This is a genomic window from Algoriphagus sp. CAU 1675, assembly GCF_029222925.1.
Lineage (GTDB): Bacteria > Bacteroidota > Bacteroidia > Cytophagales > Cyclobacteriaceae > Algoriphagus.
This window is the reverse complement of record NZ_JARHUI010000004.1, coordinates 461,374-519,044: the sequence shown is the minus strand read 5'-3', so window position 1 is coordinate 519,044 and position 57,671 is coordinate 461,374. Positions and strand designations below refer to the sequence as shown.

Genomic DNA, 57,671 nt, shown 5'->3' with positions numbered 1-57,671 from the left:
CAGGTTTTAATTTTTCTTCATAGTTTCTCTTTGCAATTTCCAGAAGGTAATTGCATGCTTCTCCTATCTCCTCTTTTTTGTTGGCATAGATGATCAATTCAACGGCTCGAAGGGAGCTGAATACCCTCATGTCTTCCAAATTGTCTCCAATTTCACTGGAAGTCCACTCTTTAAAAGGCTTTTCGGTGATACTTTCCATATATCCTTTCCAAAGTCCAAGAAGCTCATCGGCGGCTTCAATGGAATTTTCAGTTTGAAGAGTATGGCTGTTTTTGGCCCATGCTTTTTCAAATCTAGACCAACGACGTTTTTCTTGCATATGCTTCCAGAGTTCCCTGATTCGGTTGGCAAAAAGGAAGTATAACAAGCTTGATGTCAGTATTAAAACTCCTGCCATGAAACCAAATAAGGCCCAGTTCCACTTTTTCTCCAGAACTTGGTATTCGTTGTTTTCAAGAAAGGCAGGTTCCTCCGGAATACTGTCTAGTGCTAGCTTAAGTTTCAATTCAGCCTCTAAAGGGAAATAGGTGATGGAGTCGTATCGACTCAGTTCATAAACGGGAAGACTCAGGTGGGCTGAAGGCTCGAGTTCGAAGTTGGACAGATAATAAACCACACTGTCCTTGGTAACCCCTTCGGTAGTAGAGGATATAAAGGTTTTTTTCTCCAAAAGTACAAATGGGGAAAAATCATAAGTAGAATCCACGAAGATCAATTGCCTGGATTCAGGATAGGTGGCTTTTAAGACATAGCCTACCCGCTCCCCAAGTTTTGCGGAGTCTTGCATGAAGTAAGCCTCTACTTCTACATCCTGCGAATATGCCAGCAATGGGCTGAGTAAGAGAAAAAGAATTAAACCGAATTTAGCCACGTTTCATTCTTTTATTTCGGTACTTAAACAATTCGATCAATGGAGCTACTATGTCCTGATTGGTGTCAATGGCCAAGTAGTTGATCTGGTTCTTCTTACAGATGTCTTTGAGTTTGTCCCGTTCGGTCGTGAAGGTTTCGGAAATTTTCTTGGAAAAGCCTCCAAAAGCCGTATTTACCCAAGTGGTTCTTCCTTTTTCCTTGTCATAAACTGGAATAATTCCCAATGCTGGAAGTGCAGACTCTCGTGGGTCGGTAAGTTGAATAGCTACCAAATCGTGTTTTTCTGCCAAAGCCCGGAATGAACGCTCATAGCCTTCATCAATGAAATCCGAAATCACCACTATAATACTTCTCTTTTTGATCAGGTTGAGGGAAAATGTGAACAAGGCATCCAAATCCGTCTTTTGTGAAATATTTTCATGTTCGAATATTCCCCGGATCATTTTTACTCCTTGTCTAGTTCCTTTTCCCGGCAATACCAGTTTTTCTTTTTGATCGGAAAAACTGATCAATCCTACCTGGCTTCCATCGAAGATGGCTGCCAAAGTCAGGACTCCTGCTATTAATTTTCCCTGATCAATCTTTTTGTGTCCAGCCTGTCCAATATCCTGACTTCCTGAGATATCCAGTAAAAAATATACACATTGGTCCTTGTCTTCCCGGAAGGTCTTTACAAAAGTACCATGCCCTTTGGCAGAGACTTTCCATTCAATTGTTCGCACATCGTCACCGTATTGATAGGGGCGGAGGTCATCAAATTCAAGGCCTGAACCTTTGAATAGGGACTGATATTCCCCTTGCAGGTGGTTGTTTGCCACCTTTCGGATCATGATTTCGTATTTTCTGAGCTTACTGAAGAGTTGATTCATGCAAGGGTAATTTCTGAGGTCTAAGTTATAGTACTGAGACCAATTATAAAATTTCACTTACAGGAAGGGCAAGAAGATTATCCGTTAAAAAAACCTAATTTTAGGACGTGAAAAGATTATTAGCCATATGCACCATTTTTTTGGTGCTGGTAGCCTGCGATCAGGAGAAAGAACCAGTCGGTTTGCTTTCAGAAGAGCAGATGGTAGCTGTATTGATTGACATTCATTTTACAGAAGGAGTGGCCAGTGCATTGCCCATATCCTATGATTCCTCCCAGGTACTTTATTCCCTGATGGAAAAGGACGTTTTTTTGAATCATGGAGTGGAGGATTCTGTTTTTACCGAAAGTATGCGCTATTACCTTCAGTTTCCTAAAACAATGGATCGAATTTATGCCCGGGTAATAGATTCTCTGGTGGTAAGAGAATCATCCGGAGATATCGAAGAAAAAATGTGATGCTTTATCCGTCTAATCTCGAACAAAAAATCAATTTCCTTAAAATTAAGGACCTTTTAAAAACTGAATGTTCGTCCCCCTTGGGAATGGGATACGTAGATCGTGTCGCTTTTTCCTCGGACCACAACATGATAGGAAAGCTTTTGGATCAGACTGAGGAATTTCGACAAATTCTGATCTCTGGAGAGAGTTTTCCAGCCTCCAATTTCACGGATTTGAACCCTTACCTAGAAAAAGCAAAGTTGGAAGGGGCTTTCTTGGACCAGGATGAGTTTCATGAGGTCAAGCTAGGCTTGCAGACGCTAAAGTCCTGCCTTACATTTTTTCAAAAATTCGGAGACCAATATCCCACTCTTAGCCAGTTGCTTGGATTGGTGATGGAATTGGATTTGGGCTTGCTCAAAGCCATTGAGTTGATCATTGATGAAAAAGGAAAAATCCGAAACAATGCAAGCAGGGACCTTCAACTGATCCGGAATCAGATCGTTTATGAGGAAGGTAGGCTGAGGAAGGTGATGGAAAGAGTCTTCAAAGAAGCCCGTGCCAAAGGACTGACACCGGAGGATTCTGCAATTACGATCCGTTCAGGAAGATTAGTGATCCCCGTAGCTGCGGAGAACAAGCGTAAACTGAGAGGCTTTATCCATGATGAATCTGCAACGGGTCAGACTGTTTTTATGGAGCCGGAAGAGGCTTTGGATATCAATAACGAGATCCGTGATCTGGAATACATGGAGAGAAGGGAGATCATCAAAATCCTGACCCAGCTCACAGATAGGCTAAGACCCTCCATACCTGCATTGCGAAAGGCCACCAACTTTCTTGGATTGATGGATTTTATCAGGGCAAAAGCCAAATTCGCCGTGAAAATCAATGCGGTTCGACCTGATTTAGTCAAAGAGCGTATGCTAAATTGGACTAAGGCAAGACACCCCATTTTGGAACTTGCCTTGAAGGCCCAAGGGAAATCTATTGTGCCTTTGGATATTCATTTGTCTGGGCATAATCGTTTGTTGGTTATTTCTGGGCCCAATGCTGGAGGAAAATCTGTTACCCTTAAAACCGTAGCCTTGCTTCAGTATATGCTTCAATGTGGCCTTCTGATTCCGGTTAGTCCTGATTCAAAAGGCTCACTATTTGATAATTTTTTCATTGACATAGGAGATGAGCAAAACCTGGAAAATGACCTGAGTACTTATAGCTCCCATTTGATGAGCATGAAGCACTTTACCCAGTTCGCCAATAAAAAGACCATTTTGTTTATCGATGAATTTGGAACAGGTACCGAACCTCAATTTGGAGGTGCTATTGCCGAATCCATTCTTTTAGCATTAAATAAGCAAGGTGCTTTTGGAGTGGTGACCACCCATTATGGGAATCTCAAGCAGTTAGCGAATAAGAATCAGGGGCTGGTCAATGGTGCCATGAGATATGATGTGGATAGGCTAGAGCCGATGTACCAGTTGGAAATAGGGAAACCGGGTTCTTCATTTGCTTTGGAGATTGCCTCCAAAATAGGGATTTCGAAGGATATTTTGGGGTACGCCAAAAACCAAATCGGAGAGGAGCGGGTTCGCTATGACCGGCTGTTGACTCAGTTGGAAAATGAGAAAAACAAGTACTCCAATTTATTGAAGGAAATCACCGCCAAGGAAAAATTACTTCAAACGCGTCTCAAAGAATACAATGAGCTGAAGGAAACTCTTGAGTTGACCAAAAAGCGCTATATCCAGGAGGCTAAGCAGGAAGCCAAAAGCCTATTGGACGAGACCAATAAAAAAATTGAGGCTACCATTCGGGAAATCCGGGAAGAGAAAGCGGAGAAGGAAGCCACTAAAAAATTGAGGAAGGAGCTAGAATCCTTTAAGGAAACTGTCAAGCCTGAAAAAATCAAAGTTCGTGATCCGGAAGTGGTCGTTTTGGGAGGGAAAATAGAGCATGGTGATTGGGTTCGTTTGAAAGACAACGGTGCAATCGCAGAGGTGCTTCAGGTGAGAAATAAGGAGGTGGAAATTTCAATTGGAGAACTTAAGTCCACCGTAAAATTGAACCGACTCGAGAAAATTTCCCAGACTCAGGTTAAGAAGGAAAAGAAGGCAATGGCATCCCGATCTGGGTACAACACCAATGCGAAAATGATGGATTTTTCTCCAAACCTGGATCTTAGAGGAAAAAGAGGTGAAGAGGTTTTACCCATTATCCAGACTTTTATCGATGAGGGTTACATGTTGGGCTTGAAGGATTTGCGGATTGTTCATGGAAAAGGAGATGGGATACTTCGGGAGGTGACAAGGAATTTACTAAGGACCATGCCTGCCGTAAAAAAAATGGAAGATGAGCATGCAGACCGAGGAGGGGCTGGAGTTACTTTAGTGACCTTGAAATAAAAAATGGGAGCTTTAACTCCCATTTTTTATTGGATCTTTTTCCTTTTATTTTTTGACCAAATTAAAAACATAGCTTCCAGCTACAGCAAAAACTCCGTTGATTCGTCCGCCTGGTGCAGGAATATTGAATTCCAGTCTGAGGTTGTCTCCAGTTCTTGTGAAGGAAATTTCCCTGCCGGCCGCTGGTTTGGATCCCGTAAGGATAAATTTATCAAAATTGGTTCCTGCAAAACTCCAGTTCCCGGATGCATCAAAAAGGTCATTATTATTGATACTAGTATAGGTTTTGGTAGTGCCGGAATTTATTTGAAGTTCAAATGTTTGGTATAGTTCAGTCACATTGGTTCCACTTCTAGTTACCGAACCACCTCCAGCGATCACCCAAGTCAACGACCCAGATCCTGTCAATGCCTCAACTGCGAGTTGTTCTGGAGTCTTTTGAGGTGGGGCTGGTTCTGGTCCATCACCGCCACAACCTTGAAAAAATACCATCAATATGGCAAAAACAGCTATTCTCAATTCTGATAATCTCATAGCATTTTATAATATTCCTTTCTAAAATTACTCATCTCTACCTAAGTTCAAAGCTCAGGATCACTTATAATCTTCGAGTTTTATTTTTTGCTTACAGAAATCGTATTCCCTTTGCTCATTGGAGCATATCACCAGTATTTGGTTTTGGATGTAGGTGGAGACCATTTCCCGATACCATGAGATGCCTTTTTTGTCCAAGTTAGAGGTGGGTTCGTCCAAAAAAACAAGGGATGATTCCGAAAATAAAGCCAAACCCAGCTTCAGTCTCTGCTTCATTCCCGAAGAGAACTGAGAGACAAATTTGTTTTTATGTGGCTCTAGGTAGAGGATTTCAACCAGTTGATCAAGGTCGAGTCCGGGCTTGATTTTTTTGAATTTGAAATGAAATTCCAGGAGTTCGGTTAGGGTGAATTCCTCTGGCAATTCCAGATAGGGAGTTGCGATACTTAATTTTCTGAACCAATCTGACTCTGGGATAGAATGCCCGTTTTCCTGGTAATGGATTTTTCCATCAGAAAGAGGGATTGCACCCGTCATACATTTTAGCAAGGTGGATTTTCCCGAACCATTACTACCAGTAATTGCCAAAGAGTCCCCCTCAGAAAGTTCTAGGGAAAGATTTTTAAAAATCCATTCGTACTGAAAGCGTTTTGAAGCCCCTGCAAGTTGGATTTTTAGCATAATTAATGAATGTAGCCTTTCATGACTCCACGCTCAGATGATCGAATGAAGTTCAAAATCTCATCTCTTTCTTTTGTAGCCGGCAAGTTGACCTCGATTTCTTCCAAAGCCCGACTGTTGTTTAAGCTATTAAGGAAAAGGTAACGGTAAACTTCTTGGATATGAGCGATGATTTCACTGCTGAATCCTCTTCTTCTCAAGCCTAGCGAGTTAACCCCCGCATAGGATAAAGGTTCTCTTGCAGCTTTGGTGAATGGAGGGACATCCTTTCGAACGAGTGAGCCACCGGAAATCATGGAATGCATTCCGATTTTTACAAATTGGTGGATAGCACTTGATCCACCAACAATTGCCCAGTCGTCAATTGATACGTGACCGGCAATCTGAACAGCGTTGGCGATAATTACATTACTTCCAATCACACAATCGTGAGCTACGTGCACATATGCCATCAGAAGGCAGTTGCTTCCAATTACAGTTGTTTGTTTATCTACTGTACCTCTACTGATGGTTACACATTCGCGGATGGTGGTATTATCCCCAATCACAACCGTAGATTCCTCTCCTTGAAATTTTAGGTCTTGAGGAATTCCTGCAATTACCGCCCCGGGGAAAATTTTACAGTTTTTTCCAATCCGAGCTCCAGGGAAAATAGTTACGTTGGGTCCAATCCATGTGTTTTCTCCAATGATCACATCTTCATGAATCATGGTAAAAGGACTGACTTCAACCGTTTTGTCCAGTTGAGCTTTTGGATCTACGTGAGCTAAAGGGCTTATCATGATTCTTTTCGGGTTATACTGGCAGTCATTACAGCCTCACAAACCAAGGTGTTGCCCACATAGGCTTCCCCTCTCATTTTTGCAATTCCTCTTCGGATAGGAGCCAATAATTCACATTTGAAAATCAATGTGTCTCCAGGAAGTACCATTTTTCTAAACTTGCAACTTTCGATCCCCAGGAAATAGGTCCAATAGTTTTCAGGATCTTCCACGGTACTCAATACCAAAATTCCTCCGGTTTGGGCCATGGCTTCCACTTGCAATACTCCAGGCATCACCGGGTTCCCAGGAAAGTGCCCCATGAAAAATGGCTCATTGATCGTGACGTTTTTAACTCCTGCTACCACAGTTTCATCCAAATAAATGATTTTATCAAGTAATTGGAAGGGGTATCTATGCGGCAGAATATTGCTGATCTGGTTGATGTCCATCACAGGAGGGAGCTTTGGGTCATAATGAGGGATATGAGTGGATCCCGATTTTTCCATTGCCCGCTTAAGTTTTTTTGCAAATGCCACATTGGCGGCATGTCCTGGTCTGGCCGCTAAAATCTGGGCCTTCAACGGTCTTCCTACCAATGCCAAATCACCCACTACATCCAGAAGTTTATGTCTTGCGGGTTCGTTTCTGTAGCGAAGATCCACATTGTTGAGGATTCCTTCTTTTTTGACTTCTACACTTGGCTTATTGAACATCTTGGCTAGATGAGCCAATTCTTTTTCCTCTACAACCCTGTCAACTACTACGATAGCGTTATTTAGATCTCCTCCTTTTATCAGATTGGAGTTGTAAAGCATCTCCAATTCATGAAGAAAACAGAATGTTCTACAAGAAGCGATCTCTGATTTAAATTGCCCAATGTCAGTAATGGATGCATGCTGACTTCCCAAAACAGGAGAATTGTAGTCAACCATTACGGTGACACGGTAATTGTCAGTAGGAAGGGCTACCATTTCTACTTCACGAGAGCTGTCCTTGTACTGGATGCTTTCCTGAACTTCAAAAAACCTTCTCAGTGCATTTTGCTCTTCCAATCCAGCATCTTCCAGTACTTCTATAAACTGGATTGAAGAACCATCCATAATCGGCGGCTCCGGTCCATCCAGTTGAATCAATACGTTATCAATCTCAAGTCCCACCAAAGCTGCCAAAACATGTTCCACTGTATATACGCGGGCTCCGTTTTGCTCAAGGGTAGTACCTCTGGAAACATCCACGACCAAATCACAATCTGCATCGACGGTGGGTCTTCCTTCCAAGTCAACTCTCTGGAATTTAATGCCGTGATTTGGAGGGGCGGGAACAAAGGTCATGTTTGAAATCACGCCAGTGTGTAATCCCACACCGGATAATTCTACCTGCCTTTTAATTGTATGCTGTTTTACTTTCATTTCTTTTTCAGCCTCTTGGGATACTTGGGGCGCAAAATTACGCCTTTTTTTCCAGTTCTTTAAGCCGTTTCTCCAGGTCTTCCAGATTTTTAAAAATCGAATAGGATTTCAGGAAGTTTTTGAGCTCCATACCCATGTACCCAAATAAGGTGGTTCCCGGTGTTTTGATGGACTTGCTTATTCCCGTGTTGGCACCTATGGTAGTGTTGTCGGCAATTTTAATATGACCGACCAAACCAGCTTTACCCGCAATGACACAGTTTTTTCCGATTTCGGTTGAGCCTGAAATTCCTGCTTGAGATGCGATTACAGTATTTTCTCCAACTGTTACATTATGGGCAATCTGAACCTGATTGTCAATTTTTGCACCCTTCTTGATCAAAGTGGATCCCATAGTGGCACAGTCTATAGTGGTATTAGCGCCTATACTTACGAAGTCTTCGATTACTACATTCCCGATTTGAGGAATAGCTTTATAACTTCCGTCAGGTTGTGGGGCAAATCCAAATCCATCCGAGCCAATTACTGCTCCTTCATGGATTTCACAGTTATTTCCGATTTTGGTATCTGAACAAATTTTTACTCCTGCATGGATAATGGTATGGTCGCCTACCGTGACATTGTCTCCTAGATAGGCTTGGGGGTGGATTTTGACTCCATTTCCAATTCTACAGTTTTTTCCAATGTAGGAAAAAGCCCCCCTGTATCCATTTTCACCCATTTTACTGCTTTCATGCATGAAGCTGGGTTCTTCTACTCCTACGTATGAAGCTTTTGCAAATTGGGAGTAAGCCTCCAATAATGCAGTAAACCCCAGATAGGCGTCCTTTACACGGATGAGATTTGTTTTTACAGGTTTTGAAGGCTTGAAGCCTTCTGAAACAATTACAGCCGTGGATTCTGTTTGGTAGATAAAGGGCTCGTATTTTTCGTTGGCCAAAAAACTGATTCCTCCGGCTTTCCCTTCCTGAATTTTGTCAAGTCTGGACACCTTTTGGGTTTCATCTCCCTCGACAGATCCTTGAAGAAGTGCTGCTAATTGTCCTAAAGTGAATTCCATAACTGCTTTTGACAGATTTAATTTTTTAAAATTAAGTTTTTGGCTCTACATACATAATGCTTCTCAACGATTTTACTCATGACTTTGATATTCGGTAAATCTGCCGCCTGAGCTACGTCGATTACTTCTCCTTTTTTGGTAAGGATATTGATCCTATCCTTGATCAGATAGCCATAATTGCTCACTCTTCCATGTGAAAAGAAATAATCCAGATCCTCTTCCGGAATCTGTAGTTTTTTGAGGGTTTTCTCCCGCATGTCCGCAATTTCCGAGTTGGAAAATGCTTCATTGCTCAAGTTTATTTTAAACAGGTTTCGGGATAAGAACATTTGAGAAATGTTTCTTAGAATATAATCGGGATGCTTTTTCCAGAGCTTTACTGCTCCCCAAATATCATAATCGTCAAGCTCAAGGAAAATTTTCAACAAGTCCGGTTTTTCAATAAAGTCCGTCTTGCTTACTTCATGTCCCAAAAGGAAATCAAACTCATCGGTAATCATGAAGCGTTCTCCTGATCTACGAAGAAATTTGGCGCGGTTGATCAGGTTGATGAGCATTTTTTCGGCACTGACAGTGGTTTTGTGCAGGTAAACCTGCCAATACATCAATCGCCTTGCACTCAAGAAGTTTTCGATGGAGTAAATTCCTTTTTCCTCAATGACAATGTTGTCATTTTTTACATCCATCATTTTAATGATACGATCAGCCCCAATTGTTCCTTCTGAAACTCCCGTAAAGAAGCAATCTCGCTGAAGATAATCCAGACGATCAATGTCCAATTGACTGGAAACAAGCTGATGGAAGAACTTTCGCTTATATTGATTCTTAAATATTCTTAAAGTTAGGTCAAGTTTGCCACCTAATTCTTTGTTCAGGAGTTCAATTATTTGAAGGGAAAGCACTTCATGAGGAACGGATTTAAGCAAGCTGAATTCAAGGGCATGGGAAAAAGGTCCATGTCCAATATCATGCAGAAGGATAGCGATCAATGCCGCCTCATATTCTTGGTCACTGATTTCTGTACCTTTGTTTCTGAGGTTGTCTAGGGTAATACTCATCAGATGCATGGCACCTAAGGCATGATGGAAGCGAGTATGAAGTGCCCCAGGATAGACAAAATCAGTAAGCCCCAGTTGTTTGATCCGGCGCAATCTCTGAAAGTAGGGGTGATCAATAATGGTAAAAATCAACTCGCTCGGAATGGAAATGAATCCATAGACGGGGTCGTTCAGTATTTTCTGGCTTTTCAAGGAGGCCTGTTTTGTTTACCCAAAAGTAGTTAATTTTAAAAGAAACCGAATTAGTAATGACCCAAAAATCCAGTATACTCTGGGCAGATGATGAAATAGACCTGCTCAAGCCCCATATTCTTTTTTTACAACAAAAAGGATATGATATAACCACGGTCAATTCGGGGATTGATGCTGTGGAGGAAGTCGAGAACCATAATTTCGATGTTATTTTTTTGGATGAAATGATGCCCGGAATGACCGGTTTGGAAACCCTGCAGCAAATCAAGCAGATCAAACCCCAGATCCCTGTGGTCATGATCACCAAAAGTGAGGAGGAGCATATCATGGATGATGCGATCGGAGGAAAAATCGCAGATTACCTGATTAAGCCACTCAACCCCAGCCAGATTTGGCTTTCAGTAAAGAAAATTCTTCAAAACCGGCAGTTGATTGAGGAAAGAACTACACATTCCTATCAGCAGGATTTTATGAATATCAGCATGGCAATTGGTGAAGCTGAGGATCATGAAGATTGGGCAAATATTTACCGGAAGTTGACCTATTGGGATATTCAGATTGATAGTACTGAGAACAAAAGCATGCATGAAGTGCTGGAGACTCAAAAAACGGAGGCTAATTCTTCTTTTGCCAGATTTGTCAAGGATCATTACTTGACTTGGTTGGAGGAGAAGAACCAACAGAAACCCATGCTTTCCAATCAGGTGATGAAGCGCAAGGTCTTCCCAAAAATAAAGGAAAAGAAACCTTTGTTTTTTATAGTAATAGATAATCTCCGATTGGATCAGTGGGAGGAAATTGAGCCTTTGCTGACCCCCTATTTCAATGTAAGGGAAAAGGATACCTACTACAGTATTTTACCTACTACCACTGCCTATGCAAGAAATGCCCTTTTTAGCGGGATGATGCCATTGGATATGGCTAGGTTTTACCCCAATCTTTGGGAGGATGAGGACTCTGATGACGGGAAAAATAATTTTGAAGAGGACTGGCTGAAAATCAACCTTGAAAAAAACAGGATTCAATGTAAGACTTCTTATTCCAAAGTGATTCAGACTAATCAGGGAAAAGCAGTTCTTGACCAGTTTCATTCCATGCTTCAAAATGAGTTGAATGTACTTGTTTATAATTTTGTGGACATGGTCTCCCATGCCCGAACCGATATGAAGATGATTCGGGAATTGGCTCCGGATGAATCAGCTTATCGCTCTTTAACCAAAAGCTGGTTTGAACATTCAAGCCTTTTTGAGTTGCTGAAAAAAATCCAGGCAGCGGGAGCAGAGGTTGTAGTAACCACAGACCATGGAACAAAAAAAGTCAACCGTCCCTATCGTATCATAGGTGATAAAAATGTAACTACGAATCTTCGCTACAAGCAGGGTAAAAATCTGAATTTTGAAGGAGGAAAGGTATTTGAAGTGCGAAAACCGGAAGAAGCAAAGCTTCCTAAATTAAATGTATCCTCTACCTATGTGTTTGCTGTTGAGGATTATTTCTTCGCTTATCCCAACAATTACAACTATTATGTGAATTATTATAAGGATACTTTCCAGCACGGAGGCGTATCTTTGGAAGAAATGATCGTACCGATCGTACATCTTTCACCTAAATAGTTTGATGAATTGAAGTCTTTTACCTATCGATTAGATGAACTTCCTCGACTTGCCGCTCAGGTTATAGAAGAAGGCGGAAGCGAAAAAATATGGGTTTTTCAAGGACAAATGGGTGCGGGAAAAACTACTTTGATAAAAGCCTTAGCTGATCATTTTCAGGTAGTGGATCAAGTAAGTAGCCCTACTTTTGGGATTGTAAATCATTATGAGACCCAAAAGGGGGAAACGATTTATCATTTTGACTTTTATAGGCTTGAAGATCCTTCAGAGGCATTGGATATCGGAATTGAAGAGTATTTTTATAGTGGGAATTATTGCTGGATGGAGTGGGCTGAAAACATAGGTACACTTCTTCCGGATCAATTTTTTCTGATTAAAATTGAGGTAATTGCCGATCAGGAACGAAAAGTTACACTTCAACATATCCAAAATGCCCACTGACCTGAAAGAACTCACTGCTGTTGGAATGATTCCAAAAGAGTCGCCAGCCTTGGTGAAAAGAGGAGGAGAGTCCATTACCGTTGGCCTTCCAAAGGAAAAATCCAATGAAGAAAAACGAGTAGTGATTACGCCGGAGTCAGTTGGATTACTGACTAATAACGGCATCCAAGTGATTGTGGAAACCGGAGCAGGGCTTCATGCGAAATTTTCTGACCAGGATTATTCCGATGCAGGTGCCAAAATAGCCTATTCAAGTAAAGAGGCTTTGGAAGCCCAGATTGTATTAAAGGTAGATCCTCCGACTTTGGAGGAAATAGGGATGATGTCCCCTGGAAGTTGTCTGATTTCAGCGCTTCAGTTGGGAAGGCAAAGCCGTGAGTTTATTCAGACTTTAAATGCAAAAAAAATCATCTCGGTTGCTTTTGAATATTTAGAGGATAAAGTAGGTGGGATGCCTGTAGTGAGAGCTATGTCCGAAATAGCGGGAAGTACTGTAATGCTGATTGCTTCCGAATATCTTTCCAGTGTGAATGATGGAAAAGGACTGATGATGGGGGGAGTAACTGGTGTGCCTCCTACTCAGGTAGTGATTATTGGGGCGGGAACAGTTGCAGAGTACGCAGCAAGAACTGCCTTGGGTTTGGGCGCAAATATTAAAGTTTTTGATAATCATATTTACAAACTCCGAAGACTCAAACAATTGTTGGGTCAGCAAGTCTATACTTCTACTATTGATAACTTTACGCTCAATCAAGCACTTTCTGAAGCAGATGTGGTAATTGGAGCTCTCCGAGCGGAAAAGGGCAGAAACAAGGTGGTGATCAGCGAGGAGATGGTGGCCAATATGATGCATGGAAGCATCCTCATAGATGTGGGAATTGACCAGGGGGGATGCATAGAGACAGGGAGAATGACCACCCATGAAAACCCAACCTATAAGGTTCATGACATCATCCATTATTGTGTTCCCAATATTGCATCAAGAGTAGCCCGTACGGCGTCCTATTCCTTAAGTAATATCTTCACCCCAATAATTCTGCAGATGGCAGACCTAGGTGGAGCCGAGGAAATGATTTTTAATTACAAATGGTTTTTGAGAGGGGTTTATACTTACAGAGGAAGTTTGACCAATGCCTATTTGGCCAAAAAATTCGATCTCAATCACAAGGAATTGCAACTGCTATTGGCAGCTAGATACTAATTAGGAAAGCAGGTTTTGACGGAGCAGAAACTCCAATTGTTCGTTTGCTTTGATTAAGGCTTGGGTAAGCTGCTCATTTTCCCTTCTCAGAGTAAAGATTTCATAGGCGTTTTTGATTACAGTCCTAAGATAATCCTCTTCCCAAGGCTTGGTGAGGTAGTGGTATACCTGCCCCTTATTGATGGCGTCAATCACAGCTTGAATATCTGTATAGCCAGTCAAAAGGATTCTGATGGGGCTAGGGTGTGTAGGGATAATGGTTTCCAAGAATTCAACACCTGTAGTTTCGGGCATTCTTTGGTCGGTGATGACAATTTCAATATCCTCGTTATTCAGGATATCTATCCCTTCTTTCGCAGAATTGGCAAGGAATATTTTGTAATCCCTTCGAAAAGTAGCTTTGAATGCCTGAAGATTGTTTTCTTCATCATCGACATAAAGGATTTTTATTTTTTCTTCAGTCTTACCTTCCATTCAGATTACACGATAAAATTTTTATGAAATTAAACTCCAAATAATTATTTTTTTAAATAAAAAACAAGTCTTAAATCCTATGTCTTTAATCAACAATTAGTTTAAATTATAATTTGATATGAAAAGCAAATATTTGTATCAAAAAGTTTGAGATGTTAAATCAAAAACTAATTTTACAAGAAGTATCACCCTTAGTAGCGCTAAAAATTGAATGATTACTTCTCCAGCAAGTGATTTCACTGAACAGGTTTACCCGATCATTTTTGACTCCTCCAACCCTTCAGATCTACATGAGTTATCTACCTTGTTAGGTTCGTCTAGTTTGAGAGTAGTTGATCAGATCGAAAGTCAAATAATAGACTTAATTAAGTCGGATCATCCCAATAAGCAGTTTTCTAAAGAGGAACTCGCGCTTAAGCTTGATGAGTTCTACGAAAAACATCCTAAGGATTCTTATGGAAACTGGGTGTATTATCCCTGGAAGCAAACGGTTGTTCACTTGTTGCCGGAAAGGGAGTTTGTGAAAATCCGGACCATCAGAAATTGTTATAAAATCACTCCGGCGGAGCAGGAAATGCTTGCCGGAAAAAAAGTGGGGATTGTGGGGCTCTCTGTAGGTCAAAGTATCGCTTTTGCAATGGCTTTGGAAAGAAGCTGCGGGGAAATGAGGCTGGCAGACTTTGATTCGCTTGAACTCAGTAACCTCAATCGTTTAAAGGCGGGAGTTACAGACTTGGGAGTGGAGAAAGTGGTGATAGCTGCACGTGAGATTTCTGAAATAGACCCTTACTTAAAACTCACCTTGTATAGGGATGGAGTTAATGAGAATAATGTTGATGATTTTCTCCTGAAGGGAGGAAAGCTTGACTTGCTGATTGATGAGTGCGATAGCTTGGATATCAAGTTTTTGTTGAGAGAGAAAGCTAGGAATCAATACATTCCTGTAATGATGGAAACTTCAGATAGGGGGATGTTGGATATTGAACGCTTCGATGATGAACCTCAAAGGCCTTTGTTTCACGGTGCAGTCGGTAATTTGGATGTTAATACGCTTAGGGATTTATCCAATGTTCAAAAGGTAGCTATGGCTGTTAAAATAACAGGATTGGATACCCTTTCACCTCGAGCAAAGGCATCTCTGTTAGAAGTTGGGCAGACAATATCATCTTGGCCCCAACTGGCTTCAGCTGTTTACCTAGGGGGGGCAACTGTAGCTCATGTGGGAAGAAGACTTTTGCTGGAGGAACCTGTCAAATCTGGAAGATTTTATGTGGACCTTGATGACCTTGTAAAAGTTGAAATTGTTGAATCTTCTTTTGATGTTAAAGATTTGATCAGTGTTCCTAAGGAGGATTTTGTAAGAAATCTTCCAAAAAATGTTTTGCCTTCCGGTTACCTGCTTTCAGGAGAGGAATTGAAAAACCTGGTTGAATCTGCAAATCAGGCGCCTTCAGGGGGGAATATTCAACCATGGATTTGGATTTTTGACAAGCGAGGTGTTTTGCATCTTTTTCACGATCAGGCAAGAAGTCATTCACTTTTGGACTTTAAAGGGACAGGTTCTTTGTTCGCTTTTGGAGCGGCTTTGGAAAATCTTAGGTTGACGGCGGCCAAAATGGGGCTGGAAGTAGAAATCATAACACAGATTAAGGAGTTCGGAGAAGACTGTATAGCAAGCATTCGATTCGTGTCGAAATCTACCTCATCCTTGCAGGTACCCTATGCTGAATTGGAACGAGGGATTAATATCAGATGTACCAGCCGTAAAAATCCTCCTAAGAGACCACTTGACCCCAAGTTGGTAGAGGAAATCTATGCTATTGTTAATTCCTCAGATTTAATTTTGGAATCAATTTCAGAAAATGAAGATTTGGAGACTCTATCGCATGCGATAGGTGGAATGGACAGGATGCGGCTTTTTCATGAGCAGGGCTTAAAGGATTTCATTGCAGAGGTAAGATGGAATGAAAAAGAAGCGCAGGAAACAAAAGATGGTATTGATATTGCGACGCTGGAATTGAGTGGAGCGGAGCGAGCTGCCATGGGACTTTTGAAGGATCCGAGAACTGTAAGATTCTTCCGGAAGTTTTTGATGGGCTATGGTCTTACCAAGATTTCCCATCAAACCCTGATGTCATCCTCGGAAGTTTTTCTTCTGCAAGCCAAGGATTTCTCAGTAAAATCCTACCTGGAAGCGGGAAAAATTCTTCAAAGAATTTGGATTCTTGCCAATTTGAATGGGGTGAGTTTTCAACCGGTGACAGCAGCCTTGTTTATATTTCATAAAATAAAATGGGATTCCGATCACGGATTCACGACTGAGGAGGTAGCTATGATAAATGAATACAAAAAAGAGTTCAATACTCTTTTTAACCGGGAGCTTAAAAATGAAGAAATATTTATGTTTAGGTTGAATTATGCGGGAGAACCCTCTATGAGATCTTATCGGAGGGATGTTAATGAAAGCCTTGTTATTCAATAAAAACCTATGTTTCGATTAATCGCATTTAAAGCGGTCGATGATCCCGAAAGATGCCAGAAGTTTATAGAAGGACATAGGCAAGTTCTGGAAAGTATAGGGGTGAAAAAGGTAACGTCAGCCAATGATACCTGGGTAAATAACCCCGACGTGATCGTTGTGATTGTGGAATCCATGGAGGATGGGTTGATTTATGGCGGGGCTAGAATTCACAAAGCGAATGCGGAGTTTCCCTTGCCAATAGTTGAAGCAGTCGAGGACCTGGACAAGTCCATCCGTGACATTATCAACAAAGACTTGGATGCCGGTACGGGAGAAGTTTGCGGTTTGTGGAATTCAAGGAAAATTACTGGTTTGGGGATTGGAGCGATTTTTATGTCCAAAGCGTGCTTGGCCTTGACTCCCAAACTAGGACTTACCTCTTTATATGCACTTTTAGCACCCACTACGGTGAAATTGGGATTCGAGACTGGCTATGAGATTTTAACTGAAGTAGGGAATAACGGGACTTTTTATTACCCAAAACTGGACTTGATTGCCACTGCCATGAAATTGCATGATGCAATTAATTTACCACTAACAACCCCTGAGTTTAGAGAATCAGTTTTTAAAATCAGAAACAACAAACGATTATTAATAGAAGAGAATTACAGAGGGAGGAGCGTTCAACTTGAATATACATCGTATTTAGAATGAAAAGACTTATAATTTTTATAAATCTAGTATTGCTTTTTGCTTCATGCGATTCGCACAATAAGGAAAGAGATTTTGAATTTATCGGTTACCTTCTTGAGTCGGATCAGGTAAATGATATAAACTCTTTCATTGGTTCAAGTGCAGAATCAATAAACTTGGTTGAAGATCAATACATATCATTGGGGCATTATGATCATGATATTTTTATAAAACTGGTAGTTGATCAAAGGTTCAAGGATGATAAGGAGATCCGGCTTTCTTTCAACAATCCCATGCTCAATGTAATTGAAGTCTACGATTCTCAAGGGGAATCTATTGCTCATTTAGGGCGAATGAATTTCTCCAAGAATGATTTCGAAAGCTTTTTCAATACAGTCACTCTTCCAGTAAACGGAGATCGAACTTTTTTTGTAAAAGTCCAGAGTTTTGGAAGTGTAAATATTCCTTTTGAAATAATTAAGGGGTCAGATCCAGGCTTGACAATTGACGAAAGAAATGTGCTCTTTGGGATTTATTTCGGTATTGTCATTGCGATGTTCTTTTACAATTTATTCCTCTGGACATCTACCAAAGATATAATTTATGCTTATTACATAGCCTATATTTTTGCTGTAGGAGCCACCCAGGGTATAATGGCAGGATATCTGGATGTAGTTCTTTGGCCTGATAATTTGTTCTTGAAACAAAACTCCTTTTTTCTGGCAACAGTTGTTGTGAACATTTTCGGGATTTTTTATTCATTGAAGTTTTTGATCATTCAAGATTTAAACAAAAAGCTGTTCAAAATCGGAACTACTATAATCTATGTTTATGGAATAGTTTTTCTTTCTTTCCTGTTGGATTTTGGGACAATCAACTCCAAGGTCAGAGTGTTACAGGTTTTCCTGGGGGTGGTTCCATTGTATTTGCTGGGAATTTCTATTTACAGTTTTAAGAAGGGATACCGACCGGCCAAGTTCTTTTTAATGTCTTGGTCCTTTTTGATCTGTAGCATGATCATTTTCCTGTTGGCAGACTTGAATATCTTGCCGCACAACTTCTTCACTAATTACATTTTTACTATCGGATCCGCTGTCGAGGCACTTTTGCTTTCATTCGCATTGGCGGATAAGATCAATATTCTAAAGAAGGAAAAAGAAAACGAGCAGGCAGAAAGACTCCGGGTGTTAAAGGAAAACGAAGAACTGATCCGCGAACAGAACACTGTTTTGGAAGAAAAAGTCCGACATAGAACGGATGAATTGGAACAGGCGCTCAAAAACCTGCAAAATACCCAAAGCCAATTGGTAAGTCAGGAGAAGATGGCATCTTTAGGCCAGTTGACTGCAGGTATTGCCCATGAAATCAACAACCCTATCAATTTTGTGAGTTCGAATATCACTCCATTAAAAAGGGATATTGCGGATATCATGGAAGTGATTGAATTCTATAGAGAAACGGGAAATAAGGTATTCGATGAGGCTTCCAAGAAAAAGGCCAAATCTCTTGAGGAAGACCTTGAGCTCGATTATGTCTTGGATGAAGTAGATCAGTTGCTAAAGGGGATGGAAGAAGGAGCCAAGCGGACCGTAGAGATTGTAAAAGGCCTTAGACTGTTCTCAAGAGTTGATGAGCAGGATGTTAAAAAGGTCGATTTGCATGACGGGATCAACAGTACCCTGATTTTGCTAAACAGTTCTATTCCTGGTAAGATCCGGATTGTTCGTGAATTTGGTGAATTGCCTATGGTAGAATGTTTGGCAGGTAAGATCAACCAGGTCTTTATGAATATCATCAATAATGCCGTACATGCACTAAGCGACCACATTGATACCATCGCCGATCCAAAAATTGAAATCAGAACCAAATCTCAGGGAGATACGGTGGTTGTGGAGATTTCGGATAATGGACCGGGGATGCCTGAGCATGTGAAGCAGCGTATTTTCGAACCTTTCTTTACAACAAAGGCAGTTGGAAAGGGTACAGGTTTGGGGCTTTCAATAGTTTATTCTATTATTGAAAATCACAAGGGAACTCTGGAAGTTGATACGGAAGAAGGCCAGGGGACAACTTTTATAATAACGCTTCCGGTTTATCAAAGTACATCGAAATATGCATAGCAAAATTCATGTGCTCTATATCGATGATGAGGATAATAACCTCAAATCCTTCAGAGCCACCCTGAGAAAGGATTTTAAAATTTTTACTGCTATTGATGCAGAAGAAGGACTTCATATTGCTCAGACGGAGGAAGTCCATGTGGTGATTGCTGATCAGCGCATGCCTGGAATGACAGGTACTGAGTTTTTTGAAAAAATGGTAAAAATCAATCCTGATCCGATCAGGATTTTACTTACCGGTTATTCGGATATTGCCAGTGTAATTGACGCCATCAATAAGGGCGAGGTTTACAGGTTTATAGACAAACCATGGAATATTGAGCAGATCAAACATTCTATCCGGAATGCGGCTGATATTTACTTCATGCGACAAGAGCTCAAAGAAAAAAATATCAAGCTTCAGAAGCTTCATTCGGAAATGAATCAGTTTGTATATAGTCTTTCCCATGAGCTTCGTGGCCCTTTGATGAGTATTTCAGGAGTTTCCAAATTGGCTAAAATGGAGTTGAATGATCCGAATATTTTAGAATATTTTGAGATGATAGACTCCGCAACGGTTAAGCTGGATGATTTTATTTACAAAATGCTGGATTTCTATCGCTCTACTAAAATCGATCATAAAATCGCCTTGATCGATTTCAAAGAGGTGGTGGCCCAGCAGATGGAGGCCTATCATGCCAAGTTTGACTTGAGCCTGTTTGAAATTAACCAGGTTGTCAATCAGGAAGGAGATTTTTATTCTGATGACGCCAAGATCCGGGTTATCCTCAATAACCTATTCAGCAATGCAGTGCAGTTTCATAAGCATGAATCAGATGAAAAGAAAATTACCCTTTCTGTTGATGTGAAAGATGGAGAGGCAGTAATAATTTTGGAGGACAATGGAATAGGAATAGAGGATAGGCATCATCCCGAAGTATTCAACTTATTTACCCGTGCAACCCAAAAAAATGTAGGTACTGGATTGGGGCTGTATATGGTCAAGGAAGCGGTGGAACAATTGGGTGGGCAAATTGAATTGGATTCTCAATTGGATCATGGCACTACCATCAAGGTTGCTCTTCCTAGTCTAAATCCATAGATCTCTCTGGGCTTTTTAGCAGTAAAGCGTATCTTTGCACCCTGACTTTTTATCAAAAGACGAAAAATTATGATTAATCCGTGGCATGATGTCAATGTAGGGAAGGATGCACCAGAGTATGTAATGGGCGTCATTGAAATCCCAAAAGGTAGCAAAGGCAAGTACGAGTTGGACAAGAAAACAGGGATGTTGAGCTTGGACCGCGTTCTGTTTTCAGCAGTGCACTACCCAGCAAATTATGGTTTTATTCCACAGACCTTCTGTGAGGATCATGACCCTTTGGATATTCTTATTATATCACAGATTGATATTCCTTCCATGACTCTGGTCAATGCCAAAGTGATCGGCGTGATGAGAATGATTGATGGTGGTGAAGCTGATGACAAAATCATCGCTGTTGCAGCTGGCGATCAGTCTGTCAACTACATCAATGATATTGATGAATTGCCTCCTCATTTGATGAAGGAAGTTCATAGGTTCTTTGAAGATTATAAGAAGCTGGAAAACAAGGAAGTAAAAGTGGAGGATTTTCTGGGCAAGGAAGATGCAATGAGAATTATCAAGGAAAGCATCGAGCTTTATGACCGAAACTTTAGAACGAAACGTTAAATCAAAAAAAGCCTAAGTAATCACTTAGGCTTTTTTCTTTTTCACTTGCTGTTTTGGAGCTTTTTTGTGGAGGTATTTGACCAATTCCGTGTAGGATTCATGCTCATGATTGGAAATGGAAATGGACTGCTTGTCCGAAAAAGCAATGGTCAGTTGCTTGAATTCCCTCTTATTAGCGACGACCACTTCTTCCTCCCAAGCCAGAATTGAACTTACAGGATACGCTTTTTGATAGCCTCTTAAAGGAAGTTTTACAATAATTTGGTCTCTACCTGCGGTAATGAATCGAAATCCTGCCATCATTTTAACAAGCAGCATCAAAAGTACTAAGGTGATTAGGGTAGCAGATATTAGATAAAACCACAAACCGAAACTGCCTTTATACGCAAAGTCTCTCAGGATCATGATAAGTCCTGCCAGTAAAATCACCACAATCAGGCCAAGAGAAAAGTAGGTTGAACCTTTGGGTTTAATCGAAATCATGGGCTTTTTTTATTTCCTTGAGTTTTTCTAGGGCAAAAGTCTCCAAATCCCTGAAGAAAGTGAAAAAAATCACCTCAAATTCTGCTTCTTTTTCCAAAAGCATCAAATGGGCGTTTTCCATTTTGGATTCAAATCGGGTGCGTTTGGACATGCCTGTCAAGGTCTGCTGAACTCCACGGATACTCCCATAGTTATAGAGCCAATTGTCTTTTCGCATCCAATAATACATAGCAGAAAAGCGCTCAGGAAACCAATCTGAGTTTTTGTCTAGGGTATCATAGGTTTTTTGGATAAAATCCTCCAAGCTGATATCGGAGAAGTTTTTCCAATGTTTGATTAAAAGGTAATCGAAAAAAATATCTGTAATTACCGATGCATAATGACCACACTCAGGCCTGAGGAAGGTTTGCCCTGCTTTTACAAGAGGATGTGTATCCGTGAATGTGTCAATTTCCCTGTGTAGAAAAATCCCCATTCTTATTTCAATTGGGAAATCGTTGATCTGTCTGCCTTTTACAAAATCCGCAATAAAATTCCCCACCAGGATTTTTTCCTGTCTAAAAGACAAATAGGCGTGGGCGAGAAAATTCATACTTATATAATATCAGTAAACCTACTCAGGATTTCTTAGCTTCACCCTAAAATACGGATTGATGGACAAAGTCAGGGAAGAATTAAAGAATGGACTGAAACTTCTTAAAAAGGAATGGCAGGAAGATCTGGCCCAGTACAAAAAGAAATTCCTGAATACTTCTCTTGCTGACAAGAAGAAAGAAGGGATCACTTGGCATCCTATTTTGGTCAAAAAGTCGAAAATAGGAATGGGAGAGCGGCTTTTGGTAGAAATTGAGAAGTTGGACCAATTCCAGTCTTCGGCATTTCAGTCTGGGAAATCAGTGGCTTTTTTCAGTACCCAGGAAGGATATAATACCTCCGAAAATCGGATCAATGGGGTGATCAACCAGGTCAAAAAAGACAGTATGGTCGTGACTCTTCAGTGTGACGAACTTCCGGATTGGATGGACAGTAGTAGATTGGGAGTGGACTTATTGTTTGATGAGGCCAGTTACCGAGAGATGGAATTTGCTTTGAAAAAAGTCATGGATCCTGAACAGCCCCGACTAAAGGAACTGAGGGATATTTTTTTGGGAGAGGCTTCTCCCAAATTCTCCGAAAAGAAATGGTTTGAACTGGATCAGCTTAATTTTTCCCAGAACCAAGCTTGTCAAAAAATCGCCAATGCCCGGGATGTTGCCATTGTCCATGGCCCTCCGGGAACGGGTAAGACTACAACTTTGATTGCTGCCATTGCAGATGCGGTATCCCAAAACCAATCGGTATTGGTATGTGCACCCAGTAATGCTTCGGTGGATTTGTTGGTGGAGAATCTAACTGACAAAGGTATAGAAACCCTGAGGCTTGGCCATCCCGCAAGGGTTGAGGAAAAAATCCTGAATCAGACTTTGGATGCCAAAACCGTTTTTCATACGAGTTATCGGGACCTGAAGAAGCTTAGAAAAGAAACAGACCAATATCTAAAGCTGGCCAAGCAATATAAAAGAAATTTTGGACCGGAAGAGCGGGCACAACGTAAATTGCTGTTTGCGGAAGTGACCCGTTTGAGGGAGGCTTCCAAGCAGTTAGAGGAATACATCCAGTACGATATTTTTCAGCGCACCAAAGTATTTGCCACGACACTTGTTGGGGCATCCTCTTATCACCTTAAAGGGATGATATTTGATGTGGTTTTTATCGATGAGGCAGCACAAGGTCTGGAAGCGGCTACATGGGTGCCAATCCTGAAGGCCAAAAAAGTTGTGCTTGCCGGAGACCATTTTCAATTGCCTCCAACCATCAAGTCCTACGAAGCAGCCCAAGAAGGTCTTTCGGAAACCTTATTCGAAAAAATCATCAAACGAAAACCCATTACAGCGCAATTGCTTCAGGTACAATACCGGATGCATGCAGATATTATGGGTTTTTCCAATGGTTATTTTTACAAGGAGCAATTAGTGGCGGCGGAGAATACGCAAACCCACTTTTTTCCTGAGGAAGGTGTTTTGGAATGGATAGATACAGCTGGTTCGGGATTTTCCGAGCAGCTTGAGGCTGAAAGCCTGAGTACATTCAATCCTGAGGAGGCCCGCTTTGCCTGTAAATACCTCAATGATTTGGTAAAACGGATAGGGGTAGCCAAGTTCAAGGAAAACAATTGGACCATTGGTTTAATTGCACCCTATTCAGCCCAGGTTCGGGTGCTTAGAAGGTTGATTTTTGAGACTGTAGACTTTCCTAATCTGAGAGCTTTTTCTGATTTGATTACAATCGACACAGTGGATGGGTTTCAGGGACAGGAACGTGATCTGATGATGATTTCCCTGACCCGATCCAATTCAATGGGTGAGATAGGTTTCCTTTCGGATGCCCGGAGAATGAATGTGGCCTTGACCCGAGCAAAGAGAAAGCTGGTCTTGGTTGGAGATAGTGGTACTTTGGCCAGCAATCCTTTTTTTGATTCCTTATTGGGATATTTTGAGAAAAAAGGAGGGTACAGAAGTGTATGGGAATTTATGGACCTTGAGTGAATAATTCCGGTTAATTAAACACCAAAATTTAATTCCTGGAAATAATCTCCTGCTGGTAAACCAGATTTAGCAGACTTAAAAGTTGTCCGAAAGCTGTAGCTGCTGCCATTTGGGTGTCGCTAACTTTTTTGCCTAACAAACGACAAAGGAGCAAGCCATAAACTCCGTTCAGGCAAATTTGCACTTCATTACCCAGATCCTTTCCTTCTGCATCCACGACTGCTTGGATGATATGAGGTTTTGCTTGCTGATAAGTTTCGAAGTAGGTTTTGTCGGTTTTCAGGAGTTGCCAATGGATAGTAGAAAGTTCTTCTACTATTTTTTTTGTTTCTTCCAAATGACCCTTTTCCATGATTCCTTCCTCCTTCATTTTGTTTCGGAGCTCTTCAAACCAAAGGGAGATATCTTCTTTTTCCTGGCTTTCAACAGGATAGTGCGATACCACATACTGTTTGATTTCTTCCATATTGCCCTGATAGGACCGGATCAGGTCCTCCATTTGATAGAGATATAGGATGTATTCTGCAATGTTTTCCAGGCGCTTTTTTTCGGCGATGGTTTTCATAATTTCAGATTTTGTGCAAAAGTAAAACTTCTGGGGAAGCGAGAGTAGATTTTCAAGATGGGGATTCTAAATGCTAGAAGAAAACCTGGAAATATCACTCCTGTACCTATGTGAAAACTGAAGGCAGGCCAACTTAGCAAGGATTAAAATTTAGCGCTTAAATCCCCCTTTTTTTACTACTTTTGCGCCAAGAATGACTATGAAAAATATTAGAAATTTCTGTATCATCGCCCATATCGACCATGGGAAGAGTACATTGGCTGATAGGTTGCTGCAGTTTACCAATACGGTTACGGACCGGGAGATGCAGAACCAGTTGTTGGATGACATGGATCTGGAACGAGAACGTGGTATCACGATTAAGTCCCACGCCATCCAAATGAAATACAACTACAAGGGCGAGGAATATATCCTGAACCTAATTGATACTCCGGGACACGTGGATTTTTCCTATGAAGTTTCCCGTTCCATTGCAGCTTGTGAAGGAGCTTTATTGATTGTGGATGCCTCTCAGGGGATTGAAGCGCAGACTATTTCCAACCTTTACCTGGCATTGGGTCACGATTTGGAAATCATTCCTGTATTGAACAAAATAGATCTTCCCGGGGCAGACCCTGAAGTTGTTGCTGACGAAGTGATCGACTTAATTGGTTGCGACAGGGAAGATATCATCTTGGCTTCTGGAAAAGAAGGTTTGGGGATTGAGGATATTCTGAATGCTGTGGTGGAAAAAATCCCAGCTCCAACCGGAGATCCGGAAGCTCCACTTCAGGCGATGATTTTTGACTCTGAATTCAATTCCTTTCGTGGAGTGGAAGTAATCTTCCGAATATTCAACGGGACACTTAAGAAAGGAGACAAAATCAAGTTTGTCAATACAGGCAAGGAATACGATGCCGATGAGATCGGGATTTTAGGAGTTAATCAAATTCCCCAACAGGAAATGAGTGCGGGAAATGTTGGGTATCTGATTTCCGGAATCAAAGTGGCGAAGGAAGTGAAAGTGGGGGATACCATTACTCATACCAAGCGTCCTTGTGAAAAGGCTATTCAAGGTTTCGAAAACGTAAAGCCAATGGTATTTGCCGGTATCTATCCTGTGGATACTACGGAGTTTGAAGAACTCAGGGCATCTATGGAAAAGCTTCAACTGAATGACGCTTCCTTGGTTTGGGAACCCGAAACCTCCGCAGCTTTGGGCTTTGGTTTCCGTTGCGGTTTCCTGGGAATGCTTCACATGGAAATCGTACAGGAGAGATTGGAGCGGGAATTTGACATGACGGTGATCACTACTGTGCCTTCGGTCCAGTTCAGAGCATTGATGACCAATGATACCTATCAGGTGATCAACGCCCCTTCTGATATGCCCGACCCAAATAAATACAAGCATATTGAAGAGCCATTTGTCAAGGCTTCCATTATCACCGCAGCTGAATATGTGGGTCCCGTAATCCAACTTTGTATGGAGAAGCGAGGACAGATCAAAAACCAGGTTTACCTGACTGCAGAACGGGTGGAGTTGACCTTTGATATGCCTTTGGCAGAGATTGTTTTTGACTTCTTTGATAAATTGAAGACCATTTCCAGAGGATATGCTTCTTTGGACTATGAACTCAAAGGTTTCCAACCATCCCATATGGTTAGGCTGGATATCATGCTCAATGGGGAGCCTGTAGATGCACTTTCCGCAATCGTCCACAGGGACAAGGCTTATGAATGGGGCAAGCGACTTTGTGAAAAGCTCAAGGAACTGGTGCCTCGTCAAATGTTCGAAATTGCAATCCAGGCAGCAATTGGTACCAAGATTATTTCCCGAGAGACCGTAAAAGCCCTTCGTAAAAATGTGTTGGCGAAGTGTTATGGTGGAGATATTTCCAGAAAGCGAAAACTCTTGGAAAAGCAGAAAAAAGGAAAGAAGAGAATGAGACAAGTCGGCAATGTGGAAGTTCCTCAGGAGGCATTTATGGCGGTATTGAAGTTGGATTAATGTAACTTAAAGCAATCAATCGAATAGGACTCTGAAATCCATTTGCTTTTCTTCGGTTCTTTTCTTTCCATAAAATCTAAACACAAAAGCTATGGCTATACTAATAGACGGTAAAAAGACCTCCCAGGAAATTCAATCCGAAATCGCGGGAAGAGTATCTGAAATCAAAGCCGAAGGAGGCAAAGTACCGCATCTGGCGGCGATTTTGGTGGGTAATGATGGAGCAAGCCAAACCTATGTAAACGCGAAAGTGAAAGCCTGCGAACAGGTTGGTTTTGAGTCTACACTGGTACGTCTAGAAGATACTGTTTCCGAAGAGGAATTGCTTAAAGTCGTGGAGGATATCAATGAGAATCCTGAAATTGACGGGCTGATTGTACAGCTTCCTCTGCCAAATCATATTTCAGTAGAAAAGGTAACTGACAAGATCAAGCCTGAAAAGGACGTTGACGGATTCACTCCTTCCAACGTAGGTCGAATGGCCCTTAACTGGCCCGCTTATGTTGCAGCTACGCCTTATGGAATCATTGAATTGTTGAAAAGGTACAATATTGAGACCTCCGGAAAACACTGTGTAGTTATAGGAAGAAGCCATATCGTGGGTAGCCCCATGAGTATTTTGATGGCTCGCAATGGATATCCTGGGAATTCTACTGTGACTTTGACTCATAGCCGTACCGTGAATCTTTCTGAAATCACCCAAACAGCTGATATTCTGATTGTAGCTATCGGCAAGCCTGAATTTGTTACCGCCAATATGGTGAAACCGGGTGCAGTAGTCATTGATGTGGGAATCCATAGAATCGCGGATACCTCTAAAAAGTCAGGGTTCAGACTAATTGGTGACGTTAAATTTGGGGAGGTTGCGGAGAAAGCATCTGCGATTACACCTGTTCCGGGTGGAGTAGGTCCTATGACCATTGCGTCCTTACTTTACAATACCCTCTTAGCTGCCGAGAAAAAAGTTTACGGCTGAAAAAAAAGCTAAAAAAGGATAGAAAAGCGTTTGCTTCGAATGGGTAGGCTTTCTACTTTTGCAGACCCTAACCGCGCACGTGGTGAAACTGGTAGACACGCCATCTTGAGGGGGTGGTGCCCTACGGGTGTGGAAGTTCGAATCTTCTCGTGCGCACAGAGCCTTTCCTGATTTCAGGAGAGGCTTTTTTGATTAATGGGCATTTTTCGATTTGATTTTTGTTTACTTTTCGTTCATCAAACCTACCCACATGAAAAAGATACTGATTCCTGCATTTTTGATCCTCATGGGACTTTCTAGTTCCCTAATGGCCCAAACTCCAAATTACCCAATTGTTAAAGGTTTTGGGGGAGTATTTGTAATTGAAGATGCAACTGAACGTCCAGACCCTAGTTTGGAATACAAAGTTCTGGTGGACCTCATTTCCCCTGCGGAGGATCCAAAAGAAGTTAGCAGATTTGTGGAAAATGTCGCAAGACTCATGAACCTGCATGGTTTGGCAGGAGTACCCAAGGAGAGGTTGCATGTGAAAGTTATAGTGCATGGAGGCGCGATTTTTTCTATTCTAAACGATTCGAAATACAAGGATCGCTTTGAAGTGGATAACCCCAATTTAAAGGTGTTTGAGGCTTTGGAAGAAGCGGGTGCCGAGATATTGGTTTGCGGACAGTCTATGATAGCCAGGAAACTGAGTAAAGAAGACATTTGGCCAGGAGTGGAGATAGCCCATTCCATGTTGACTACCGCGACAACCTACGTTCCCCAGGGATATGTTATGCTTAGGTTCTGATTTTTGCGACGGCAATTCCTTGATTCGGAAATTTAATTTGGCTGGCTAGCCGAATTTTGAAATTGAGTGAGAAGTATTGGAACTATTTGGGAGGTTTATCTTTTAAATAAGCTTAAATTTGAATTCTCAAATATAAACCCACTAAGGTTCTCCAATGAGTGACGCAATCAAACACGAATGCGGTATTGCCATGGTAAGACTGAGAAAATCCCCTCAGTATTACATTGATAAATATGGAACTGCCGCCTTTGCTGCCAACAGGATGTACGTCCTGATGCAAAAACAAATCAACCGGGGCCAGGATGGTGCCGGGGTTGCCAATGTCAAAATCAACACCAAGCCCGGAACAAGATATATCAGCCGATATCGTTCCGTAGAGTCTTCTGCTGTCAATGACATCTTTGACAAGATCAACAAGAAATACAAGAAGGCCAAAAAACTCGGAGGAGATGAGGCTTTGACTGATGCCGAGTTTTTGAAGGAAAATATCGCGTTTTCTGGAGAGGTTTGGTTGGGCCATCTCCGCTACGGAACCCACGGGGAAAACAGTATTGAGACCTGTCACCCATTCCTCAAGCAAAACAACTGGAGAAGCCGAAACCTGGTCATGGCAGGGAATTTCAATATGACCAATGTAGAGCAACTTTTTGAAAAACTTGTCCAACTCGGACAGCATCCCAAAGAAAAGACCGATACCGTTACGGTAATGGAAAAGATAGGGCACTTTTTGGATGAAGAAAATCAACGGATTTTCGACAAGTACAAGCATCAGTATTCCAACGAACAAATCACCCAAGTAATCGAAGATGAACTGGATGTGGCACGAATCCTGAGAAGATCTTGCCGTGATTTTGACGGCGGGTATGCCATGGCAGGGATTATTGGAAACGGTTCCGCATTTGTAGTAAGGGACCCATCCGGAATTCGCCCGGCCTTTTATTATGCAGATGATGAGGTGATTGTGGTGGCTTCCGAAAAACCTGCCATCAAATCAGCTTTCAACATAGACTTCAAAGCCATCAAGGAAATTCAGCCTGGGCATGCCTTAGTTATCAACAAGGATGGTTCCTATACAGAGGCCGAAATTATGCCTGCCCGAGAAAAGAAATCCTGCAGTTTCGAGCGTATCTATTTCTCAAGAGGCACTGATCCGGACATTTATCAGGAAAGAAAAAACCTAGGTAAGGCTTTGGTTCCCCAGATTCTTCAAGCGATTGATTTTGATCTGAAAAACTCGGTATTCTCCTATATTCCAAATACAGCTGAGACAGCCTTTTTGGGGATGATTGAAGGCCTTGAGGAGTATTTGGTGGCCAAGCGAAAAGAGGTGTTTCTGGAGGGAAAACCCCATGTGGGAGATTTGGAAGAATTATTAAATTTTCGTCCAAGGGTAGAAAAACTGGTCAGCAAGGATGTCAAGTTGCGTACTTTCATTACCAATGATGACGACCGGGATACCATGGTGTCCAGCGTATACGATACGACCTATGAAGTAGTGAGGCCTGGTGTAGATACACTGGTTGTGATTGATGACAGTATTGTGCGGGGAACCACTTTGGAAAAAAGTATTCTAACCACTTTAGATAAATTGAGTCCCAAAAGGATTGTCATTGTTTCCTCTGCACCTCAGATTCGGTTTCCGGATTGTTACGGCATCGATATGTCCAAAATGAAGGAATTCATCGCATTTCGTGCTGCGCTGGCATTGTTGAAGGAAAGAAACATGACTCATATTTTGGATGAGGTTTATGAAGCATGTACTACCTATCCTAATTCCCAAGAGAATTTCGTGAAATCAGTTTACAGCCAATTTACCGATCAGGAGATTTCCGACAAGGTGGCTGAGATAGTCACCTCCCCGGATATCAAAGCGGAAGTAAAGGTGATTTACCAAACGGTGGACAACTTGCATCGATGTATCCCCGATCATCTTGGAGACTGGTATTTTACAGGAGACTATCCTACTGCAGGAGGAACTCAAGTGGTTAACAAGGCTTTTGCCTACTACATGGAAGGAAAGACTGTTAGGGCTTATTAAGCTTTCAATTTTCAGATTAGACAAAAGGGCACAGAGAAATTTTCTTTGTGCCCTTTCTCTTTTTATCTGTTTCAGTTGTGCTGAAAATAGCTATTTTCAGGTCTGATTGAAAATTGAATAAGATGGAAATAAATGTAGCCCTACTCAAAGAATTAACGGAAATAGCCGGTGCTCCTGGATTTGAAAAGCGTGTCCGCGATTTGGTCATTGAACTGGTAAAACCATTGGTGGATGAAGTGAAAACAGATAATCTGGGAAATGTCATTGCTCTCAAAAAAGGGATTAGAAATCCCGATGGTAAAAAAGTCATGGTAGCTGCCCACATGGATGAAATCGGATTTATGGTAACTCATATCGATGATCAGGGATTTCTGAGATTTCACACTTTGGGAGGCTTCGATCCCAAGACTTTGACCGCACAACGGGTGGTTGTTCATGGTAAAAAAGACTTAGTGGGAGTAATGGGAAGCAAGCCCATTCATGTGATGACTCAGGAAGAAAGAAATAAGCTGCCCAAAACCACCGATTTTTTCATCGATCTGGGAATGCCAAAAGAAGAAGTGGAAAAATTGGTTTCCGTTGGGGATCCGATCACTCGGGATAGGGAATTGATTGAAATGGGCGATTGTGTAAACTGTAAATCCATAGACAATCGAGTTGCTGTATTTATTTTGATTGAAGCGTTAAAGCAATTGGAGAATCCCGCTTATGATGTCTATGCAACGTTTACGGTTCAGGAGGAAGTGGGAATCAGAGGAGCCAATGTGGCTGCACATGGAATCAATCCTGATTTTGGAATTGCCTTGGATACAACCATTGCATTTGATGTGCCGGGAGCCCAGCCTCACGAAAAGGTGACTGAACTCGGAAAAGGTACGGCAATTAAGATCATGGATGCCATGACAATCTGTGATTACCGAATGGTGGAATTTATGAAGAAGACAGCTGATAAGGAGGCGATTACCTGGCAACCTGAAATCCTGACTGCAGGAGGAACGGATACTGCCGGAGTACAAAGGATGGGCAAGCAGGGTGCTATAGCCGGTGCTATTTCCATTCCAACCCGTCACCTTCACCAAGTGATTGAAATGGCTCATAAAAAGGATATTGCCGACTCCATCGCATTGTTGAAAGCTTGTCTTGAGCAAATAGATAGTTATAACTGGAGTCACTGATTTATACTATCATCGCCCTCTTGTGATATCAAAACCCAAGAGGGCTTTTTATAACCAAAAACCTATGAACTATTGAAAAAGGCTCTTTATCTCACTTCGGCTTGTTTACTTTTAGTATTGTTTTTTATGTTCTTTCGAGTTAATGAATCCTCTAGATGGTTGGTGCCTAGCCGATCAGAATGGAAGGTTTTGTTTAACGGGAAGGATTTAGAAGGCTGGATTCCCAAGATCCATCACCACGATGTCGGGGATAATTATGCGAGTACTTTTCGAGTCAAAGATGGTGCTATTGAGGTGAATTACGATGAGTATGGTTCATTTGAGGAGCGTTATGGTCATTTGTTTTATGAAAAGCCCTTTTCATCATTTCATTTAAAATGGGAGTATAGATTTACGGATCAGTGGTTGGAAGATGCGCCGAATTATACGTATAGAAATTCTGGTGTGATGTTTCATTCCCAGGCTCCTGAGACAATTTTGAAAGAACAGGATTGGCCAATTTCTGTAGAATGGCAGATGTATGCTGAAGAGGAAGAGGGAGTTCCTAGACCCACAGGGAATATGTGTTCTCCGGGTACGGATGTGGAATTTGAAGGAAAAATCGATGAGAGACATTGCATCAATTCCAGTGCTCCAACTTTCCAATGGGATGAGTGGGTGAAGGCAGACTTGATTGTTTATGAGGATTCCATTGTCCATCATCTGGTCAATGGAGATACGGTTTTGACTTATAAATTCCCACAGGTCGGTGGGGGAGTAGCTAACCGCTATGATCCTGCTTATAAGGTTGACGGAACCCCATTAAAGTCTGGATATATAGGATTGCAAAGTGAGGGACAAGGGGTTTTGTTTAGAGAAATTAAGATTCGAGAACATGAAAAATGATTGAAAATATTTTTTCCTCCTTGATTTTAGAGTGGATTGGAGCTCTTGTCAAATGGTTGATTATTTCACCATTCAATTTCTTCAAAGGGAAAAAAGTAAAAACTGTCAGGTTTTATTATGCAGGAGGAGGTTCAAAAAATGGGATTGATTTATTTTCTACTGGAGTTTCAAACATTGTAATTGGGATAATAAGTTGCGTGCTTTTTATGCTTCTTATAGTCAAGTTAATGGGTTGAAATACAGGATAATTCAAGCCTCTGTTTTAGCCGTGTGTCCAGTTCCAAAGTTCGATTTAAAACAAAAAACCGAAGCTGTAAGGCTTCGGTTTTTTTTATATCCTTTGATAATGGATTAGCCCAATTTTGCTAGGCTTTCTTCCAAGGCCTTAATTTTTGCTTCCGCATCAGCCTGTTTTTTCTTTTCCATTTCCACTACCTGAGCCGGGGCTCCGCTCACAAATCGCTCATTGCTTAGCTTCTTCATTACGGAGGCCAAAAAGCCTTTTGTATATTCGATTTCCTTCTCGATAGAAGCTTTCTCCTCTTCAATATTTATGGAATCACCCATTGGGATAAAGCATTCGTCGGCCTTAACTACGAAACTCATGGCGTTTTCCACTTTTTCTCCGAAAGAAAGAGAGGAAAGATTGGCCAATTTGGTCAGTACCGTTTCGAAACCCTGATATAAATCCTTGTTCTTCGTGTTGACGGTCAGGTCCAAAGCCTCTTTTGGAGACATACCTTTGGATGCTCTGAGGTTTCTGACTTGGGAAACCACCTCGAATATCTGAGCTGCTTCTTCGATTATCGTATTGTCAAATCCTTTTGCTTCCGGCCAAGAAGAGATGATCAAGGATTCTTCTACACTTCTTTCTTTAATCTGGTGCCAAATTTCCTCGGAAAGGAATGGCATAAAAGGATGTAAAAGCTTCAGAATTCCTTCAAAATACTGGATCGTTTGATCGTAGGTCTTCTGGTCAATCGGTTGCTGATAGCCAGGCTTGATCATTTCCAGATACCAAGAGCAGAAATCATCCCATACCAGTTTGTAGGTAGTCATCAAGGCATCGGAAATTCTGAATTTCTCGAAATGCTCATTGATTTCTCCCAAAGCTTGGTTGAATCGGTTTTTAAACCACTCCATACTGGCGGCATTTGCCGAACCGTCAAGAGAAGAATCTACTTCCCAACCTTTGACCAAACGGAAGGCATTCCAGATTTTGTTGGCAAAGTTTCGGCCCTGCTCGACGAGTTTTTCATCGAAAGGTAGGTCATTACCTGCAGGGGAGGAGAAAAGCATGCCCGTCCTCACCCCGTCTGCACCGTATTGGGCAATCAGGTCAAGAGGATCTGGAGAGTTGCCCAGTGATTTGGACATTTTCCTTCCAAGCTTGTCCCTAACAATCCCAGTTAGGTACACATTTTTGAAGGGAAGTTCGTCCATGTATTCGTACCCAGCGATGATCATTCTTGCTACCCAGAAAAATAAAATCTCAGGTGCGGTGACCAGGTCATTGGTTGGGTAGTAATACTTGAGTTCCTCATTGGGCTGACCGGTGGTAAATACATCCGTGTCAAATACCGAAATTGGCCATAACCAAGAACTGAACCAAGTGTCCAATACATCCTCATCCTGTCTTAAGTCAGCCAAAGAATATTGAGTATTAAATTGGCTATTTGCTAATTCAAGGGCTTCTTCAGCGGTTTTAGCCACTACAAACTCTCCATTTGGAAGGTAATATGCCGGGATTCTATGTCCCCACCAAAGCTGTCTGGAAATACACCAGTCGCGGACGTTTTCCATCCATGCCCGGTACATGTTTTTAAACTTAGGAGGATGGAGTTGAATATCATCTTCCATCACGGCCTTCAGTGCAGGTTTGGTGATTTCCTTCATTTCAAGGAACCATTGCAGGGAAAGCTTTGGCTCAACCACTGCATCAGTTCTTTCAGAATGGCCTACGTTGGATTTGTACTCTTCTATTTTTTCGAGTTGACCGACTTCCTCCAGTAATTTTCCAATTTTCTTTCGGGCTACGAAGCGGTCCTCACCAACCAGAATTTGGGCCTTTTCATTCAAGGTCCCATTGTCGTTTAGGATGTCAATGACTTCCAGCTTGTGTTTTACCCCCAATTCGTAATCATTGATATCGTGGGCTGGGGTTACTTTCAGGCAACCTGTACCAAACTCCATGTCTACATATTCATCCTCAATGATAGGAACAGTCCGGTTGATCAGTGGAATGATGGCCTTCTTACCTTTTAGGTGGGTAAATCTTGGGTCATTCGGATTGATACAGATGGCTGAGTCTGCCATGATGGTTTCTGGACGGGTGGTCGCAATGGTTAAGAATTGGTCTTCCGTTCCTTCGATCTTATACTTAATGTAGTATAATTTGGATGCCACCTCTTTCATGATCACCTCATCATCGGAAAGGGCAGTTTGGCCTTTTGGGTCCCAATTGACCATACGGATTCCACGATAGATTTTTCCTTTTCGGTAAAGATCTACAAATACAGAAATCACAGCGTCACTCAGTCCCGGATCCATGGTAAAGGCTGTCCGGTCCCAATCACAGGAAGCTCCTAGTTTCTTTAGCTGCTCGAGGATAATTCCTCCGTATTTTTCTTTCCATTCCCAAGCATATTTCAGGAAATCTTCCCTGCAAAGGTCTTTTTTGTCAATTCCTTTTTCTTTGAGCATGTTGACCACTTTCGCCTCTGTAGCGATGGAAGCATGGTCTGTTCCCGGTACCCAACAGGCATTTTTCCCCTGCATTCTGGCGCGGCGGATCAATACATCCTGAATGGTATTGTTTAGCATATGCCCCATGTGAAGGACTCCGGTGACGTTTGGCGGAGGGATGACTATGGTGTAAGGTTCCTTTTCAGGATCAATTTTGGAGGAGAAAAATTTGTGCTCCATCCAGTAGGCATACCATTTGGCCTCAGCCGAAGCCGGATCGTATTTGCTGGCAATAGACATACTCAGATTTTTTAATTGAAGGGGCAAAATTAATAGAAAATGGGGATTTCAGGGAAGCTTCTTCCAAGTATGTATGCAGGATCTTTCCTGTGCAAAATAATCCGAAAGTTTAGGATGTTAAACTGTGGAACCAGACCACTGTCGGCTGATAGATCCAGGGATATGTTGGTCGGCTTTTAGGATGATAAAACCTGCCAGAGCACATCCCGCCATCCCCAAGACCATGGGCATTGCGGTTCCATCGTGGAAAAAGCTAACTATTGCCGAAACTACTCCTCCAATTGCCATGCGCATACTTCCCAATAGGGCAGAGGCACTTCCAGCATTGCGGTAAAAGGGTTCCATGGACAATGCTGCCGTATTTGGGCTATTAAGTCCGTGTGCTGTCAGAAACAGGAACATCAAACCAACCAAAGTGTATACATTGAACATCTGGGTATAGGTTCCTATTACGAGCACCATACCAGCGATGACTTGGTAGTGAAGGGAGAAATTGATGATCTGTTGGCTTTTGTACTTACGAAGTAAGAAATGGTTGAGTTGAGTGGAACCAATCATGGCAAAAGCCAAGATTCCGAAAATCCATCCATAGGTTTGTTCACTTACTCCATACATGTTCATAAAGACGTCCGCAGAACTCGCGATATAGGCAAAAGGAGCAGCACCAGCCAAACCACCTACTAACATGTAAACAAGAAACTGTCTGTTGTGTAGGACTAAATTGTAGTTGTTCCATACTTGGGTGGGGCGGAGAGAAATCTGCTTGTCAGGGTCTGCACCATCAGGAAGTACCCAAATTGACCCTATCCAGATGATCAGGGTCAAAACAGCCAAAATAATAAATACCCAATGCCAATTATAAAAGGCTGTGACATACCCTCCAAGGGTGGGGGCAACCATCGGAGAAACCGCAATCACCAATGTCAGAAGTGATAATACTTGGGCAATTTTTCCAACAGGAAAAATATCTCTAACGATCGCCTGGGCAGAAACCATCCCAGCACAGCCACCTATGGCCTGAAGGAATCGCATTACAATTAGATTTTCAACCGATTGGGATAAGGCACATCCCACAGAAGCTACGATATAAATCCCCAAGCCCACATAAAGGGGTTTCTTTCGCCCATATTTGTCCAGAAGGGGACCATAAAATAACTGACCAATTGCAATTCCAACCAAGTAGGCAGTCAGCGACAATTGGATATTGGAGATGGGGGTTTCAAGGTCTTTGGCCATCTCTGGAAATCCCGGTAAATACATGTCTATGGAAAAGGGACTGATGGTACATAGAGCCCCCAAAACCAATACTTTCTTAAAATAATCGCGTTTGCGTGTGGGCTGGTTCAAAGGAAATGAGGCTTAAGGCTTACAAAGGTATCGGGAAGGAACAGGAATATTCCTTTCCAGGTTCGGATTTCGCTTAAAAAAAATAAAATTCAAAGACCATTTGGAATGGTTTCTAAACTAGATACTCGTGTAGTTTTAGATAATGGAAATGTAAAAAAAGCCCTCATTGAAATAACAATGAGGGCTAGTATTAGATGAGGTAGCTAATCAGGTGGATTGATTAATTCCCACCAGTGTACTGATCCCAGCTCAACTCAGCCTGTGGATGAGGAAACTGTGTGAAAATAGTTCCTCCATCATAGCTGGTTGGTATTTCATCGAGTTTGTTATATCTGCGGGCATCTATCCATCTATGACCCCAAGGTTCAGCCCAAAGTGAATATCTTCTTTGGTAAAGAATCTCGTCAATTAGGGCATCTTGGGTCGCTGGACCGGAGTAGTCATCAAGTCCAGCAGCATTTCGGATAATGTCTATTGCTTCAATGGCCTCTGTAAACTGATTTAAGTTTGCATGGGCTTCTGCTTTCAACAAAATCAATTCCTCGTTTTTAATAAATGGGATCGATGTGGTATTGGAAGCCCATCTAGCATCCTGATGTGTACCCACCAATGCACCTGCATCAGTTGTTACGGTCACTGGAGTTGTTCTTTCAAGGAACTTGGTTGCGACTCTCAAATCGCCTGGAGTCGCATCGTCCAAGACGGATGGATGGACTACAATGATGGTATTGATAGCTGCATTGGGTACATAGTAAAGTGGGTTGAAAATATCAGGGGCAGCTCCATAAGGATGGGCAGGACCTGTATTCAAATCCCCATTTAAATCCATAAATGATCCATCCAAGGCTGTCAAAACCCCCTGCCAATCCTTTCGATAGGCATTAAGTCTTGCTGTGATGGCCCTGTTTACCTGCCGAAGTCCCTGAATGGTTTTAAAACCATCAAACCCTCGGGTTAGGCTAAATGGAAAGGAGCCAGATCCTGCACTACTTAAGGCTTGCTCTCCCTCATCTAGGATTCCTTTGATAGCGTCTAAGGCCTGTGCATAGGGAACAAAAGGGCCTGGATTTAAGGGGTCTGCAACATCAATTCGAATTCCGTTGTCATAGACAAAATTTGCAGGAATCATGAATTGGTATCCCTGTATGGTTTTTGCAAAACCCACCACAGCATTTTTGGATGATTCTGGGATGTTGTTGGTGTTTGCACCAGCCTCTATCAAAACCTCTGCTTGCTTGATTGCTTGGTAAGGAGAAGCCCAGGAGCCACCTCCTGTATTTCCAAACCCAAAATAAGAACGGTCAGGAACTCTTCCATTTTGTCCTAACCAGTCTGTCTGGAATCGGGGATCTGAGGCATTTAGGTACCAAACCTCTCTGCCAAAGGTGTTCCATGCTTGGGATAAATTGGTTACATATCCACGATGTCTGGATTCCAAACCGGTAATTAAAAATTGGATTTGTTCTCTAGAAGCATTGTTGGAGACCGAACCTACAGAAGGGTTGTTTGGGTCTTGGATTTCGTCTAATTGAAGTGGATTGCAAGCTGCCAGTATTCCGGCAAATGCCATCGCTTTTCCTATGTTTTTTAATGTCTTTTTCATGGTTATGCCGGTTTAGAAGTCAATGGTTAGGTGAAAGAATACTCTTCTCGGCGTAGGGTATGGAGCAATATCAACGTTGTTGGCGACTGCCTGTGCTCCGAAAGTGGAAGTTTCCGGATCATACCCTTCGTAATTGGTGAACAAGAACGCATTGTTGACTGATCCTCCAACTCGGATATTTTGAACCGAATTGCCAAACCATTCTGAAATTGTCGCGCGAGGAATTGTGTAGTAAAGACCAATTTCGCGGACTTTAACAAAGGTTGCATCTTGAACCCATCGACCTGCATTATTGTGAGGAGCTGGTTCCCTCTGTCTTCCATTTGGAATCCCGTCACCGTTGTCATCATCAAACCATCCATTGGTGGTTCCTCCTCCATCTGTTAGGAAGGAAGTAAGGTTGATATTATCTCCGCCTTGTCTCCAATCAATTAAGAATGAAAGCTCAAGTCCTTTCAGAATGCTTAGGGTATTGTAAAAAGACATGTTGAAATCAGGCTGGGAATTTCCCCAAATGGTAAAACCACCGGGGTTGTCCGCATTGGCGGGAGTACCGACAATAGTGGTTGGTGAATATCCCTCCGCATAGAGGAAGGTTCCCAAACCAGCTCCAAAGGCACCTGAAATGTAGGTTGGGATTCCCAGTCTTTTCATCTCGATTTCATTTTTCCAGAACAAGACTCTTGAGAACCATCTGAGATTTGTTTTTTCGATAATGGTACCTGAAATACCCAATTCAATACCTTTATTTTGTAGCTCTGCTTCATTGCTTGGAGTTGTGTTTACCCCTGTGGATGGAGACAGATTCAGGTTTTGAATATTATTTTGAGTGTTTTTGATGTAGTAGGTAGCCTCCAAACTCAGCCTGTTGTTGAAGAATCCTGCATCAACTCCGAATTCAAGTTCTGTTGCTGTTTCAGGTCTGATTTGGGTATTTCCGATTTGAGTGGAAACTACAGACCCTAATAAACCTCCAATGTTAGTGCCTCCTAGAGGGGTGAAGGTTGCTCCAAATCCAACGGGTCCGGCAGTTTCACCATAGGCTATCCTTGGTTTCAACTGATTGATGAAGGAGCTGCTCCAAAAGTCAAAATTGGTCAGATTGACAGCCATGGATGCTCTTGGGAACGCATAGAATTGGTTAGGATCACCATTTAAAGTTGACTTGTCCCATCGTATACCTACCGTTCCGATCAATTTATCCTCCAAGTTTGCCTCTTGCTGAAGGAAAATACCTGCTTCTTGTACTTCTTGGGTAAACTCCTGATTGATTTCCTGAATTGCAGCCTGTCGCAGGTTGGTTTGTCCTGGGACAAGACCTCTACCTCTGTTGAACAAAGCATTCTCTTTAAAGTCAAGTCGAACCAAGCCGGCTTGCGAATTCATGTTTACCTTTCCAAGGTTCCAGTTGTATACCAGAGCAGCTTGGAAGTTTGTATTGAAGCTTTCCTGTTTGCCTTTCAGGATGTCTCCTGGATTTGCTTGAGCCCTTTGGAACTGTAAAAATTCAGGAAGGTAAACCAACGTACGATTTTGAAGGAAGTCCAAACCCCCAGCCAAAGAAGCTTTCAGAAAGCTGTTGTTTGTTTTTAATAGGTCAACATCCAATGTGAATGCCTGGATAAATCTGTTTACCTCTGAATTGTTGGTGGCGTTATCGGTAACCGCAACTGGATTTTCTGAAAAATAAGGATTCACAGGATAGGTTCCATCGGTATTTCTTCTCAGATCGAAGTAATTAGGAACATAGGCTATGCTGTATCCAATACTGGCTCCGGTATTGTTTTGATTTCCTGTAAAACCTCTGTCGGTGCTGGATTGGATATAGTTTGAGGATACTCCTAATTTGATTGAGTTATTGATTTTATGATCAATATTTGCTCTTACAGAATACCTTTCAAAACCGGTGTTTCTTACAGTTCCGTCCTCATTGCTGATATTTCCTGACACAAAGAACTTAGTCTTTTCGTCTCCGCCCGTTACGTTGATTCTTGAGTTCAGCAAGAGGGCTTTGTTGTTGTAAAAAAAGTCTTCATAATTAACAAAATTTCCAGAAGCCTGTGCTGCTCTAAAGCGTTCCAGCTCTACTGGTCTTCTTGCTTCTGGATAGAAGAAGTTGATTTTTTCCTCGCTCCAATCATCTACACCAAGAAGTCGAAGTGGTTCAGCGAAACCAATGTCCTGAGAAAGAGAGACAGTCGTTCTTCCCGCAGAGCCTCTTTTGGTGGTAATAATTATTACACCAGCATTGGCCCGAGTACCATAGATGGCGGCAGCAGATGGACCTTTCAAGACTTCGATATTTTCAATATCTGCAGGGTTCAAATCAGCTAATCTATTGGCCCCGTCATCCTGGTTGCTTCCACCAGCTCCGGATACTGTAGCTCGTCCAGTTCGTTGGGTTGCATTGCTGATGTATACTCCATCCACAATAATCAAAGGTTGAGAAGCTCCCGATAGGCTGGAAATTCCCCGAAGCTGGATAGACATACCACCACCTGGAGCACCACCGTTGGAGCGGATTGTGGCACCTGCTACTTTTCCATACAAGGCTCCGTCAGTTGTCTGAATAGTAGTAGTACCTGTTAAATCCTTTGAGGATACCGTTGAAACGGCATTGGCTAGGTTACTTCTCTTAACCGAAGAAGCCAGACCAGTTACCACTACCTCTTCAAGGTTGGTGGCGTCCTGCTTCAATCGGATATTCAATTTTCCCAAGTTTGGAGAAATACTGAACTCCTGGCTAAGGAAGCCGATTGATGAAACTACAATAGTTGCATCTTCATTGTTTGGGACACTTAAGGAAAAATTTCCGTCTAAATCTGTAACGGTTCCTGTTGTTGTCCCTTTCAAAAGAATGGACGCACCAATGAGTGGTTCGCCAGTTCGGTCATCTGAGACAGTTCCTGTTACGGAATACTGTGCCCAGGCCCAGCCAACCGATAGCCAAAAGAAGGCTAAGGTTAGTAAAGGTTTGTAAAATCTGTTCATAAAAGTTGAAATTTGGTTTAACTAAATTTCCTAAAAATCAGTCAATCCATTGTTGTTTTATGATTTAAAAAATAAAAAATATGATAAAAGGGTAAATACCCTGATTAATTGAATCAAAGTGGTTTTTGATTGATAAATTTTGATAAAAAGGAGGGAGAGCCTGAAAAAGCACCCCCTCCTTGTTTAGTTTGGATTTGTGGATAAGCGATTATTTAATCATTGGAAGGACGATTTTGCTTGGATGAATTCCTCCATGATGTATGCTGTTGGTTGCAATCACACCCTCGGTCTCATCATAATTGTTGCCCCCAGTATTCATGTTGCGGTCAAAGCGCGGGAAGTTGGAACTGCTGATTTCGATTCTGATTCTATGTCCTTTTTCGAAAAAGTTGGAAGTACTCATCGGAGTCATCTTAACTTCATAGACCTTCCCTTCTTCCATCCAGACCTCTTTTTCATAGCTTTCTCTATATCTCACCCGCTGTATGGTTTCATCTAGATTGTAGGCTTTTCCATCAGGATACACATCGATTAGTTTGATGGTTACGTCGGTGTCTTTGACATCTGATGAAAGGTAGAGATAACTTTCAATAAACCCGGAAATTTCAACTCCCTCTTCCAATGGCTCGGAAGTGTAGACCAGAATGTCGTCCCTTAGTTCCATTTCGGATTGGTCAAAGGAACCTCCCTGAACTGCGTTTCCTGTACAGCAGACATTACCGCCGTAGGAGTTGACTGGATTCATGGGGTCGTATTTGAAAGTGTCTTTATTTCCTTTCTTTGGGAGCTTGGATACCAGTTTTCCATCTCCATTTCTAGTATTGGCATTGCCTTCAGAGTCTAGGTAGAAGGTTGTCATTTTTGCTGATGCAGGAGGCCAAACATCTGAACTTTGCCATTTATTGGAACCCATTGTATAATAGGTGACTTTTGGCATTTTTGCGATTGCTCCTTTGTCATCCCCTTTTAGCCATAGGTCAAACCAAGCGGTGATGATTTCATCGTAATTCAGTCTGGCATCTCCGACACTCCGTTCTCCAACTATGGTGTTTTCAGTGGCTCTGGTATAGGAACAATGTAGCACTGGGGCAATGACCAAATACTGGTTGTCTCTGGCTTTTTTGCTGAGAGCGTTTTCTCTGACATGGTTGTATAGGGCCAAATTGGGGCTTGTGGATACATCGTACCAGGAAACGAACCAAAAGCTAGGCTTGTCAAAAGGCATGTCATCATGATAAAGGCCTCCTTGATACCACCTGGCATCATTGGGCTTACGGGTGATCATCTCTTCATAGATTCCTCTTGGTCCATTGACATTTTTGATAATATCCTGAACGGGTAAGTGGGCAAGTCCTTCTTTCCAGTCCACTCGAGGATACTCAGGTGCCATGTCATAGAATCTTTGGAGGCGTAATAAGTCTTCCTGTGAAATTCCTTTTTGAAGTCTCGGGGCCAATGGATCATGTTGGGTTCCATATAGCCAGGCAGTAAAAAGCATTTGTCCGGCACCGCCGCGATACCAATTGCCCTGCTCAAAATATTCCCCGATTCTTCCTACCCCTGCGCCAAATCCTTGTGGAACCAAGGCTGCCAAAGCAGGATGATCCAAGGATGCCGCAGCCATTTGCCATTCTGCAGTAGAGGAGCATCCCAAGGTTCCGATTTTCCCGTTGCTCCAGGACTGTTTTGCCATCCAGTCAAAGGCATCATAGCTGTCGGTTAGGGGAGTGCCTAGGATATCCCATTCGCCCTCGGAAAAAAATCTTCCTCTTTCATTTTGGACTACATAGGCATAGCCTTTTTTTACCCATTCCAGAGCTGTTTGTAGGGTTCTGGTCCGTAGTTCCCCATCTCCGTAAGTATTGAAGTTGTAGGGTGTTCGCGAAAAAACAATGGGTACAGGTTCATCGGTTTTGGGCCTATAAATATCTGTAGCCAGTCGGTTCCCATCTCGCATGGGCATCATGACCTTTTGGTCCACAATGGCGACTTCCTCCAATTGATCCAGGAGGGACTTTTCTTGTGCAAATACCTCCCATTGAATTAAGAGGAGGAGTGACAGCAAAATTGATTTGATACCAGTTTTAATCATAAAAGGGATTGTTTATACCTGAAATTATAAAGTTGATCTAAATTTTCCTTGGCAAAATGATAAGCGGTCTAAAATCAAATTTAGGAGCAGGTATCAATCTTTTTCCGCATAGTGTTTTCAAGATTTTTAATAAATCATTGACAGGTAGTTTGTTAGATTAGAATTGTTGCTTGGAAAGCAAAGTCGGTTGATTTTTATTCTTTTGATTTCCTCTTTTAACCCTAAATTTGCCCCTCAAATATTTTTGCCATGAGTGACAGTAAAGTGAGTGCCCTGGAAACATGGGTGGAAGTGCCGAAGAATTCTGATTTCACTATTTACAATCTTCCCTTCGGGGTTTTCAAAAACAAACGCCTGGATCCTCGCATTGGAATTGCGATTGGAGATAAGATCGTGGATCTGGCAATTTTGGATCAAGAAGGCTTTTTCGCTGATTTATTCCTTCCTGAAGGAATTTTTATCAGTGAGGCTTTGAATGACTTGATTGCTTTGGGGAAAACTCAAACCAAAAAAATCCGAGAGCGTGTACAAGAGCTTTTAAAAGCCGATAATGAAAAACTTCGTGACCATTCTGCACGAGGAAAGGTCATGGTCAACCGAAAAGAGGCCGAGATGTTGATGCCTGTCAAAATCGGAGATTACACGGACTTCTATTCTAGTATGGAGCATGCCACCAATGTGGGTAAAATGTTCAGGGATCCTGAAAATGCGCTCCTTCCTAATTGGAAACACCTGCCTGTAGGATATCATGGTAGATCCAGTTCCATTATTCCATCCGGGGTGCCAATTTATCGCCCAAAAGGTCAATTTAAGGATCCTGATATGGAAACTCCCTCTTTCGGACCGAGTAGAAGGTTAGATTTTGAGTTGGAGTTGGCATTTATAACTGGGAAATCTACCAAACTGGGGGATTCGGTTTCCACGGAAGATGCAGAGGAGTATATCTTTGGGTTCGTCCTTTTCAACGATTGGTCGGCAAGGGATATTCAGGCATGGGAGTATGTTCCTTTAGGCCCCTTTCTTGGAAAAAATTTCGCATCGTCCATCTCTCCATGGGTGGTGACTTTGGAAGCCCTGGAGCACTTTAGAGTGGAGGGTCCGGTTCAGGATCCGGAGGTTTTGCCCTATTTGCAATGTGAAAAGCCCCATAGTTTTGATTTGCAGCTGGAAGCTTATATCCAGCCGGAAGGGGTGAAGCAGGCAAGCAAGGTCTGTACTTCCAATTTCAAATACATGTATTGGAATATTGCCCAGCAGTTAGCGCATCATACTGTCAATGGATGTAATATCAATGTTGGGGATATGATGGCATCCGGGACGATTTCCGGTCCGACTGAGGATTCTTACGGATCCATGCTGGAGCTTTCTTGGAAGGGTACCAAAGTTGTAAAACTGGATACAGGGGAGGAGAGAAAGTTCATTGAGGATGGAGATACCGTGATCTTAAAAGGTTTTGGAGAAAAAGACGGAATCCGGGTTGGTTTTGGCGAAGTCAAAGCCACGGTGCTTCCTGCGAAATAAATCTAAATCCCCGGTTTTAACTGGGGATTTTTTTTCGAGGAGTTTTAACCCTGAGAGCTTTGGTTTATGAATGTCGGTGTACAAGGTGAGATAGTTGGATTGTAAAACCCTTGGCTTTTTAAAACCGATTTTTGAATGGAGACCTCGTTGTTTGTAAGGGTTTTTTGGAATAGATGCCTTCTTTTTTTTCACCGGAATCCATATTTCCCAGGTTTTTGAAAATATCTTTGAACGATCCGAAAACACCTCTAAATGCGGGCGGTCATCCAGTCGGAAATCTGTACTTGGAAGCCAGTATTGCAAGAGATGCTGAAGTGCTTCCCAAGTGCAGTTGAAAAAGGATGGTTCTATAACTGCATAGAGGCCTTCTTCTAATAGGAATGCATGCATTCCCTCTGGGATATTTTTATGGTCCTGTACTTCCAGAGTTACCCATTTTTCAAAATTTTTTCCCTGATCCAGATTTTTGAAATAGTTTTTTTCATAATTCTGGACGCAGATCATGTCCTGGGTAGAAAATGGAGAGATTAATCTTCGTTTGGAGAGAAATTGGGCCCACAACTCTCCACTTCTGTCTTCAAAATGATTCATGGTGAGTTTAAGCCCAATCAGCTTCTTTTCCTTAATCTGTTTGATTCTAATCCTCATTTTATGAGCATTTTTACAGCATAAACATCCTCTCAAGTCTAAATTGCATGATCTGAAAAAATGGAATCGTTCAGCCCTTTTAAAAAATCAAAGAACCTTTCCTTATAGCAGCCTTATAGCAGCAATTTAAATTCCGAAGAAATTCAGCCCTGTGGAATGATATTGATCAGAATATCTATTTTTTTTCGGGGAAATGAGTTTGAATTAATAGAGGTCAAAGTTTGCGGAGTCTTCCATTTCCCATCGATGGAAAGCGTGAGATGCTTATAGAAGACAAAAAAGTCTCAAATCAATGATCCGTGTTTTTGTCCTTGGATTTGCTTCCGAAAATCTTGTAAAGTAAAAATAGCACACCAGCTAAAAAATGGATAATCAAGATTCCAATAACGATGATTAGGGTGCTGTTGTCAGTCATTTATTAAAAGTTGAAGGTTGGATAGTGAAAATACCTCTTTTTATTGTTTTTGAATAAGGGTTTCAGCTGGATCATGGGGAATAAAAAAGCCAACCCGAGGGTTGGCTTTTTTATTCCAGAAGCATAGATTTATTGAAAACCGATTTCTTCCAGCCCCTTATGGCTGATTTTAATTGCTTCCAAAGGATCTAGACCAAAGGTGTTGTCTTGTTCTACCAAGTAAAAAACCATCCCTGATTTTTCTTTTTCAGCGAGGATTCTCTTGAAATCAATAGTTCCGGTTCCTACCGGTGCAAAGTTTCCTTCTGTATTCATGTCTTTAACATGCCAAGCAATGAATCTGCCCGGATATTTTTCAAAGTACTCCAAAGGATCCTTTTCTGCTTTGGTTACCCAAAATAAGTCCATTTGGAAATTCACATATTCCGGATTGCATTTTTCCAAGAGATAGTCTTCAATCACAGTTCCATCCGCCATTGGCTTAAATTCGAAATCATGGTTATGGTAAAGTAATTTCAGTCCGGCATTGTGGCACTTTTCGCCAAGTGTATTCATGATCTCTACCAGTTCATCTGCAGTGCCGTTCATTCCCATGCTTCGGGTAGCCGGATCAAAGGTGAACATACCCATTGGAGGAACAGGGATTACAAAGTAGGTGATGCCGGCTGCTTTCACATCAGCGATCAACTGGTCGGCATTTTCCATATTGACCATACCCATGTGGGCACTCATAGCGGTTAGGCCAAGAGATTCCAAATAGGCCTTAAATTCTGCAGGTTCCATTCCATAGAATTTTCCATCCGCATAGTTAGCAGCCTCCACATAGGAATAGCCCGCATCAGCTACAGCCTGTAGGGTGGCTTTCGGGTCGCTAGCCATGGAATCGCGAACTGTGTAAAGTGCCAGACCTCCAAATTGGGCAGGTGCTGCCACTTGTGTTTCGGCGGATTCCTCTGACTCTGTTGACTTAGGACTACAGGAGTAAAAACCTAAGATAAGAGCCAAAAGTATGGTGAAATTAAGCTTGTTGTTTTTCATGTTTGGTAAAGGTTTAAGACTGGAAAGATATCCAATTCTGAATAAAAAAAGACAGCCTTTTAGATTATTGTTTCCATTTGATAAAATTAGATTTTCCTCTGCTGCAATTAACTAAACCCAAACAAAACTGGGAACAGAAATACTACAATCCCGGTCCAGATAAAATAAACAGGGAGATACCAGGCAATTACTTTTCCCACTTCTCCAATAGTAGAAGAATTTCTAACGGTTTGAAATAATTTCCTCGATACAATCAATAGGTGGATCAGCATTAGGATATTGATCCCAAGTACGGCAACCCGATTGGGAGTGATACCCCATTCAGATATCCGAAATAGTATTGCCGAAAGTGCAATGCCATTGACAAGAATAGTGACAAAAGACAGTAATAATAGGACCCAAACCCCCGGCTTGGACGGTTCATTTTTGGATGTCTCTGCCACTGAAAAAAAGACCAAACCCATCACCCCAATCAAAAGCATATTGAAGAGCAAAAGGAATTCCCGGTCATTGTAGGGATCCTTTCCGGAGTAGACTATTGCGCCCAGGTAAATAACCAGCATCACCAAGACTAGCGGACTGAAGATTTTGGCAATGATAGGAGGGACTTTGTTGACTAATTGCGGGTTGGTTTGAGTGAGGTGTACCGCAACCAAAGGTGCTGCCGCAAGTCCAAAAACGGCAATCCATTCGAAATAGAATTTTTCAATATTCAATCCGATCAAACCAAAAAGTCCAACTGTGATTCCGGACATTAAAAGACCTGCCAGCAATAAAATCGCCCCCATGACAACTGTATCCCCATTAAATCTTAGGTATTCAAGCCTTTTTCCAAGATTGGAAATATGTCCTCCAGAAAAAGATGCTCCTAGTATCGCCCAAAGCAGTAAGGGCAAATGCATACAGGCTAAGATTAAGGTGTCGCTTTCTTTATTGTCGGGTAGCAAGTTGATGTAAAGAGCGGCTATAGCCATAACTACTGCCAGGATTCCAATTGTTTTACGCGAAGTTTGGGTTTTCCAAAGGAAATAAGCCGAAACAAAAGGGAAGACAACGAAGCCTAAATTCCTCGGGTAGAAGAACTGTTCTTCCAGGAAAAAGATCGCCGGGAATTTGGCCAAAAGGCCCGCAAGAAGAGCCGCTAGGGCCACAAATTTCCACTCTTTGGCAGACCCCCAAGAGATGGTATCGGTTTCATAATTCAGCCGTTCATGCCAGAACTCGGCCAATGGTTGGCCTTTCAGTTGGGGGTAGAGTTCGTTAAATTCTTCCTTAAAGGAAGATTTGTTGCTCCTGTAGAGCTTTTCGAGCTTGTCGGCTTGGTCAAGATGGGAGAGGATGGATTCTTTCATGGGCATTTGAGGCTTAGGCTTATTTAATTTATTGATTCTTCAGTGATTTTAATTCCAATGCCCGGTGAAATTGAAAGCCAATACAGAACTGATCCATATGGCTACAATATAGATTAACGAGCTGAAAAGGATGGCGATGAGTTTTTGGTTGCCTTTTGGAAACCACAGGAATCCAATAAGGTAAAAGAAAATTCCTCCGGAGGCTCCCCCTGCAGGAATGATCAACAATGGGGAGACCATCCAAGGAGCGAAAGAGTCCGAATTTGCCAGGATCAGGAAGGCCAAAAGGGCAGTAGGAATTATAGCTCCTAAAATTGCGGGTAGAACCAAAGTTTTCACCTCTATTCCGAAGATGGATCGATTTGATTTTTTCATATGATTCAATTTTTAAAGTACTTTGAAATTCAAAGTACATGCTTAAAAATTTTTAAGACTTGTTTTCCTTGATCAAATTTTCCAGAAAGTCCAGATGGGACTGAAAGGCTTTTTTTCCGGCATCAGTGGCTGAATATTGGGTAAGGGGTTTCCTTCCGACAAAGGTTTTTTCCACTTTGATATAGGCTTGGTTTTCAAGGTTTCTGAGATGGGAAGCTAGATTACCGTCAGTCACCTCAAGTATTTCTTTGAAGGAATTGAAGTCAAACTGCTCATTGACCATCAAGATGGACATGATGCGAAGACGAACAATGTTCTCAAATGCCTTGTCGTATGTTCCCTTCACCTTATCTGTCGTATTTGTAATGCATCATGGAGCCATAGATCACATGCAGAACTCCAAACCCCAATGCCCAGCAAATCAATCCATAGGTTGGATGAAATGCAGCAATCAGACCAAGGATCAATTGGCCGATTCCCAAATTCTTGATTTCACTCAAAGTAAAATGGCCAGCATTGATCAAGCCCAGTCCATAAAAGAGGAGTGTGGAGGCTGCTACCATGTGGAAATACCCTTCATGTATCAAAGCAAAGGAGAAAAGGCCTCCAGAAATCACCGGGATAAATAATGCCATTAAAAACCTTCTGCCAGCCGGAGACCAAAACTGGGTTGAGCTTTTCTTGCTTTTTCGTTGACTTAAAAGGTAAGCTGTTCCCAAGGCTAAGATCAAAACTACCAGGGCGGTAATCAAAATGGAATGCAGGGCTTCCTTTCCCTCCAAAGTCTGGGCATTCATTCCATTATTGGAAAACCCGCCATAGATCCAGAACCAGGCCATACCTGATCCGATTAAGGCATATATTCCTGCCAATACCCCCGACAATCCACTCAAAGAAAGAAAGCGTGTGCTGCGCTCCATCATGGACTTGATCTCGGCTAATTCTTGTTCCGGTTTTCTCATGTTAAAAGTACTTTGTAATTCAAAGTAAATTAATCTTTTTTAAAATAGAACTATGGTCGAGGAGTTTTTTAGAAAAATTTAGGATTTCGGAAACCTCTTGGCATCGACTAATTCTAAAAAGGAATTCTTTATAGGACTTGTTTATTCTTTGAAGGTCCTATTTCTCCCAAATGTGTGAACTTGAATCCTTTTTCATACTTCAATCCATATCCCAGCATCCGGTCAAATGAAGCATGGGCAAATAGAATGATGCCTGCAATCTGAAGATGCATTGAAGAGAGAAAAACACCCGTGAAGAAAACCAACAAGGCAATTCCTTTGTGATGAAAAATATTATAGGTCCAAGACCCTGTTTTTTCATTGAGCAAATACCCTGTCATTCCGATATCCGGAACTAAAAATAGACCAAAAAACCACCACCAGGATTGTTCCGTCAGGTGGAATGCCCAAAAGCTTAAAATCAACATGCCCAATTCCTCGAGCTTTAAAAGTCCTTTCATACCAATTAAAATCTGATTTCCTAAAGTGGGAATTAGCTCCACAAACAAAAAGCGCAAGCCTTTGGGGCTTACGCTTTTTATCTAGATCAGGTTTTTTTAAAAGAGCATCGGAGCAAACATGGATAAATAGGTTCTCCAGTTGGCCCAGGTGTGTCCCCCTTCGTTTTCAAAGTATTCATGCTCAAAATCTGTTTTTTCGAGAATACTGAGTAGTCGCTTATTGGATTCCATTACAAAATCTTCTTTGCCACAGCCAACCCAATATTTATGCACGCCTGACTTTTTCAAAGCAAGAAACTGCTGTTCCAATTCCTCCATGTCCGCATTTTGGTTAAAAATCCCGCTACTGAAAACTCCAATGTACCCAAAGGTTCCTGGGTAAGTAATGGATGCGGTGATGGTATGCCCTCCGCCCATGGAGAGCCCGGCAAGGGCCCGGTGATCTTTATCGGCAATTACCCGGAAGTTCTTTTCGATATAAGGCACCACGTCTTCTACCAAGCTTTTCTCAAACTTCCCTTGAAACTGTGCGAAAGTCTCCCGGCTTGGGGCAGGAAGTCCCGGGATATTTCTGAGCGTGGAGGTTTGCCAAGCATTTCCATTGGTCATAACCACCAACATGGGTTTGGCTTTTCCTTCTGCGATCAGATTGTCCAAAATCAGGTTGGCTCGCCCCAAAGAGGTCCAGGCATCTTCATCTCCTCCAGCGCCGTGAAGAAGGTATAGGACCGGATAAGATTCTGACCCGGAATCATACCCTGGTGGAGTGTATACATACATTCTTCTTTTGATGCCCAAAGAGGGAGAATCATACCACACTTGGGATATGTTTCCATGAGGAGTGTCGTTCAACTGAAAAACTTCAGAGCCTTCTCCCGGTACCATCAATAGGCTTGCATATCGGGTACCGTCCCTCAGAGCATGTGGATTGGTGGGGTCAATGGCCATTACCCCATCGATAAAGAAATTGTAATGGTACATGGAAGAGGGTAGAGGATCTACTGTAACGGACCAAACTCCGTTTTCTTCCTTCGTCAATGGTAGTTTTTCCCTAAAACCCATCCAACTACCATTGATGCTGACTTCATTGGCAGAAGGGGAAAATACCCGGAAGGTTACCGAATTGTCAGCTGAAACATCCGGAGAAACGACCTGAGGAGCCTGCATGGCACTGATTTCCTGTGCTTGAAGGCTGATTGTGCTACCAATAAATAAGAATGTAGCAAGTGCTAAAATCTGAATTTTGATTTTCATAAAAGCCTGATTAATTGAAAAGGAGTGGGACAAATTGTGATAAATATACTCTCCAGTTTCTCCAAATGTGCCCTCCTTCAGATTCTACATACTCATAAGGCATTCCCATAGAATCCAGTTTAGTACGAAAATCTTGGTTGGCTTGATATAAGAAATCGGTCTTACCAATTGCTATCCAATATAACTTATACCCATTTTCCATTTGAGTTTTTAGGGTCTCATCGATATTGCTGTAAACTTTTCCAGTTGCATCTTCCCTTGGCATCAGGGCTGCAGAGTAGAGTCCGATGTAATCGAATGTATTGGGGTAGTATCGGGAAATGTGCATAGTATGAAATCCTCCCATGGATAATCCTGCGATTGCACGATTTGCTTTTTCTGCTTTTACCCGGTAATTGCTTTCCACAAATTTGATGATATCCCCAAAGGCACTTTCGTAGGTTCCATCCATAGTTTTTGCTACCATAAACTGTGGTTTATAAAAGCCCATGCTTCCCTCGCCGGGAGCTCCATCTTGGATGACATTGCCATTGGGCATCACCACAATCATAGGTTTTGCTTTCCCTTGGGCAATCAAATTGTCAAGGATTTGGGATGTGCGACCCAGGTTGATCCAGGCTTCCTCATCTCCTCCGGCACCGTGAAGAAGGTAAAGTACTGGATAGGATTCCTGGGAATTTTCATACCCTGGAGGAGTGTAAATGGTTATTCTTCTGTCCATTCCCAATCCCGGGCTGTCATACCAGCGTCGGGCTACAGTTCCATGAGGAATATCATTTACTTTAAATAAGTCGGCGTGACCTCCACCTACAATAAAAATATTGGTTGAGGATGCCACATCACGGATCAGAAATGGGTTGCTGGGATCTGTAGTGGTAAAACCGTCAATGATAAAGGAGTAATTGTATAGCTCTGGTTTCAGAACCTCACTTTTATAAGTCCATACTCCATTTTCATCCTTGTTCAAGTCTGCTTTTCCTGGTCCATCCATTTGCCCACGGGGAGTATCTATTTTCATAGTTGGTAAAAAGTCTCCTGTGACCTGAACAGAAGTTGCATTGGGAGCAAAAAGTCTAAATGTCACAGAGGAATCATCATGGATTTCTGGTGAGATGATTTGCTGGGCACGGAATATAGCTTCCTGAGCCTGTGACTTTGCCGCAAAGGCAAAACATGCCAATAAGATAATTAACAGTTGTTTTTTCATGGAATTAGCGCTATTGTGTCAAAGTGGAAAAATAGGTCAAATGAATCTAAAATCCTAGCGAGGAGGATATTCTGTTTAAATTCAAGTTTGAAAGGTGTGATTTTGGTTTTAAGCGAATTGGCAAATTCAAATTCCAATCAAAAAATGGTAATGCTTGGTGAGTAATCCTTGAATATTAAGGGTCTATCTGAGTCCCGTCCAAAAAGGTTTTTGGTATTTATTTTTTTAATGACTCATAGATTTTTATCATGACCTTTTTTCCTTTCTAAAATCCTTAGAATTTCGGTTTTGAATTTGCTCTAAAAGGAAAAGCGCCAAATTAATTTTCGAATTATTTAATCTTAATGATTTTATGAGATTTTCAATAAATAGCATGAAATTTTAATAGAATGACAGAAGTACCTAATTTTGGGTAATAAAATTTCATTAAATACATTATGGCGTTAGTCGGAAAAAAAGCTCCTCATTTCTCAGTGGGAGCAGTAATCAACGGTGAAGAGATCGTTGAAAACTTCAGCTTGGATCAGTACTTGGGTAAGAAGAACGTTATCCTTTTCTTCTATCCAAAGGACTTTACCTTCGTTTGTCCTACCGAGCTTCATGCTTTCCAGGAAAAATTGGCTGAGTTTGAAAAAAGAGAAACTGTGGTTATCGGTTGCTCCACTGATACTGAAGAAACCCACCTGGCTTGGTTGATGACTCCAAAAGATGAAGGGGGAATCGAAGGCGTGACCTATACTATCTTGGCTGATGTGGCTAAGACTATTTCCCTGAACTATGGTGTTTTGGGCGGTGAGTATTCTTTCAACGCAGAAACTCGTACTTGGTCTTTCTCAGGTGCACCTATCGCATACAGAGGTACTTTCCTAATTGACAAAGAGGGGATCGTTCGTCACGAATCTGTAAATGACTTCCCATTGGGTAGAAATATCGACGAATATTTGAGACTGATCGATGCACAGTTGCACGTAGAGAAGTTTGGAGAAGTATGTCCTGCCAACTGGGAGGAAGGAAAAGAAGCGATGCAGGCAACCAACGAAGGTGTAGCAAACTATCTATCCAATAATTAATCATGATCGAATTAACTGACGATACTTTGCAGGAGCTGGTAGCCAATCACGAACAGGTGGTGGTGCAGTATTCTGCCGGCTGGTGTGGCAACTGTCGCATCATGAAGCCTAAGTTCAAAAGACTGGCTGGTGAAAATCAGGACAAGCTTTTTGTCTTGGTAGATGCGGAAAAATTTCCTAATTCCCGCAAACTGGCGCAGGTTAACAACCTGCCTACTTTTGCTTCTTTCAAAGGAGGCCAGTTGGTGAATCAAATTCAAACAAACAAGGAAGATCAATTAAAGGCTTTGATCCATGAAGTTGCCAGTAATTAAGACTATCCAAAGAACCTGTACTCCTGAGCAAATCGAAACCGCTCTGGCTGTATTGGAAAATATTTCTGAAGCTCCTTCCCTCAAGGATCCCGAGTTGGATGTGATCGGGGAACTGATTTCCAATCTATGCGGAGCCATGGAAGTGCATGAAATGGTTGCTTCTGGAATGTCTGAAAAAGATGCGGGCAATGCCTTCATGAAAAAAGTACTTGGTTCGATCGACCGATAATAGGTCTATTGTCATATATACAAGAAAAGGACTTGTTCATTGGGCAAGTCCTTTTTTGCTTTTCTATCGGCCAGCTTTTGTACTTACGCAACAATTGCTGGAAACATTCCTATTGGCATGACTCGCTCAACTGTTACGGGTATATTTCCTTTCCGGGCAGGTTTTCCCGTTTTTCATACCCCGAAATAGAAATATCTTCCAATTCTTTAGGGGAAAAGAAGGCTTGATTTTCAATCTCCTAATTTCCCGATCTCTATTCCTTCCCTTCCCATTTGCCATTCCCTTCCTTCCACGATATCTTTGCAACCTAATCCAAATATGTAAGCCGTGGCAAACAAAACCGTCAAAGTAGGTATGGTCCAACTCAGTTGCTCTGGGGATGTGGCCGAAAACATGAACAAAACCATAGCCGGAATCCGGGAAGCAGCCCAAAAGGGTGCACAGGTAGTGGTGCTTCAGGAGCTTTTTAGATCGCTATACTTTTGCGATGTGGAGGATTACGACAATTTCAATCTCGCTGAGGCCATCCCAGGGCCGTCTACAGATACCTTGGGAGCATTAGCCAAGGAATTGGGAGTGGTCATCGTTGCCTCTTTGTTTGAAAAAAGGGCCGAAGGGCTTTATCACAATACTACTGCGGTATTGGATGCAGACGGCACCTATCTGGGTAAGTATAGAAAAATGCATATTCCGGATGATCCAGGTTATTATGAGAAGTTTTACTTCACTCCGGGTGATTTGGGGTATAAGGTGTTCAAGACCAAATTCGCAACTATTGGTGTATTGATTTGCTGGGATCAGTGGTACCCGGAAGCGGCTCGTATCACAGCGCTGAAGGGAGCCGATTTCTTGGTTTATCCAACAGCCATTGGCTGGGCTCATTCCCAGGATGAAGCCACCAATGAGGAACAATACGGAGCTTGGCAAACCATTCAGAGATCTCACGCCGTAGCCAATGGCATTCCCGTAGTTTCTGTCAACCGCACGGGTGTGGAGGGAGAAATGCAGTTTTGGGGTGGTTCCTTTGTAGCCAATCCTTTTGGAAGGGTGATATACAAAGCCCCGCATTTGGAAGAGGAAATTCATGTTCAGGATTTGGATCTGACCGGATCTGATCGATACAGAACCCACTGGCCATTCCTGAGAGATAGAAGAATCGATTCCTATCAACCTATTACCAAGCGTTTCCTCGACGAAGAATAAGCCGATGCAAGATATTTTTGAACTCGCAAAAAGCGGAACCGTGACTCCAGCGGAGTTGGGATACTATTTCCCGGCTGAATTTGCCCCTCAGGAATCCATGTGGCTGAGTTGGCCGCATAAGGAAGCCTCTTGGCCTGGAAAGATTGATATCATTTATGGTCCATATGCCCGGTTTATAAAAGAGGTTTCCAAGGGACAAAAGGTAAATATCAATGTGGCAGATGAAGCCATGAAGACCTTTGCTTTGGGGCATCTCCAAGCTGCTGGAGTTGATTTGGGGAAAATAAACTTTCACTTTTTTCCTACCAATGATGCCTGGTGTCGGGATCACGGCCCTGCCTTTTTGATCAATCCAAATGCGGAGGTGAAGAAGATCTTGGTGAAGTGGAATTACAACGCTTGGGGAGATAAGTATCCTCCCTATGACTTAGATAATCTGATTCCTATCCGAATTGCCGAAGAACTTGGAATTCCCTATTTCAAGCCGGGAATTGTCATGGAAGGAGGCTCAGTCGAGTTTAATGGAAAAGGAACCTTGCTGACTTCGACCGCCTGCTTGCTTAATGAAAACCGGAATCCTCATCTCAATCAGACTCAGATTGAAAAATACCTCTGTGATTACTATGGGGTAAAGAATATTTTGTGGGTAGGAGATGGGATTATTGGAGACGATACAGATGGGCATATCGATGACATCACACGATTCGTGAATGAAGATACGGTGGTGACGGTAGTGGAAGAAAACAAAGCTGATGAAAACCATGAGATCCTTGCTGAAAATCTCAAGCTCCTGAAGGGAATGCGTCTTGAAAATGGCAAGCAATTGAATATTGTAGAACTGCCCATGCCTTCACCGGTGATTTGGGAAGACCAACGACTACCTGCCTCATATGCTAACTTCTATATTGGAAATGAAGTGGTCGTAGTGCCGACTTTCCGCGATAAAAATGACCAGAAAGCATTAGATATCTTGGCGGGATGCTTTCCGGACAGACGTGTTATCGGAATCGACAGTACAGACATCATTTGGGGCTTGGGTTCTTTTCATTGCCTGAGTCAGCAGGAACCGGCTGTTTAGAAGGTAGTTATCAGTAATCATTGACAGTTTTCAGCACTTGCCAACTGCGATTTGCCTACTGTAAAACTGTCTACTGCCTAATCACTCTCCCGTCTTCCATCTCAATGATCCGGTCTGTTCCTGCAGCAAACTCCGGGTCATGAGTCACGACTAACATGGTCTGTTTGTATTCTTGGGCAAGTTCCCGAAACATATGGAATACGATATCGGAGTTTTTCTTATCCAGATTTCCGGTAGGCTCATCACCCATGATCAAAAGTGGATCATTGATCAGGGCCCGGGCAATGGCTACTCGTTGTTTTTGACCTCCGGAAAGCTGGTTGGCTTTTTTCAGGGCATGCTCTTCCATTTCAAAAATCCGGAGTTTTTCCATGGCCCGGTGTTCCAGTTCTTCCCGGGAATAGTTGCCCAGCTTCAGGCCGGGAATCATGACATTTTCCAAAACAGAGAATTCATTGAGCAGGTAATGGAACTGAAAAACAAAGCCGATTTTTTCATTTCGAAGGTGAGCAAGATAATTGTGCGATTTGCCGGTAATCAATTCATTGTCCATGAATATCTTCCCATCATAATCCGTGTCCATGGTAGAGAGGATGTACAAAAGAGTGGATTTTCCGCATCCAGATTTCCCAACGATAGACACAAATTCCCCCTTGGCGATTTTAAAACCTACCTTTTTCAACACCTGGGTTTTCACCGGGTTGTAAAAGTATTTATCGATGTCCTGAGCAATCAGGACTGGGCTGTCTTGCTCTTTCATTTTCCTCTGATAATATCCACAGGGTCCACTCCACTGGCTTTTCTGGCCGGGAAAAAGCCAGCCAAATAGGTGGTGACCAAACTGAACACCCCTCCAATGAGATAATATTTAGGATTGTAATCTACCGGGAAGGTTTTGATGGTGGGCAGAGCTTCCGTTTCAAATGGGATTTGGTCTATCCCCAAACCTGCCAAAAAGCCCAATAATAAACCGACCGCCCCACCGATCACCCCTATAGTCAAGGCAATCGTGATGAAAATCCGGT

The 57,671-nt window shown here is 42.1% G+C and carries 53 protein-coding genes and 1 tRNA gene (2 of these 54 only partly in view); 25 read left to right on the top strand and 29 right to left on the bottom strand.

What is annotated here, in order from left to right:
* On the bottom strand, positions 1-871 hold the 5' portion of the coding sequence (locus P2G54_RS12225) for a hypothetical protein (protein WP_275871502.1). It extends 26 nt beyond the left edge of the window; 871 of the gene's 897 nt are visible here — the first part of the coding sequence; the start codon lies at positions 869-871; its stop codon lies beyond the left edge, outside the window.
* Positions 864-1,742 (bottom strand): DUF58 domain-containing protein, encoded by an 879-nt coding sequence (locus tag P2G54_RS12220; RefSeq protein ID WP_275871500.1) that lies wholly within the window; start codon positions 1,740-1,742, stop codon positions 864-866. Before P2G54_RS12220 ends, P2G54_RS12225 begins: the two co-directional genes overlap by 8 nt.
* A 107-nt stretch (positions 1,743-1,849) precedes the next feature.
* Between P2G54_RS12220 and P2G54_RS12215 the strand changes: the two genes are divergently transcribed.
* Entirely contained in the window at positions 1,850-2,200 is a 351-nt protein-coding gene (locus tag P2G54_RS12215; protein WP_275871499.1) for a DUF4296 domain-containing protein, read from the top strand.
* Positions 2,200-4,587, top strand: a complete 2,388-nt coding sequence (locus P2G54_RS12210; RefSeq protein WP_275871497.1) for a Smr/MutS family protein — start codon at positions 2,200-2,202, stop codon at positions 4,585-4,587. The genes P2G54_RS12215 and P2G54_RS12210 overlap by 1 nt, the downstream gene beginning before the upstream one ends.
* 45 nt (positions 4,588-4,632) lie before the next feature.
* On the opposite strand, the gene P2G54_RS12205 is transcribed toward P2G54_RS12210, so the two are convergent.
* The 6 genes from P2G54_RS12205 to P2G54_RS12180 are packed head-to-tail and all read right to left on the bottom strand — an operon-like array spanning position 4,633 to position 10,285.
* Positions 4,633-5,121: a hypothetical protein gene (locus P2G54_RS12205; protein WP_275871495.1), complete on the bottom strand. Its 489-nt coding sequence runs from the start codon at positions 5,119-5,121 to the stop codon at positions 4,633-4,635.
* Between the two features lie 60 nt (positions 5,122-5,181).
* The gene (locus tag P2G54_RS12200; RefSeq protein WP_275871494.1) at positions 5,182-5,802 is read right to left on the bottom strand and encodes an ATP-binding cassette domain-containing protein; all 621 of its coding nucleotides are present in this window, start codon (positions 5,800-5,802) and stop codon (positions 5,182-5,184) included.
* 2 nt (positions 5,803-5,804) lie between these two features.
* Positions 5,805-6,584, bottom strand: a complete 780-nt coding sequence (gene lpxA, locus P2G54_RS12195; protein WP_275871492.1) for an acyl-ACP--UDP-N-acetylglucosamine O-acyltransferase — start codon at positions 6,582-6,584, stop codon at positions 5,805-5,807.
* Positions 6,581-7,975: a bifunctional UDP-3-O-[3-hydroxymyristoyl] N-acetylglucosamine deacetylase/3-hydroxyacyl-ACP dehydratase gene (locus P2G54_RS12190; RefSeq protein WP_275871491.1), complete on the bottom strand. Its 1,395-nt coding sequence runs from the start codon at positions 7,973-7,975 to the stop codon at positions 6,581-6,583. Before P2G54_RS12190 ends, lpxA begins: the two co-directional genes overlap by 4 nt.
* Positions 7,976-8,012: 37 nt before the next feature.
* Positions 8,013-9,035 carry a UDP-3-O-(3-hydroxymyristoyl)glucosamine N-acyltransferase gene (gene lpxD, locus P2G54_RS12185; protein ID WP_275871489.1) on the bottom strand — a complete coding sequence of 341 codons (1,023 nt, stop codon included), beginning with the start codon at positions 9,033-9,035 and terminating at the stop codon, positions 8,013-8,015.
* 17 nt (positions 9,036-9,052) lie between these two features.
* A complete protein-coding gene (locus tag P2G54_RS12180; protein WP_275871487.1) occupies positions 9,053-10,285 on the bottom strand; it encodes an HD domain-containing protein in 1,233 nt (410 codons plus the stop codon).
* 56 nt (positions 10,286-10,341) lie between these two features.
* Here P2G54_RS12180 and P2G54_RS12175 point away from each other — a divergent pair, with 56 nt between their 5' ends.
* From P2G54_RS12175 to P2G54_RS12165, 3 genes are read left to right on the top strand one after another with little or no spacing between them, the layout of a single operon-like run.
* Positions 10,342-11,898 carry a PglZ domain-containing protein gene (locus tag P2G54_RS12175; protein ID WP_275871485.1) on the top strand — a complete coding sequence of 519 codons (1,557 nt, stop codon included), beginning with the start codon at positions 10,342-10,344 and terminating at the stop codon, positions 11,896-11,898.
* A 9-nt stretch (positions 11,899-11,907) separates the two neighbouring features.
* Entirely contained in the window at positions 11,908-12,339 is a 432-nt protein-coding gene (gene tsaE, locus P2G54_RS12170) for a tRNA (adenosine(37)-N6)-threonylcarbamoyltransferase complex ATPase subunit type 1 TsaE (RefSeq protein ID WP_275871484.1), read from the top strand.
* A complete protein-coding gene (locus tag P2G54_RS12165; protein ID WP_275871482.1) occupies positions 12,329-13,540 on the top strand; it encodes an alanine dehydrogenase in 1,212 nt (403 codons plus the stop codon). Before tsaE ends, P2G54_RS12165 begins: the two co-directional genes overlap by 11 nt.
* Here P2G54_RS12165 and P2G54_RS12160 read toward each other — a convergent pair whose 3' ends face one another.
* A complete protein-coding gene (locus tag P2G54_RS12160) occupies positions 13,541-14,014 on the bottom strand; it encodes a response regulator (protein ID WP_275871481.1) in 474 nt (157 codons plus the stop codon).
* A gap of 211 nt (positions 14,015-14,225) precedes the next feature.
* On the opposite strand from P2G54_RS12160, the gene P2G54_RS12155 reads away from it, so the two are divergent.
* The 5 genes from P2G54_RS12155 (at position 14,226) to P2G54_RS12135 (ending at position 20,978) form a co-directional block, all read left to right on the top strand.
* A complete protein-coding gene (locus P2G54_RS12155; RefSeq protein WP_275871479.1) occupies positions 14,226-16,496 on the top strand; it encodes an Rv1355c family protein in 2,271 nt (756 codons plus the stop codon).
* A 6-nt stretch (positions 16,497-16,502) separates the two neighbouring features.
* Positions 16,503-17,189, top strand: coding sequence for a hypothetical protein (locus tag P2G54_RS12150; protein WP_275871478.1), 687 nt, complete (start codon positions 16,503-16,505; stop codon positions 17,187-17,189).
* Positions 17,186-19,288 carry a 7TM diverse intracellular signaling domain-containing protein gene (locus P2G54_RS12145; protein ID WP_275871476.1) on the top strand — a complete coding sequence of 701 codons (2,103 nt, stop codon included), beginning with the start codon at positions 17,186-17,188 and terminating at the stop codon, positions 19,286-19,288. Before P2G54_RS12150 ends, P2G54_RS12145 begins: the two co-directional genes overlap by 4 nt.
* Positions 19,281-20,369 carry a hybrid sensor histidine kinase/response regulator gene (locus tag P2G54_RS12140; protein ID WP_275871475.1) on the top strand — a complete coding sequence of 363 codons (1,089 nt, stop codon included), beginning with the start codon at positions 19,281-19,283 and terminating at the stop codon, positions 20,367-20,369. Before P2G54_RS12145 ends, P2G54_RS12140 begins: the two co-directional genes overlap by 8 nt.
* Before the next feature lie 69 nt (positions 20,370-20,438).
* Complete coding sequence (locus tag P2G54_RS12135; RefSeq protein ID WP_275871473.1) at positions 20,439-20,978, top strand: inorganic diphosphatase; 540 nt, start codon at positions 20,439-20,441, stop codon at positions 20,976-20,978.
* A 24-nt stretch (positions 20,979-21,002) separates the two neighbouring features.
* On the opposite strand, the gene P2G54_RS12130 is transcribed toward P2G54_RS12135, so the two are convergent.
* Together P2G54_RS12130 and P2G54_RS12125 are read right to left on the bottom strand one after the other, a co-directional pair.
* A complete protein-coding gene (locus P2G54_RS12130) occupies positions 21,003-21,461 on the bottom strand; it encodes a hypothetical protein (protein WP_275871471.1) in 459 nt (152 codons plus the stop codon).
* Positions 21,448-22,053, bottom strand: a complete 606-nt coding sequence (locus P2G54_RS12125; protein ID WP_275871470.1) for an ACP phosphodiesterase — start codon at positions 22,051-22,053, stop codon at positions 21,448-21,450. The genes P2G54_RS12130 and P2G54_RS12125 overlap by 14 nt, the downstream gene beginning before the upstream one ends.
* 61 nt (positions 22,054-22,114) lie before the next feature.
* Between P2G54_RS12125 and P2G54_RS12120 the strand changes: the two genes are divergently transcribed.
* Positions 22,115-24,046, top strand: a complete 1,932-nt coding sequence (locus P2G54_RS12120; RefSeq protein ID WP_275871468.1) for an AAA domain-containing protein — start codon at positions 22,115-22,117, stop codon at positions 24,044-24,046.
* Positions 24,047-24,074: 28 nt separating this feature from the next.
* Here the strand turns inward: P2G54_RS12120 and P2G54_RS12115 are convergent, their stop codons facing one another.
* Positions 24,075-24,611, bottom strand: a complete 537-nt coding sequence (locus P2G54_RS12115; RefSeq protein ID WP_275871466.1) for a DUF4924 family protein — start codon at positions 24,609-24,611, stop codon at positions 24,075-24,077.
* Positions 24,612-24,810: 199 nt separating this feature from the next.
* Here P2G54_RS12115 and lepA point away from each other — a divergent pair, with 199 nt between their 5' ends.
* The 8 genes from lepA (at position 24,811) to P2G54_RS12075 (ending at position 32,698) form a co-directional block, all read left to right on the top strand.
* On the top strand, positions 24,811-26,598 hold the full coding sequence (gene lepA, locus P2G54_RS12110) for a translation elongation factor 4 (protein ID WP_275871465.1): 1,788 nt from the start codon (positions 24,811-24,813) through the stop codon (positions 26,596-26,598).
* A gap of 91 nt (positions 26,599-26,689) precedes the next feature.
* Complete coding sequence (gene folD / locus P2G54_RS12105) at positions 26,690-27,574, top strand: bifunctional methylenetetrahydrofolate dehydrogenase/methenyltetrahydrofolate cyclohydrolase FolD (RefSeq protein ID WP_275871463.1); 885 nt, start codon at positions 26,690-26,692, stop codon at positions 27,572-27,574.
* A gap of 73 nt (positions 27,575-27,647) precedes the next feature.
* A tRNA-Leu gene (locus P2G54_RS12100) sits at positions 27,648-27,730 on the top strand.
* A 94-nt stretch (positions 27,731-27,824) separates the two neighbouring features.
* A complete protein-coding gene (locus P2G54_RS12095; RefSeq protein WP_275871461.1) occupies positions 27,825-28,364 on the top strand; it encodes a DsrE family protein in 540 nt (179 codons plus the stop codon).
* Positions 28,365-28,518: 154 nt separating this feature from the next.
* Positions 28,519-30,402 carry an amidophosphoribosyltransferase gene (locus P2G54_RS12090; protein WP_275871460.1) on the top strand — a complete coding sequence of 628 codons (1,884 nt, stop codon included), beginning with the start codon at positions 28,519-28,521 and terminating at the stop codon, positions 30,400-30,402.
* 122 nt (positions 30,403-30,524) lie between these two features.
* Complete coding sequence (locus P2G54_RS12085; RefSeq protein WP_275871458.1) at positions 30,525-31,577, top strand: M42 family metallopeptidase; 1,053 nt, start codon at positions 30,525-30,527, stop codon at positions 31,575-31,577.
* A gap of 126 nt (positions 31,578-31,703) precedes the next feature.
* Entirely contained in the window at positions 31,704-32,462 is a 759-nt protein-coding gene (locus tag P2G54_RS12080) for a DUF1080 domain-containing protein (RefSeq protein WP_275871457.1), read from the top strand.
* Positions 32,459-32,698: a hypothetical protein gene (locus P2G54_RS12075; RefSeq protein WP_275871455.1), complete on the top strand. Its 240-nt coding sequence runs from the start codon at positions 32,459-32,461 to the stop codon at positions 32,696-32,698. The genes P2G54_RS12080 and P2G54_RS12075 overlap by 4 nt, the downstream gene beginning before the upstream one ends.
* A 115-nt stretch (positions 32,699-32,813) precedes the next feature.
* Here the strand turns inward: P2G54_RS12075 and P2G54_RS12070 are convergent, their stop codons facing one another.
* The 5 genes from P2G54_RS12070 to P2G54_RS12050 form a co-directional block, all read right to left on the bottom strand.
* A complete protein-coding gene (locus P2G54_RS12070; protein ID WP_275871453.1) occupies positions 32,814-35,447 on the bottom strand; it encodes a valine--tRNA ligase in 2,634 nt (877 codons plus the stop codon).
* Between the two features lie 117 nt (positions 35,448-35,564).
* Entirely contained in the window at positions 35,565-36,794 is a 1,230-nt protein-coding gene (locus P2G54_RS12065; protein WP_275871451.1) for a multidrug effflux MFS transporter, read from the bottom strand.
* 220 nt (positions 36,795-37,014) lie between these two features.
* A complete protein-coding gene (locus P2G54_RS12060) occupies positions 37,015-38,397 on the bottom strand; it encodes a RagB/SusD family nutrient uptake outer membrane protein (protein ID WP_275871450.1) in 1,383 nt (460 codons plus the stop codon).
* Between the two features lie 12 nt (positions 38,398-38,409).
* Positions 38,410-41,388, bottom strand: coding sequence for a SusC/RagA family TonB-linked outer membrane protein (locus P2G54_RS12055; RefSeq protein ID WP_275871448.1), 2,979 nt, complete (start codon positions 41,386-41,388; stop codon positions 38,410-38,412).
* 208 nt (positions 41,389-41,596) lie between these two features.
* Positions 41,597-43,480, bottom strand: a complete 1,884-nt coding sequence (locus tag P2G54_RS12050) for a CocE/NonD family hydrolase (RefSeq protein ID WP_275871446.1) — start codon at positions 43,478-43,480, stop codon at positions 41,597-41,599.
* Positions 43,481-43,729: 249 nt separating this feature from the next.
* Between P2G54_RS12050 and fahA the strand changes: the two genes are divergently transcribed.
* Entirely contained in the window at positions 43,730-45,001 is a 1,272-nt protein-coding gene (gene fahA / locus P2G54_RS12045; RefSeq protein ID WP_275871444.1) for a fumarylacetoacetase, read from the top strand.
* Here the strand turns inward: fahA and P2G54_RS12040 are convergent.
* The 10 genes from P2G54_RS12040 to P2G54_RS11995 all read right to left on the bottom strand — a co-directional run bounded on the left by P2G54_RS12040 (position 44,924) and on the right by P2G54_RS11995 (position 52,752).
* Positions 44,924-45,649: a GyrI-like domain-containing protein gene (locus P2G54_RS12040; RefSeq protein WP_275871442.1), complete on the bottom strand. Its 726-nt coding sequence runs from the start codon at positions 45,647-45,649 to the stop codon at positions 44,924-44,926. The genes fahA and P2G54_RS12040 overlap by 78 nt on opposite strands.
* A 289-nt stretch (positions 45,650-45,938) precedes the next feature.
* On the bottom strand, positions 45,939-46,064 hold the full coding sequence (locus P2G54_RS12035) for a hypothetical protein (RefSeq protein WP_275871440.1): 126 nt from the start codon (positions 46,062-46,064) through the stop codon (positions 45,939-45,941).
* Between the two features lie 129 nt (positions 46,065-46,193).
* Positions 46,194-47,102 carry a sugar phosphate isomerase/epimerase gene (locus tag P2G54_RS12030; protein ID WP_275871437.1) on the bottom strand — a complete coding sequence of 303 codons (909 nt, stop codon included), beginning with the start codon at positions 47,100-47,102 and terminating at the stop codon, positions 46,194-46,196.
* Between the two features lie 107 nt (positions 47,103-47,209).
* Positions 47,210-48,454: a hypothetical protein gene (locus P2G54_RS12025; RefSeq protein WP_275871435.1), complete on the bottom strand. Its 1,245-nt coding sequence runs from the start codon at positions 48,452-48,454 to the stop codon at positions 47,210-47,212.
* A 48-nt stretch (positions 48,455-48,502) separates the two neighbouring features.
* Entirely contained in the window at positions 48,503-48,829 is a 327-nt protein-coding gene (locus P2G54_RS12020) for a potassium transporter KefB (protein WP_275871433.1), read from the bottom strand.
* 52 nt (positions 48,830-48,881) lie between these two features.
* Positions 48,882-49,175, bottom strand: coding sequence for a transcriptional regulator (locus tag P2G54_RS12015; RefSeq protein WP_275871431.1), 294 nt, complete (start codon positions 49,173-49,175; stop codon positions 48,882-48,884).
* A gap of 1 nt (position 49,176) precedes the next feature.
* Positions 49,177-49,791: a hypothetical protein gene (locus tag P2G54_RS12010; RefSeq protein ID WP_275871429.1), complete on the bottom strand. Its 615-nt coding sequence runs from the start codon at positions 49,789-49,791 to the stop codon at positions 49,177-49,179.
* 128 nt (positions 49,792-49,919) lie between these two features.
* Entirely contained in the window at positions 49,920-50,291 is a 372-nt protein-coding gene (locus P2G54_RS12005) for a DUF4260 domain-containing protein (RefSeq protein WP_275871427.1), read from the bottom strand.
* Between the two features lie 96 nt (positions 50,292-50,387).
* On the bottom strand, positions 50,388-51,545 hold the full coding sequence (locus P2G54_RS12000) for an esterase (protein ID WP_275871425.1): 1,158 nt from the start codon (positions 51,543-51,545) through the stop codon (positions 50,388-50,390).
* A 10-nt stretch (positions 51,546-51,555) separates the two neighbouring features.
* Complete coding sequence (locus P2G54_RS11995; protein ID WP_275871423.1) at positions 51,556-52,752, bottom strand: esterase; 1,197 nt, start codon at positions 52,750-52,752, stop codon at positions 51,556-51,558.
* 437 nt (positions 52,753-53,189) lie between these two features.
* Here P2G54_RS11995 and P2G54_RS11990 point away from each other — a divergent pair, with 437 nt between their 5' ends.
* The 5 genes from P2G54_RS11990 to P2G54_RS11970 all read left to right on the top strand — a co-directional run bounded on the left by P2G54_RS11990 (position 53,190) and on the right by P2G54_RS11970 (position 56,646).
* On the top strand, positions 53,190-53,822 hold the full coding sequence (locus P2G54_RS11990) for a peroxiredoxin (protein ID WP_275871421.1): 633 nt from the start codon (positions 53,190-53,192) through the stop codon (positions 53,820-53,822).
* Positions 53,822-54,136: a thioredoxin family protein gene (locus P2G54_RS11985; RefSeq protein ID WP_275871538.1), complete on the top strand. Its 315-nt coding sequence runs from the start codon at positions 53,822-53,824 to the stop codon at positions 54,134-54,136. Before P2G54_RS11990 ends, P2G54_RS11985 begins: the two co-directional genes overlap by 1 nt.
* Entirely contained in the window at positions 54,117-54,365 is a 249-nt protein-coding gene (locus P2G54_RS11980; protein ID WP_275871419.1) for a hypothetical protein, read from the top strand. Before P2G54_RS11985 ends, P2G54_RS11980 begins: the two co-directional genes overlap by 20 nt.
* A gap of 354 nt (positions 54,366-54,719) precedes the next feature.
* A complete protein-coding gene (locus P2G54_RS11975) occupies positions 54,720-55,568 on the top strand; it encodes a carbon-nitrogen hydrolase (protein ID WP_275871537.1) in 849 nt (282 codons plus the stop codon).
* 4 nt (positions 55,569-55,572) lie between these two features.
* Entirely contained in the window at positions 55,573-56,646 is a 1,074-nt protein-coding gene (locus P2G54_RS11970) for an agmatine deiminase family protein (RefSeq protein ID WP_275871417.1), read from the top strand.
* A gap of 70 nt (positions 56,647-56,716) precedes the next feature.
* On the opposite strand, the gene P2G54_RS11965 is transcribed toward P2G54_RS11970, so the two are convergent.
* Together P2G54_RS11965 and P2G54_RS11960 are read right to left on the bottom strand one after the other, a co-directional pair.
* Positions 56,717-57,406, bottom strand: a complete 690-nt coding sequence (locus P2G54_RS11965) for an ABC transporter ATP-binding protein (protein ID WP_275871416.1) — start codon at positions 57,404-57,406, stop codon at positions 56,717-56,719.
* Positions 57,403-57,671, bottom strand: partial view of an FtsX-like permease family protein gene (locus tag P2G54_RS11960; protein WP_275871414.1) — the end only. It continues 988 nt past the right edge of the window; the window shows 269 of its 1,257 coding nt (coding positions 989-1,257); the start codon falls outside the window, past its right edge — the gene reads right to left on this strand; its stop codon occupies positions 57,403-57,405. The genes P2G54_RS11965 and P2G54_RS11960 overlap by 4 nt, the downstream gene beginning before the upstream one ends.

What these genes read in the sequence shown, in the direction of transcription:
- P2G54_RS12220 (WP_275871500.1), bottom strand. Translation starts at nt 1,742, where the DNA reads ATGAATCAACTCTTCAGTAAGCTCAGAAAATACGAAATCATGATCCGA.
- P2G54_RS12210 (WP_275871497.1), top strand. Translation starts at nt 2,200, where the DNA reads ATGCTTTATCCGTCTAATCTCGAACAAAAAATCAATTTCCTTAAAATT.
- P2G54_RS12205 (WP_275871495.1), bottom strand. Translation starts at nt 5,121, where the DNA reads ATGAGATTATCAGAATTGAGAATAGCTGTTTTTGCCATATTGATGGTA.
- P2G54_RS12200 (WP_275871494.1), bottom strand. Translation starts at nt 5,802, where the DNA reads ATGCTAAAAATCCAACTTGCAGGGGCTTCAAAACGCTTTCAGTACGAA.
- lpxA (WP_275871492.1), bottom strand. Translation starts at nt 6,584, where the DNA reads ATGATAAGCCCTTTAGCTCACGTAGATCCAAAAGCTCAACTGGACAAA.
- P2G54_RS12190 (WP_275871491.1), bottom strand. Translation starts at nt 7,975, where the DNA reads ATGAAAGTAAAACAGCATACAATTAAAAGGCAGGTAGAATTATCCGGT.
- lpxD (WP_275871489.1), bottom strand. Translation starts at nt 9,035, where the DNA reads ATGGAATTCACTTTAGGACAATTAGCAGCACTTCTTCAAGGATCTGTC.
- P2G54_RS12175 (WP_275871485.1), top strand. Translation starts at nt 10,342, where the DNA reads ATGACCCAAAAATCCAGTATACTCTGGGCAGATGATGAAATAGACCTG.
- P2G54_RS12165 (WP_275871482.1), top strand. Translation starts at nt 12,329, where the DNA reads ATGCCCACTGACCTGAAAGAACTCACTGCTGTTGGAATGATTCCAAAA.
- P2G54_RS12160 (WP_275871481.1), bottom strand. Translation starts at nt 14,014, where the DNA reads ATGGAAGGTAAGACTGAAGAAAAAATAAAAATCCTTTATGTCGATGAT.
- P2G54_RS12155 (WP_275871479.1), top strand. Translation starts at nt 14,226, where the DNA reads ATGATTACTTCTCCAGCAAGTGATTTCACTGAACAGGTTTACCCGATC.
- P2G54_RS12150 (WP_275871478.1), top strand. Translation starts at nt 16,503, where the DNA reads ATGTTTCGATTAATCGCATTTAAAGCGGTCGATGATCCCGAAAGATGC.
- P2G54_RS12145 (WP_275871476.1), top strand. Translation starts at nt 17,186, where the DNA reads ATGAAAAGACTTATAATTTTTATAAATCTAGTATTGCTTTTTGCTTCA.
- P2G54_RS12140 (WP_275871475.1), top strand. Translation starts at nt 19,281, where the DNA reads ATGCATAGCAAAATTCATGTGCTCTATATCGATGATGAGGATAATAAC.
- P2G54_RS12135 (WP_275871473.1), top strand. Translation starts at nt 20,439, where the DNA reads ATGATTAATCCGTGGCATGATGTCAATGTAGGGAAGGATGCACCAGAG.
- P2G54_RS12130 (WP_275871471.1), bottom strand. Translation starts at nt 21,461, where the DNA reads ATGATTTCGATTAAACCCAAAGGTTCAACCTACTTTTCTCTTGGCCTG.
- P2G54_RS12125 (WP_275871470.1), bottom strand. Translation starts at nt 22,053, where the DNA reads ATGAATTTTCTCGCCCACGCCTATTTGTCTTTTAGACAGGAAAAAATC.
- P2G54_RS12120 (WP_275871468.1), top strand. Translation starts at nt 22,115, where the DNA reads ATGGACAAAGTCAGGGAAGAATTAAAGAATGGACTGAAACTTCTTAAA.
- P2G54_RS12115 (WP_275871466.1), bottom strand. Translation starts at nt 24,611, where the DNA reads ATGAAAACCATCGCCGAAAAAAAGCGCCTGGAAAACATTGCAGAATAC.
- lepA (WP_275871465.1), top strand. Translation starts at nt 24,811, where the DNA reads ATGAAAAATATTAGAAATTTCTGTATCATCGCCCATATCGACCATGGG.
- folD (WP_275871463.1), top strand. Translation starts at nt 26,690, where the DNA reads ATGGCTATACTAATAGACGGTAAAAAGACCTCCCAGGAAATTCAATCC.
- P2G54_RS12095 (WP_275871461.1), top strand. Translation starts at nt 27,825, where the DNA reads ATGAAAAAGATACTGATTCCTGCATTTTTGATCCTCATGGGACTTTCT.
- P2G54_RS12090 (WP_275871460.1), top strand. Translation starts at nt 28,519, where the DNA reads ATGAGTGACGCAATCAAACACGAATGCGGTATTGCCATGGTAAGACTG.
- P2G54_RS12085 (WP_275871458.1), top strand. Translation starts at nt 30,525, where the DNA reads ATGGAAATAAATGTAGCCCTACTCAAAGAATTAACGGAAATAGCCGGT.
- P2G54_RS12080 (WP_275871457.1), top strand. Translation starts at nt 31,704, where the DNA reads ATGTTCTTTCGAGTTAATGAATCCTCTAGATGGTTGGTGCCTAGCCGA.
- P2G54_RS12075 (WP_275871455.1), top strand. Translation starts at nt 32,459, where the DNA reads ATGATTGAAAATATTTTTTCCTCCTTGATTTTAGAGTGGATTGGAGCT.
- P2G54_RS12070 (WP_275871453.1), bottom strand. Translation starts at nt 35,447, where the DNA reads ATGTCTATTGCCAGCAAATACGATCCGGCTTCGGCTGAGGCCAAATGG.
- P2G54_RS12060 (WP_275871450.1), bottom strand. Translation starts at nt 38,397, where the DNA reads ATGAAAAAGACATTAAAAAACATAGGAAAAGCGATGGCATTTGCCGGA.
- P2G54_RS12055 (WP_275871448.1), bottom strand. Translation starts at nt 41,388, where the DNA reads ATGAACAGATTTTACAAACCTTTACTAACCTTAGCCTTCTTTTGGCTA.
- P2G54_RS12050 (WP_275871446.1), bottom strand. Translation starts at nt 43,480, where the DNA reads ATGATTAAAACTGGTATCAAATCAATTTTGCTGTCACTCCTCCTCTTA.
- fahA (WP_275871444.1), top strand. Translation starts at nt 43,730, where the DNA reads ATGAGTGACAGTAAAGTGAGTGCCCTGGAAACATGGGTGGAAGTGCCG.
- P2G54_RS12040 (WP_275871442.1), bottom strand. Translation starts at nt 45,649, where the DNA reads ATGAGGATTAGAATCAAACAGATTAAGGAAAAGAAGCTGATTGGGCTT.
- P2G54_RS12035 (WP_275871440.1), bottom strand. Translation starts at nt 46,064, where the DNA reads ATGACTGACAACAGCACCCTAATCATCGTTATTGGAATCTTGATTATC.
- P2G54_RS12030 (WP_275871437.1), bottom strand. Translation starts at nt 47,102, where the DNA reads ATGAAAAACAACAAGCTTAATTTCACCATACTTTTGGCTCTTATCTTA.
- P2G54_RS12025 (WP_275871435.1), bottom strand. Translation starts at nt 48,454, where the DNA reads ATGAAAGAATCCATCCTCTCCCATCTTGACCAAGCCGACAAGCTCGAA.
- P2G54_RS12020 (WP_275871433.1), bottom strand. Translation starts at nt 48,829, where the DNA reads ATGAAAAAATCAAATCGATCCATCTTCGGAATAGAGGTGAAAACTTTG.
- P2G54_RS12010 (WP_275871429.1), bottom strand. Translation starts at nt 49,791, where the DNA reads ATGAGAAAACCGGAACAAGAATTAGCCGAGATCAAGTCCATGATGGAG.
- P2G54_RS12005 (WP_275871427.1), bottom strand. Translation starts at nt 50,291, where the DNA reads ATGAAAGGACTTTTAAAGCTCGAGGAATTGGGCATGTTGATTTTAAGC.
- P2G54_RS12000 (WP_275871425.1), bottom strand. Translation starts at nt 51,545, where the DNA reads ATGAAAATCAAAATTCAGATTTTAGCACTTGCTACATTCTTATTTATT.
- P2G54_RS11995 (WP_275871423.1), bottom strand. Translation starts at nt 52,752, where the DNA reads ATGAAAAAACAACTGTTAATTATCTTATTGGCATGTTTTGCCTTTGCG.
- P2G54_RS11990 (WP_275871421.1), top strand. Translation starts at nt 53,190, where the DNA reads ATGGCGTTAGTCGGAAAAAAAGCTCCTCATTTCTCAGTGGGAGCAGTA.
- P2G54_RS11980 (WP_275871419.1), top strand. Translation starts at nt 54,117, where the DNA reads ATGAAGTTGCCAGTAATTAAGACTATCCAAAGAACCTGTACTCCTGAG.
- P2G54_RS11975 (WP_275871537.1), top strand. Translation starts at nt 54,720, where the DNA reads ATGGTCCAACTCAGTTGCTCTGGGGATGTGGCCGAAAACATGAACAAA.
- P2G54_RS11970 (WP_275871417.1), top strand. Translation starts at nt 55,573, where the DNA reads ATGCAAGATATTTTTGAACTCGCAAAAAGCGGAACCGTGACTCCAGCG.
- P2G54_RS11965 (WP_275871416.1), bottom strand. Translation starts at nt 57,406, where the DNA reads ATGAAAGAGCAAGACAGCCCAGTCCTGATTGCTCAGGACATCGATAAA.